Raw genomic sequence first — 43,907 nt, 5'->3', positions numbered from 1 at the left:
CATTACTATTTTAGGTGATAAGCATTTGAAACTTAATACAAATTCTGATACCTAACGGACCCAACGATTTAACTTCCGCTTTCGAGAATTATGTAAATGAGCCGTCCATATGACGGCTCATTGTATTTTAACTCCTACTGTATGGCTACTTCCCCCTGTACCTTGATAATGTGAAGAAAACACTTATCTGAAAGCTGCAATGTTGTAGAATCTAGAATCCGAATGCGCTTAAATGTCGTGGTATATTGATGGATTGTTTTGTTGTGTCGAATGAATTCTTTGAGTTAACAGACTCCTCCTTGTTTTTGTGTCATTTTCATTCGAAGTACTGGTAAAATAGCTGCTAATCCTAATACCGCCGCTATGCTAAATACGATCACGAGCGAAGTTGTCTCCTTCAATACCCCTCCTAGCGAAACACCGATTAACAGCGTGCTCATAAATAGCGGTAATACCGTTCCATTTACCCGGCCAATCATGTTTTCATCTACAAGTTGAATCATAAACGTTCCAATTACGATATTTACACAAGCTAAACAAATACCTGTTATAAAACGCATGCACACTGTAATCCAAAACGAAGTCGAAAACCCTTCTACAACAAATGAAACAGCTAAAATGATCATCCCAAAAACGAGTAAATGTTTCTGCTTTACTTTTTTAGAAACAACAGCTGCCACACCGCCCCCAATTAACATCCCAATGCCATCGGCTGCAGTTAAATATTGGACAGCTTCTTTCTCCATTCCTAATCGTTCCACAACGAGAAAGACTTCAAGCGGTTGTACTAAACCTGCCGCTAAGCCAATAATCGAAAAAGCTATAGCCAACATTCGCAGGGGATTCGAACGTAGCACATACAACCAACCTTCTTTTATATCATTCCATAATGAAGATTGCCGCGCCTCTACTTCTTTCATCCATCCTGGTAGAAATGAAAGACAAAGAGCTGATAAAACAAAAATAATGATTAAGCTGTAGAGTGATGCAAATAAACCGAGCTGTGTATACACGAATGTTCCTACAACTGGACCAAAGATAAGGAACAATGCTTGTAAACTTTGAGATATGGCAATAGCTGCACTCACATGTTCCTCTTCGACATGATGTTTAAACACGCGTGAAGTTGCTGGCTGTGAAAATTGGCTGACGACCGCTGACACAAATGTTGCAGCAAATAGCGCTTGCCAATACCCAATATTCAACAAGAAAACGATCATAACGATAGATAGTGCACTTAATATATCCCCTGTAATCATCGTGCGATTTGGATTCCACCGGTCAGCCAAGGCACCTCCAACAAACGAAAAGATAAATATAGGTGCGTATTCCATAACGGACAATATAGAAACAGCAACGGGATCATTATTTGTCTGTTCCATAACAAAAAACAAAAGCGCCATATTTCGGATCCAAATCGCAAATTGTTGTAAAATATCAGAAGCAATTACAAGTAGAAACACTCGATTTTTTAACAAAGCATTCATCGTATCTCCCCTTTTTTAAACCGACCGTTCAGTCTAATTTGTTTCAAGAGAAAAGCTGCTGATATTACGATCCAGCTGCCATTCCCTGTAATAAAACATCAATTGCCTTTTTATAAATCCGTGTCATTTCTTCTGCATTCATTTCATAATATAATGGTCCAAGCCCAGCTAACAGACCGTTCACAACGTACATAAGATCATTTACATCGTCTTGGCGAAATTCACCTGATGCCATCCCTTCTTCGACTAGCTTCTTAAAAATGCTATACGATTCACGAGTTAAGGCGATCATTTCATCCATTATATCTTTCCTTACAACTTGACTCGTTAGAAATTCTTCAATTGTACTAGAAATTGGATTTTGGACATCTTCGACATAATATTCAGCAAGGCCATATAACTTTTCTGTACTTGTCTGGTACTGCTTTTCTTTTTCTGCCCATTTTTCCAACCAATCGTACGTATGCTGCTTCACTACAAATAAAAACAATTCTTCTTTACTTTTAAAGTGATAGTAAATACTACCTTTACTTCGCTCAGTAATTTCACAAATGTCTTCCATAGATGTTGCTGCATACCCTGTTTTTGAAAATAATTGTTCTGCTTTATAAGCAATTTCTCTTTTAATTTCTTCAGCACTTTTTCTCATCATTGCACCTCATTAAACCGACCGTTCAGTCTAATTTTAACAAAAATTGCCTCTTTCTTACAAGAGGCAATTTCCTTATTTATGAAAATATCTTATCAATCCAATTATGAATCGCATACAGTTTTCCTATTTTTAACGCGATCTTAAATAGAACAACGCCACCCGCCACTACAGCAAATGCAATCATTTTCCCTTTGTTTTTTACTTTCGGCTTTTTTTCCATTCTCTATTCCCTCTTTATCTCTTTATTAAGGTTTCTTGTTAATCAAATGTTTATTTATACAAATCTATTTTGATTTTTCAACACATAAATCGCTGCTATGCAAAATCCAACATACCCGCTACTGGCCTGCTCCTTTTGTTTTAAACATCGCACGTGGCAGAAAAAGGCCCTGACCGCTTCTATGCATAGCCAGTTGCTCTCGCCCATCTAAAAAGAAAGGGCTTTTATGTCGGTTCTCTAATTTCTTACAGCGATTTACTCCCATTAATCAAACGTTTGTTTAATACATTTTCCAAGACTTTTCCCCAACTAATCAAACGTTTGTTTAAATTTCAAAGCAATAAAAAAATGCGCCTTTTCAGGCGCATTTCTATGTCAATCTCCACCGCCGCTGCCACCATCTCCGCCAAAAGAACTTCCGCAATCTCCCGAGCTGTCACTAGATCCTGCAAAAAATATTGGTGCACTATAGCTATCCGTTGAATCGGAATTGTATCGGCTTCGTCCCCTTTTTCTCCCACTTGATCCATTTACTTTTACAATAATTGCAACTAGTAAAGCAAAAAATATAACGCCTACTACCATTTCCATGTCCATTCTAAAATCCCCCTTTCACTCTTCAACTAGAGTGTGATTTATATTTTTCAGGGAAAACAATCACAACTAAATATTTCGCCAAAACTCCCTCCATATCCTCTAATAAAATTACATTTTTACCTATATTAGGATGAATTTCAAACTAATAGTACAGATAGCAATTGTTAGCTCTTATTTACTTTGAAATTATATAAATTCTCTTATAGAAATTTTTGAAATATCTTATCGCGGTATAAACCAAATGAAGCTGTTTCTTTTCATTTGCGTCTTTCGAGCAGTTGCTGAAAACGAAGTGATTTCGCTGTTAATTCTTCTTGTAATTGTTTTCTCTCTGCCTCATCATGACAACACGCCAGTAAATCTTCAATTTTTAACATCTCTTTTTGCAGATGCATTTCTTCAGGAATCATACCAGCATTTTTCAAAATTTTATAACTCATACGAAGTTCTTCTGGAATCATCGATAAATCTTCTAACTGAAGATGTTTCCCTTTTCCTGGCAAATCTTCAAATTCACCATCTTTCATCGCTTGCCGAATACGTTCCTCAGCAAGAATCGAAAAGATCTCCATAACTCCACCACCACCTCTATTCTATAGTTTATTCCATTAACAGGAAAAAATCTCCTCACTATTAAGCGCGTTTACACCAATCTTGTACCGTCCAAATTTGCGTCACCCATTCTTCATAAAAATCTGGTTCATGAGAAACGAGCAAAATCGTGCCTTCATATTCCATAAGAGCTTGCTTAAGCGCTTCTTTTGCCCGAACATCTAAATGATTTGTCGGTTCATCTAAAACAAGTACATTACTTTCTGTTAACATTAATTCACATAAACGTACTTTCGTTTGTTCCCCGCCGCTTAAAGAGCAAAGCGGCTGCAAAATATGCTCTTCTGTTAAACCACACCTTGCTAATGATTGCCGAATTTGTTTTTGCGTCATATCCGGCCGAAGTGACCATACTTCCTCAAGCGGTGTTTGCTCAGTGGCGAATTCTTCTTGCGCAAAATAAGCCGGGTTTACTCGCTCTCCTATTTGCACCGTGCCGCTTAAAGGCTGCAAATACCCAAGCAATGTTTTTAACATTGTTGTTTTCCCGATCCCGTTATAACCGACGATCGCAATTTTTTCACCGCGCTTTATTTGTAAATCAATTGGGCTGAATAAAGGCTCTTTATAACCAATCTGCATATTTTTCGTCTCTAAAATTCGGCTAACAGAATCAAAATGCACCTGAAACATAAAACGCGGTTGCAGCGCAGAAGTTGGCTTTCCGATTTGGTTGATTTTTGCTAACACTTTTTCACGACTTTTTGCTTGTTTCGCTTTACGAACTTTATTCTTTTGAATAAAATTCTTTAGTCTTTCCATTTCTCTTTGCTGCCTATCATACGCTACTTGTAATTGCTGTTTATTTTGCTCATAGTTTGTTAGGAATGTTTGATAATTACCGATATAGCGTTTCATCCCTCTATATTCTAAATGATAAATAACATTCGTAATTTCATTTAAAAACCTTTCATCATGCGAAACGACAATATAAGCATGTTCGTAATTTCTCAAATACCCCATAAGCCATTCAATATGAACGTTATCAAGGTAGTTTGTTGGTTCATCAAGTAACAAAACATGCGGCTCTTCTAATAATAATTTTCCTAACAACAGTTTTGTTCGTTGACCGCCGCTTAGTTGTTCCACATCACGATCCATCCCAAGTTCTAAAATTCCTAATCCTGCAGCGACCATTTCGATTTTTTCCTCAATATGATAAAAGTCAGAATGCTCTAGTGCACTTTGCAGCTCTCCGTATTGCACTAGCAATTGTTCAAGATTATCACCTGCTGCCATTTTCTCCGCTATTTGTAGCATCTTATTCTCGGTATCGTACAAGCTGGCAAAGGCGCTTTGTAAATACTTCATAATCGTTGTGCCGGCCTGCAAATCGATATGTTGCTGCAAAAAACCAATCTTCATATGAGGAAACCACTCAATCGTCCCCTCATCAGGAAGTAACTCTCCCGCTAATATACGCAGTAACGTCGATTTCCCTGCTCCGTTACTCCCTACAAGACCAACATGCTCACCTCGAAGTAATCGAAAATCAATATTTTGAAAGATTATTTTATCCCCATACATATGGGTAAGATTTTCAACTGATAACATACTCATTTTACTCTCTCCTTTTCGCTTTACATCTAAAGCCAAACGAGAGAACAGTACAAAAAAAACAATATTCAATTTACTAAACGTAAAAATGGATAAGGCAAACACACCTTATCCATTACAAATTATTATCGTAAAAAAGGAATAAGGTTCTTTATCTACTGTCTTTCGGTTGGCTTTTACTCAAAAATTGGGCAGACTACTCCCTTATCAAGCCAAAACCATTTGAAGAACAGTTGATAAAGTCATCTTATCCTTTCACCTCTTTATAAATTATTATTTGTATATAGAATAAACAAAAATTATACATTTATTCTATCATATGCTAAATTCTACAAATTTGTTAAAATTCCTGCTTATAAGTAATTTATACCATCATTTATTTTTATAAAATCCATCCATTAGTTGGAGCACACTTTTAAATTCCTGTAAACCTTGTCCTAGTGTAAGAGAACTATATTCTTCTTTTAAACCATAAGCACAAATTGTATCTCCTTCTATCCAAGCATCGTATTTTTCATTCAAGAAATGTTGGTCTAGAGCATCCCATTCTTCTTCTTCAATGCCATATATGTAATAATCTACTTCGAACTCTCCGTCTTCTCTTACAACAAACACAATATTCGTCTTTGGACCCCAACGTTCCTTAGAGGAAAACTTAATTCCAACTTTCTTTTCTCCCCATCCCTCATAAATTTTATGTGTAACTTTTTCATGTCCTAATTCTTGCATAATTGCTTGTATTTCTTTAGATATGTAATTTAAATATTGTGATCTCATTTTTATAATCTCATTGATTTGCGCATAATTATTTTGTATAAAGCTCAACATTTTTTGATCCATGGTTTCTTCTCCTATTAAAGCTTTAATATTCACTACATACTCCCTTAAAAAGACCACCCACTTTGTTGTTCCGCATTTCAATAAATATTTACCTAATCCTTTTTCAATTTCATTAATAAAATGAACATATGAAAGACTCATCCAATTATCATGATTAATCATCTTTTTTTCTAAAGAGAGAAGTATAAAATAACAAGATTTGTTTTGGTATGTATTATTAATAAACTCTATATATTCATCTAGTGGATTTAAAACTTGATGATAAATTTTATTTTCGATTACAATTACCCAGTCCTCTCCTTCAATTAAAATATCTATTCTATTTCCTTCATCTGTTACTACTTCTCTTTCTATTGATAAAAAGCTCAATACATCTATATTAATGCTTAAACACTTCGCTAAACTTTGCAAAAACAGTGTTTGAAATCCATGTTCTTCTCTCGGATGCATAAAAAAAGCCATAATATCGCTAATAGGATTTTCATAATGACCCCTCGCACCAATTGAAAAGAAGTTTTTTTCTTTTGGCGACTGTTTATATTCCAAACTTTCTTTTATTGTTTTTGCATACTGAATTTCATAATCAACCTTTTGCATAACACTTTCCCTTCATACTTTTATAATAAAAAACCCCTTAACAGTAATTGTATCAAAAACCGTTAAGGAGCAATGTCTTATTTCCTCATATAAGGAGCTAATATTTTCAATATCTCTGTTTTATCTTCTTTTAACTCTTCTGACGTTAACATGTCCATTGTTCTAGGGCGCGACAAGTTCACTTTCACTTCGCCAACAATTGTTGATGGCTGCTGTGACATAATGAAAACACGATCTGATAACAAAATCGCTTCGTCTAAGTCATGCGTAACCATAATAATTGTTTGTTTCCCTTTTTGCCATGATTCTAGTAACCAGCTATGCACTTCCATTTTTGTAAATGCATCTAATTTTCCAAAGGGTTCATCAAGCAGCATAATCGGTTTATCACATAAATACGTCCGTAAAAAGCTAACACGCTGCCGCATTCCCCCTGATAACGCATCTGGGTAATGATCTGCATATTCATCAAGTCCAAATTGCCTTAGCGCTTCCATACCAACTTCTAATCGTTTTCTTTTCGATTGCCCTTCAATTTCTAAAGGCAATACAATATTATGAAGAGCAGAACGCCATGGAAGCAGGAGATCTTGCTGCGGCATATAGCTAACAATATCACGTTTCATAACGGATTGGTCTTCGTAAAGTACATCTCCATCATTTGCTTGTTCAATTCCAGCGATAATGTTTAATAACGTACTTTTTCCGCACCCACTTGGTCCAACAAACGAAACAAATTCACCTTCTTGAACCGAGACATTCATATGCTCTAGCACTGTTTTCCCATCAAATGTTTTCGTAACGTCTTTTACTTGTAGTCCGTTCATTTTTCGCTCGGAAGGAATTCGTTCGTAAAGGCCGCTTTCACATCAATTTTCTTTTTAATGACTTTATTGTCATATAAGAAATTCATATAATTCGTCCATACTTCTTCCTTCTGTACTCCCCACGCCTTCGCATCATCTTGGTATTTCGTACTTAACCATTTTTGGCTTTCTTGTACTAACTCTTTATTAATGTCTGGTACATTTTTAATTAAAATATCCGCTGATGCTTGCGGCTCCTTAATCGCAAAGTTATAGCCATCCGTTGTTGCTTTCATAAACTTCTTCACAAAGTCTTTATCTTGTTTTGCGTGTTTTTCACTAGTAATAATAACAGGACTATAATAATCTAATGCTGGATCTAAATCTTTTAGCATAATCGTGTTTAGCTCAATGCCTTTTCTTTTTGCTTCAATACCATCCCAGCCATAATAGATCCACTCAAAATCAGCGTCACGGCCAATAGATTTAAAGAAATCTGTTTGTCCAAGTACAACCTTTTGCACTTTATTATAGTCTGCTTGATGTTTATCCATAATTGTTTTTAAAGTAGCTTCTTCAGCTGGTGCTCCCCAACCGCCATATCGTTTTCCTTCAAATGCTTTTGGAGATGTGATGTTATCCTTTTTTAAAGATGCAAATGCAGATGTATTATGTTGAATAACAGCACCAATTGATACAACAGGAATATCTTCCACCCTTGCTGTTGTTACGTTCTCTTGATAACTTACACCAAAATCAGCTTTTCCCGATGCAACCATTTGTTCAGCAGAAGTGTTTTCACCTGGCTGAATAATTTCTACATCTAAGCCTTGTTTTTTATAGTAGTCTTTCGTCTTTGCTACATATAAACCAGTATGGTTTGTATTCGGAAACCAATCTAATACTACTTTTACTTTCTGCTCTTTACTCTCTTCTGTTTTCCCTGCTGAGCAGCCTGCAAATGTAAATAATAAAGAAGCTGCTAATAACGCTTTTAACCCTTTTTTCATTTCTCTCCATCCTTTCTGTAAACCCATGGTGCTGTTAGTCTTGCCATAAATTCAACAATAAAATACAAGAGTAGCGTCACACAGGCAATAACAGCAGCGATTCCAAACACCCGAGCTGTTAAAAAAGATTTCGTCGCTCTTGTCAGCATAACCCCTAAACCTTCACTTGCCCCAAGCCATTCTCCAATAATGGCCCCCATTACGCTATATGTAACGGCAATTTTTAATCCTGAAAAAAAGTATGGCAGTACTGCTGGAAACTTCACTTTTTGATAGACTTGCCACTTGCTTGCTCGCATTGTTTGCAGCAACTTTAACATCGCTTTGTCTACCGTTTGAAAACCTTCTAAAATACTAAGTGTAATCGGAAAGAAGCATACGAGAATCACAACCATTACTTTTGGCAGCATCCCGTAGCCAAACCAAATAATAAATAACGGTGCGAGTACAACAATCGGAATGGTTTGCGAAATCACTAATAATGGATTTATTAACACACGGAATAATGGAATTACATCCATAATTATTGCAATGCTCGTTCCGAGTATAATCGCAAAAAATAATCCTATGAAAACTTCTTGTAAAGTCTGCACTGTATTAGGAAGTAATAAATCTTTCATTTCAATAAGTTCATGTACAATTGCAGAAGGCTTCGGCAAAATCCACGGTTCAATATGGAATATTGAAACAGCTCCTTCCCATATTGCGATGAGAAGGAAAAGCCAAATTGTCGTAATCGCTATGTTAGATCTCTTCTGTTTTTTCATGATCTTCACGATACTTCCACACTTTTTCATCAATCGTTACGCCTGTGCTTGGACGATAGTGAATTTTAATAGAAGTAATAACTTCTTCTGCCCCATCATCTATGCAAGCTTGCTGCGCACGCTTAATAATGTCCAAAAGTTCATCTAACTCTCCTTCCATTGTCGTCTCCATCGCGCCAACTTCATAGCGCACACCTGATTGCTGAACAACCTCAATTGCTTTATCTACAACCGCATAAACATCTTTATGCTTTGCTTGTGGTACAACTGAAAATGAAACTGTAACTTGCTGTGACATACTAAATTCCTCCTTGAATTTCATATAAAAAGAAAAGGCTTTCCTGCAGCGAAGCAGGAAAGCCTTATATACAAGTTATCATAGAATAACAGTCGCTACGATTCTTGATACAACTCCCTACGCTGGCATTATCCAGATCAGGTTAAGGGTCGATGTATTGTTACATCCTCTCAGCCACATAGGCTCCCCTGTTTCAATTCGTTTTCATTGTAGCACGGATTATTTTTATGAACAAACAAATTTATTTTTTTCCTGTAAATACTATTTCTAGGTACTCTTCAGACGGGGTTGATGTAGGGAGTTAGAGTTTGAGGGATATATGATGTTAATATCCCTTAACTTTGTATGAAGTGACATACATTCAATTATTACGTCTCGGCTGAGCTTCTAATCATGATAATTGTAGCGGGTCTGGCTGTGATAAAGGTTGATTATTTCACAAAAAATAATTCTCTATCAAAGATAATTGAGATGTGTTCTTTTTTAATAGGGTTAGGGGTACACCCCATCGCTATCAAGCTAAGAAATACATTCTTCACAAAAACGAAAAAGTAGGGGGTTATTATTTAGCAATTTTTTAGATTATTTCTTTGAACATAAAGAATGATAATAGCTATTGTATATACTGCTGATAAAACTAAGACAGAAAAAATATTCGCTTCAACTGAACTAGCTAAAGTGATAGACGCTAAAATATTAAATAGTGCATGAGTAGCTATCAATAAGTAAATATTTCTCGTCAAATAATAAATCGTTGAAAAAACAATTCCTAATAACAAAGCATTAGTAATTTGAAGTACAACTAAAATGGTTGTTGCTTCTGGATTGATTGCAATTGCACTGTGTAAAATTCCAAAAATAATAGATGAGAAAATAATATAAACCATTGGATTTCTTGTTTTTAACTTATCAAAATAGATTGCACGAAATAGCGTTTCTTCGGTATAACCAACCAATACCATTTGAACAATTAGTAACATAATGGTTGGAACTGGAATCGAAAAATTAATTTCTAGAATTAGTGGTTGTACTAAAACAATAACGCCCATAATTAAACAAATTCGATAATCAACTTTCTTAATTGCGAAACCAAATTTTTCTAATGATGGATCACTCTTTTTCATGTATATGGTAAAGATGCTTCCCATAAGCAAGAATGCCATAATTTGATAAAGAATCATTCCATCTTCACTTGCATTTGTCATAACACCAATTGCCGAAAAAAGTGAGACGACAATTGTTAAAGACACACTGTACAATACTAATTCTATATAGAATGTTTTTTTCATTTAAACTTCCTCCAAATTCAATTTTCTATAATTTATCATGGAATTAATAATTGTTTTTTGCTAAAATTCCTGTATACAGGAATTGAGGGTTATAGAATGTACGGACATACAATGAAACAAATCAGAAAAATGAAAAAATTTACACAAAAAGAAATCTATACAGGTGTCGTGTCAAAATCATTTTACAGTGACTTTGAAGCGGGTAAATACTCCGTGAGTATTGAAAAATTTGAAGGCTTATTACAAAACCTAAATATTTCATTTGATGAGTTTATGTATTTTTACCATCAAAACGATTTATCTGATAGTCGAAAATTAGACGCAAAAATCGATGAATTATACAAAAAAGGAAAATTTGACGAGTTATTTGCTATTTATGAAAGACATTTTTCTAATCATGTAAAGGAAATTCGATATTTGGCTGCAAAAGCATATTTACTCGTATTAATCACCCATAATAATTTCCATAAACTTTCAAGAGACCCATTTATTGAGATTTTAGCGGATTTAGAAAATGCAAAGATGTGGACTTTAAATGAAATAAAATTAGCTAAGCTAGTTCTTTTGTCTATACCTGAAAAAGAATTAGATAGGTCAAATAAACTATTTACAAGAATAAAGCAAGAACTAACTAAATATGAAATATTTGACAACAAAGTATATTTCGAAGAGTTAGCGGATCTCTTTTTTAATCGAATACAAAGTTTATTGATACTGAACGATGTAAAAAGTTCAAAAGAAGTACTCAATGAGTATTCACTGGCAATTCAAGGCTCAGATAATATGACACTGTGCATCCAGTTACAATTTATTAGTATTTTGGTTGGGTTGTATTATGATTATCCAACCTATGAAACAAAAGTAAAAAAGTTCTTCACACAAATGAATAAAATTCCAGTCTCAGAGTGTCATTTCTATAGAGTTATTTTTGATATCCATAACGAGAAAGCGAAGAATTACTTTTTGCGTTACTTTAAATAAAAATGTAAGTTATTAGATTAGTTAACTGCTAATCCACATATTGAACAAATGAGTAGCAAATTTAAAATAAACAAGTTCTTTAGAAAGTATGTAAAAATCAGTTCTGGTGCAAAGATAAAATAAAAGAGAATATAGCACAGATTTTTTCATATACGACACAGAATACAAATTCCCTTTTAAAAATAAAAACCTGTCAAAAACGACAGGTTTTTATTTTTAATCACCACTTGCAATTTATCAAAATCACGCCGCTATCCCATTTGTTGCTGATAGCGGCATTCTTACTCTTATTATTTTTTCTATTAATATCTTTACACAAAAAAAAGGACCAATGTTATAAAAACATTGGCCTAAACCAACCCTATCAGTCCGGTAACTGGCTAGCATAGTCTTATTTGACCTTAGCTCCTATAGCTTTGCGACCTTGCGTTTCCACAAGTTTGCCTTTCTCGAGAACGAGTTGAACGATATGGGAGTTTTATGAGAATTAAATAATTCTCTGTCCACAGATTACAACATCTAAATCAATTTGTCCACTTATTTGTACATATAAATATAAAATTTCAAAATAACCCTCTTCCTCTTGTAACATAATGTTAACAAAAAGAGTAAGTCACATTTTTAATGTGTTATATATGGTAACTTACAAACAATTCAAGGTTCTATTCAAGATCTCGTAACGAGTGCACCGTGGTTATTTGCAATTGCACTATTCGTACTATCAATCTTGTTATATAGCCAAGCCGCAACGGTACGTGCGTTAGTACCACTTGGATTAACACTTGGCATTTCACCGGCACTATTAATCGCGATGTTCCCAGCTGTAAACGGATATTTCTTTATTCCAAACTATGGAACCATTGTTACGGCAATTAACTTTGACCGTACGGGTACAACGCGTATCGGTAAAAATTATAGTTTTATGATTCCGGGTCTTGTTGCAACAATTACATCAATTGGAATTGGAATGCTTCTCGTTTCACTGATGTTTTAATTAAGACAGAGCTAGCCTTTACAAGGGCTAGCTCTTTTTAATCAAACGTTTGTTTAAATATTTATTCAATAATTTCAATACTATATCCTTTCTTCCGCATTCCCGTTAGCACTTGCTCAATATGCTCATTATCTTTCGTCTCAAGAGAAAGATGAAGCTGTGCATAACCTGGGAATACTTTCGATCCAATTCTCTCTAAATGAATGTGAAGAACATTTGCTTCTAAATCGGTGATAATTTGTAATACTTGCTGCAATTGTCCTGGCTTATCTTTAATCATAGTTGAAATATGGACAAATCGTCCTGCTTCCACCATCCCGTGTTCAATAATACGAGAAATAAAATTAACATCAACATTACCGCCACTTATTACAGAGACAATCTTTTTCCCTTGCTCAGGCACTTTTCCATATAACAGCGCTGCTAATGAAGTAGCACCCGATCCTTCTACAAGTAATTTATTACGTTCTAATAACATAAGCATTGTCCGCGCAATCTCCATTTCATCCACACAGAAAATATCATCTACATAACGCTGCACAAGCTGAAAAGTGAGATCACCTGGTCTTTTCACCGCAATTCCATCGGCCATTGTAGGCGTTGATTGTACCGTCACCCTTTGTTTTTCCTGTAAAGATTGTTTCATACTCGGACACGCTAGCGCCTGAACACCATATATTTTCACTGATGGCTTTTGTTCTTTAATCGCCATCGCAACGCCTGCAATTAAGCCACCGCCTCCAATCGGACAAATGACCGCGTCAACATCATCAAGCTGCTGCAAAATTTCTAATCCAACTGTTCCTTGTCCAGCAATCACATGCTCATCATCAAATGGATGGACAAATGTCGCTCCAGTTCGTTCTTTTAAATCAAGCGCATACGCTAACGCTTCATCAAACACATTTCCTTGCAATTCGATATTCGCTCCGTAACGCTTTGTTGCAAGCACCTTACTAAGCGGCGCTCCTTTTGGCATAACAATGGTACATGGAATCCCGAGCATATTACTAGAATAAGCAACACCTTGCGCATGATTACCAGCCGATGCTGCCACAACTCCTTTTTGCAATTCTTCTTTACTAAGTGAAGTCATTCTATTATAAGAACCACGCACTTTAAAAGAACCCGTCTTTTGCAAATTCTCAAGCTTTAAATAGATTTCATTATGAGCTAGCTCACTAAATGTACTCGAATAATCTAACGGCGTCGTATGGACAATCCCTTTCATTTTTTCATGAGCGGCTATAATCGTTTGTAACGTAATCATGTTGTCGCCTCCGAAACAGTATATTCATACACTTTAGTTTCAAACGATACAATTTGTTTTATACAAAAAAAGAACGATTTCTGCATATGAGAAATCGGTCTTTTCATCTATCAACTCATTATTTTTTTACTAACTCCGCTAATTTTTTCGTACTCTCATAAGGAGAATCCGCTAAACTAATCGCTGAAATAACAGAAACACCATCTGCCCCTGCTTCCACGACAGAAGCAGCATTGTGGGCGGTAATTCCACCAATACCGACAATCGGAATTTCAATACCATTTTCACGAAAAACACGTAATCCTGCCGTTCCTTGTACCGCTTTTGCATCTTTTTTCGTGCTTGTTTGAAAAATCGGTCCTACTCCTAAATAATCCGCACCATTTTCAATCGCAAAACGAGCTTCTTCTATTGTATGAGCAGATACACCAATGATTTTATCCCCCATTTTCCCGCGTACGATCTGAATGTTTTCATCATCTTGCCCAACATGAACACCGTCAGCATCTAACGCTAGTGCGAATTCCACATCATCATTTACGATAAATGGAACATTGTATTCTTTGCATAAAGATTGCAGCTGTTTTGCGAATGCATAGCGGTTTTCTCCTGTTAACGCTCCGTCACCTTTTTCACGATACTGAAAAAGTGTAACTCCGCCATCAAGTGCTTCTTTCATAACTTGTAATGGGTCTTTACAGCAATTGTTGCTGCCCATAATAAAATATACTTGTAGTAATTCAGACATGTGTTGCTTATCGATGCGTGCCATTTCTCTCATCCTTTCTTAACAAACTTCCTCGACATTTCCATATCGTTCAACGTCTTCTGCCGTGATGTTTGCTAATTGATTCAGAAATTCAACTTGGAAACTTCCCGGCCCTTGTTCGGCCGTTTTACTTGCCGCAATTTCTGCTGCTACACCGTAAAATGTTACCGCCGCAACAGCTGCTTTTACATAATCGTTTTCGGCTGCTGTAAACGCTCCGATAACAGATGTTAATAAACAACCCGTTCCTGTTACTTTCGTTAAAATCGGATGGCCATTGCGAAGAATGAACGTTCTTTCGCCGTCTGTTACCACATCTTCTTTTCCTGTAATAACAATAACAGTATTGAGCTGATAAGCTGCATATTTTGCAACTGACGCAACATCACCATTTCCTTCCCCTGCATCAACACCTTTAATTTCCCATTTCTCATCAATCACATTAGCAATTTCTGCGACATTACCACGAATGACTGCCAACTTTATTTCATTTGGAATATACCTTGCTACTTCTGTTCGATACGAAGTTGCCCCAGCACCGACAGGATCAAATATAATAGGTACATTGTGCGTATTTGCCGACTTTCCAGCAATAAGCATCGCCTCTACTTCTTCTTGGCGAAGTGTCCCCATATTTAACACGAGCGCTCCCGCAATACTTGCCATTTCTGCTACTTCTTCTTTTGCATATGCCATCACAGGCGATGCACCCAATGCTAGTAATCCATTGGCAGTAAAATTTGTCACCACTACATTTGTAATATTATGAACGAGCGGATTTCTTTCACGTACTGTTTCAATTACTTGTGCAATATCTTTCATTTTCATATGTATCTCTCCTTTTTTTATTATGGGAGATATAGCAAAAAAGACACTTTTGCGCATGCAAAGTGTCTTCAAAATGTGCTTTTACACTCTCCCTACGCTGGCATTACCCAACAGGTTCAAATGGTCAACGACGGATTAGCCGTACTCTCAGTTTGCATCCACAAACTCCCATGTGTTTTCTTATTCATTTACTTCAGAGTCTACTCTGATTCTATGGAAATAACAAGTTGAAAAAAGATATAAAAACCTCTTTTTTCGGTGGGAGAGAGTAACCGGCCATGTATAGAAGCGGTCAGGGCCTTTTTCTGCCACGGGCAACGTTTAAAACAAAAGGAGGAAGCGAGTGCTGGGTATATTTTATTTTCTTTGCCGAAATTTACATGAAGAAAAAACATAAAAAACACCTTTCTTTTTTGGTGGACGTGAGCAACTGGCCACGCATAGGAGCGGTCAGAACCTTTTCCTGCCACGGACAAGCAAACTAGTTCAAAATGTAACGCTTATATTTCATAACAACGGATTCGAATCTTCGGAATAACTGAATCCAAAAGGGATGTATGCTATAGTTAACTTACGGAAATTGAAAGGATGTTTGAAATATGGCAAAAAGTGTTGTAATTGCTGAGAAACCTTCTGTTGCACGTGATATTGCACGTGTATTGAAGTGTGATAAAAAAGGAAATGGTTATCTTGAAGGCAGTAAATATATTGTTACGTGGGCTTTAGGGCATCTCGTTACATTAGCAGACCCAGAAAGTTATGATGTGAAGTATAAAACGTGGAATTTAGAAGATCTTCCAATGCTACCGGAACGCTTAAAATTAACCGTGATTAAGCAAACTGGCAAACAATTTAATGCTGTGAAAAATCAGCTAACTCGAAATGATGTAAATGAAATTATCGTAGCTACAGACGCAGGACGCGAAGGAGAATTGGTAGCTCGTTGGATTATTGATAAAGTGAGAATTAATAAACCTATTAAACGTCTATGGATTTCATCTGTTACCGATAAAGCGATCAAAGATGGCTTTGCCAACTTGAAGCCGGGTAAAGCATACGACAATTTATACGCTTCAGCTGTTGCCCGTTCAGAAGCGGACTGGTATATCGGTCTTAACGCAACACGCGCATTAACTACAAGATTCAATGCACAATTAAACTGCGGTCGTGTCCAAACGCCTACTGTCGCGATCATTGCAGGACGTGAAGATGAAATTAAAAACTTCAAAACACAAACATACTACGGTATCGAAGTGCAAACAACAGATAGATTAAAACTAACTTGGCAAGATGCGAAAGGTAATAGCCGCAGCTTTGATAAAGAAAAAATTGATGCGATTGTGAAAAAACTAGGAAACCAAAATGCTACTGTAGTGGAAATTGAGAAAAAACCTAAGAAGTCGTTTGCTCCTGGTCTTTATGACTTAACAGAACTACAACGTGATGCAAATAAAATCTTTGGTTATTCTGCAAAAGAAACGTTAAATATTATGCAAAAGCTGTATGAACAGCACAAAGTATTAACATATCCGCGTACAGATTCGCGTTATATCTCATCCGACATCGTTGGGACACTTCCAGAACGTCTGAAAGCTTGCGGAGTTGGTGAGTATCGTTCTTTAGCTAATAAAGTCTTAACAAAACCAATTAAAGCTTCCAAATCTTTTGTTGATGATAGTAAAGTAAGTGATCACCATGCCATCATTCCAACAGAAAGCTATGTGAACTTCTCAGCATTCACAGATAAAGAGCGCAAAATTTACGATTTAGTTGTTAAACGTTTCTTAGCAGTTTTATTCCCAGCTTTCGAGTACGAACAACTAACGTTACGCGCTAAAATCAGTGATGAAAACTTCGTCGCACGCGGGAAAACAATTGTGAATTCTGGCTGGAAAGAAGTATATGAAAATCGCTTTGAAGATGACGATGCAGTAGATGACTTAAAAGAACAGCTTTTACCTCGCATCGAAAAAGGCGATACATTAAATGTAAAACTAATTGCAGGGACGTCTGGGCAAACAAAGCCACCTGCACGCTTTAATGAAGCGACATTACTTTCAGCAATGGAAAACCCAACAAAGTATATGGGCACACAAAATAAACAGCTTGCAGACACATTAAAATCAACAGGTGGACTAGGTACAGTTGCGACACGCGCTGATATTATTGATAAATTGTTCAATTCATTCCTAATTGAAAAACGCGGCAAAGACATTCACATTACATCAAAAGGCCGTCAGTTGCTTGATTTAGTACCAGAAGAGTTAAAGTCCCCTACCCTAACCGCTGAGTGGGAGCAAAAACTTGAAGCAATTGCGAATGGCAAGTTGAAAAAAGAAGTATTCATTTCCGAAATGAAAAACTACACAAAAGAAATTGTTTCTGAAATTAAATCAAGCGATAAAAAATATAAGCACGACAACATTTCCACAAAAACTTGCCCAGACTGCGGCAAACCAATGCTAGAAGTAAACGGTAAAAAAGGAAAAATGCTTGTCTGCCAAGATCGTGAATGCGGTCATCGTAAAAATGTATCCCGCACGACAAACGCACGCTGCCCGCAATGTAAGAAAAAACTAGAACTTCGCGGTGAAGGAGAAGGCCAAATCTTCGCATGTAAATGTGGCTACCGTGAGAAACTTTCTTCATTCCAAGAACGCCGTAAGAAAGAATCAGGTAACAAAGCAGATAAACGTGCCGTTCAAAAATACATGAAACAACAACAGCAGCAGGAAGAACCTCTAAATAATGCGTTCGCGGAAGCATTAAAAGGGTTGAAGTTTGATTAAAGGAGTTGGCTTGCCAACTCCTTTTTTTCATGCCCACCATATATCGACCGCTCTTTGTAATATATCGGCGATTTTTACAATATATCGACCGATTTTTACAATATATCGGCGCTTCGACACAATATAAAGACACTTCGACGATGTTCGACACACTTAACGCTCTCTACAAACAAAAAAGTTCCTACCAATCGGCAGGAACCTTTTATTATTAATGAATCAACTTACTTTCTTTTGCGTTTTCTACAAACTTTTCACTCGACTTATTAATTGGCTTTTTCAAGGCCAGAGCAATAACGAGCATTACAACTACCCATATACATAATACGAGAAGGTCTTTCCATACAATACCCCAAAGCATACCACCAACTGTCTCACGAATAAGACGAATTGCATACGTGAATGGCAAGAATGGGTAAATTGCTTGGAAGAATTTTGGCGTCATTTGAATTGGGAATGTTCCACCTGAACCAGCAACTTGTAATACAAGTAACACGATTGCCATGGATTTACCGATGTTTCCAAATACAGAAACAAGTGAGTATACAATACAAACGAATACTCCAGCAATAAACATGCTAAATAGAACAAACCAGAATTTATCAACTACATAGGTGCCCAATAAGAATATATCTCCCACTGCTACGATAAATGCCTGAGCAAGACCGATCGTTAAGAATGTTAAGAAACGGCCGAAGTAAATTTGATAACTTTTATACTCCGCATCTTCCTCATGTACTTCTACTGTTAATAACGACACCATGAGCAATGCTCCTACCCATAATGCTAACACTGTGTAGAACGGTGACATCGCTGAACCGTAGTTTGGAATTGGATATAATTTATTCTCTTTTAAGTTTACTGGATTTGCGAAATAATCACTTTGCTTTTCAACATCATGTTTTAGCAAACGAATGATGTCTTTTAAATCTTCTTGTGATTCAAATTCGCGAATTTTATTAGCAATTTCTTTAATTTTCTTCTCAGCTTCAGGAAGTTCTGCTTTTACTTTAGCTACGTCCTCTTTGCCAAGGGCTAATCCTTTTGATGCATCTTCTAGCAGTTTCTTCACATCAGGTAGACTTTGATTCGCTGTATTTAAAACATCCGCTGCATTTTTGTTCATTCTTTTCGTTTTCGCAATTGCATCGTTAAAACTTGGGACAATTTCAGAGTCATAGCGTGCTAAAATATTACCTAATGTGTTGGATGCATCTTTAGCAGCTGCATTTATACCATCTATATCATCTTTTGATGGTATCTTCCCGCTATTAATGACATCAAGCGCCTTATTTATTTTATTAATTATCTTTTGCATTTTTCCTTTTGCATCATTTAACTGTGCTACAGTCTCAGGAATATTTGTTGTTTTTCCTGCATCACCAGCAAGCTTATCTGCGCTATTTAATACAGGAATAATTCCATCTATTATATTAATTCCTTTTTGAAGCTGAGATTGAACGTCGTATAATCCTTGTTTTGCCGGTTCTAGATTTACATTACCACCTATACCATTATCAACTTTATTTATTAAATCATTTGTACCATTAATAAAATTATTTGAGCCTTTTTCAACATCTTTTGCTAAACTATCGATTTGATTTAATAAACCTTCAATAGCCGACTTATTCTTATTCAAATCGTTTGTTGCTTCTATTGCCAATTTTGCATTTTTGTTGATTTCATTAAGCTTTTTATTAAGAACCTCTATTTCACTTACAAGAGTATCTTTTTCAGATATGTTAGAATCTTGAACAAGTTTCTTGAGTAAATTAGTATCTTCAATTCCCATTGCAGACTTTTGCTCAATGTATTCAACAAGTGGTTTGAATTTTTCAGCTTTTGCATCAGCTGTATTTAAATACTCTTTCGCCTTATCTGTATAACCAGAAATCTTTTGCGAAGCGTCTTTTACTCCATTTGCTGTACTTTGCAAGGATTTTATCTGCCCTTTAATCATTTCCTTATCTACATTTTTCAATGGATCTTTTATAAAATCCGTAATCTGCGCCGCATCATCGGCAGCCTTTTTCGCATACGTTAAATCTCTCTTAATCGCCGCTGGTGCCTCATCCAACGCTTGATCATTTGCTGCAAAGAACGAATCTAAATCCTTCGACATCTGCTGACCATCCTGAATAATACTTTCAACCTTTGGCAATGTATCTTGCGCTGTCGTTACAAGACCTTGTGCTTTATCAGCATCTGTTAATGCTGTATCCACCACTTTATTGATTTCTGGAATTTGCGCTTCTAGTTTGAAAACGAGATCCTTTATCTTTTCAATACTTGGTAAGTTTGTTTCTAAGTCAATTCCAAGCTCATTAAAGATTTGAAAAATCTCACCATTTGCCGTTTTGACAAAGTTTTTGCCTATTTCTTCAACAATACCAGATGCACCTTTTGAAGTAATTTTTGGTGCAATGGCATTTACTTTTTCATTTACATAGTATTGAATTTCTGGCTTTTGCGGATTCTCATCCAATACCGTTGCAATTTTTTCTGAGAAGTCTTTTGGAATGGTAATACTTGCATAATAATCACCATGCTTCACACCATGTATGGCTTCCTTCTCATCAACAAATTTCCAACCGAGGTTCTTATCCTTTTTTAAGGAATCGACAACTTCTTTCCCTATATTAATGTCTTTCCCTCGTAAATTTGCACCTTTGTCTTCATTAGTTATTGCAATGGGAACATCTTTCGTACTCCCATAAGGGTCCCACGAGGCTTTAATATTAAACCACGCATAGAGCGATGGTAAAATCGTAAGCCCTATGATGATCACAATTGCAGCCCAGTGCCTTGCTACATTCCTTATGTCTGTCGTATATATACGCCATATTTGTTTCATATTATTAATCACCTAATCATATGTTTTTTCTTTCTGCAAAATTCATACATACATTTCGCCATTATAACATTGTTCTTAGAAAAATTTAACTGAAATGATGCATATGTAGTTCATCACCAAAAGACAGGAATGATATATAGATGTACACTCCACTCCGAGTGGACGCTTTCCGCGGGAGTCGCCCCTCACAGTGAAGTGTATGAAAAATGATTCATTTTCAAAAAATCAATCCTATGTTACTGTGATGAACCGTATATCTTCCTAAAAAACTGTACACATCATTATATGATAACTTTAATAAAATATACAAACAAAATGACCGTTTTGGTTTTACGTTCAATATTAAAGATTACATATCAAATGTAATAAAAAAGACAACCATTCCGTATTTTTGCACGGTGGTTGCCTTTTTATTACATGTTAATTTGAACCTCAACACCAAAATGATCCGATATTACTTCACGGTTTATCCCATTAAAAATGACTTTGGAAGAAGTAACTTGTACAGGTTGATTGCTTAAAATAAGATCAATACGTAAATTCTGCTTATTCTCATCCCATCCAGCAATCTTTCCTTGTACCGTTGTTCCTTCGTCTTTTCGTTCTGCTAATTGATATGTGTCATATAAACCTTTTTGCATGAGATAGTCATAGCCTTCATTTTGCAAACGTGCATTGTTATTGAAGTCGCCCATTAAGAACGCCAATTCGTTATTCTCCGCGCGGTGCAATAAACAATCTACTTGGTTCTGAAATGGTTCTTCTTCATCGTTCCACCAGCCGAGGTGACAAGAATAAAATGTCACCGGCTGATTGTAATAAGAAACCGTTACGCCTACAATTTTTCGTGTTTTCCAATACGTTGTGTCTGTACTATCTGATATGAAAAATGAGTCGCTCTTTTTAATAGAATGCTTTGTTAAAATGGCTAAACCTTCTTCATACACATCGTATCCGATATGAGCAAAGTCCCATACAACGTCATATTTTACCGCGCCAAGCTTCTCCAACTCCGCTTGTAATAAACGGACAAAATTATCTTCTTTTATGTTCCCGGATACATTTTGAGCCGCAATTGACTGACTTACCTCTTGCAGTGCGATGACATCATAGTCATTTTCCTGAATCGTTTTTGCTAAATAATGAATCTTTGCAAGCTGCTCATCTTCTTGCCACGAATGACAGTTTAGTGTTAATACTTTCATTTGTTATATCCCTAAAATATCTTGAATATCTGATTTCAATACGTCTGCTTTTGGACCATATACAGCTTGTACACCTTTATCTTTTACAATTAATCCAAGTGCTCCGTTCTTCTTCCATTCTGCTTCTTTTGCAACAATATCTAAGTCTTTTACTGTCACACGTAAACGTGTCATACAAGCATCTACATCGGCAATGTTGTCTTTCCCGCCTAACAATGCGATAACCGCTGTTGCTAATGAACCTACTTTTACACTTGCTGCTGCTTCTTCAGCACCATCTTCATTCTCAATGTAGTTACCAGCACGTCCTGGTGTTGGTAAATTGAACTTTTTAATTAAGAAGTTGAAGATTGTAAAGTTTAATCCAAAGAAGATCGCTGATACAACAAAGAAGTTAATAAGGTCTCTTGTTAATCCAGCCTTTACGATCATTGGTGTACGAGTTAATAACTCAATAAAACCAAATGCATGGATGCGTAAATGAATAACATCTGCTAATGCGAACGCGACACCAGTAATAATCGCATACACAACATATAGTACTGGAGCGACAAACATAAACATAAATTCAATCGGTTCTGTAACCCCAGTTAAAAATACTGCTAATGCTGCTGAGAAGAACATTGGTTTATACTTATGACGCTTTTCTACATCTACGTTGCGGTACATCGCAAATGCGATACCAATTAATGATGCAGTTGAACCGATAACTTGTCCTACTTTGAAACGTGCAGGAACAACGCTATTTAATAAGTCATGATATGCATTCATATCACCTTTAGTAATTAAGTTATTTAAATCTGTAATCCATGCAAGCCATAATGGATCTTGTCCCGCTACAACTTGTCCTGCCTTGGCACCTGTTAAGATTGTGTACGATCCGCCAAGCGCTGTATAGTTCATTGGAATCGTTAACATATGGTGCAATCCAAATGGTAATAATAAACGTTCTAATGTTCCGTATACAAATGGTGCAACAATTGGTGCGCTATCCTTTGAAGCTGCAATCCAGCGTCCAAATTCGTTTAATCCACTTTGAATGAACGGCCATACGAATGATAGAATAATAGCAGTGATTGTAGAACCAACGATTACTACAAATGGTACGAAACGTTTTCCGTTAAAGAAAGCTAATGCTTGCGGTAATTTATCATAGTTATAATATTTATTGTATAGCGTAGCTCCTAAGAAACCTGAAATAATCCCTACGAAAACTCCCATGTTAAGTGCTGGTGCACCAAGAACAGAAGTAAAATAATCTTTTACAAGTAAGTCTCCCGCTAATAAGGAAGAGACTTTCGCTTTTGAATCCGCTAACATTACAGCGTTTACACCAAAAATTGCTCCTGTAATTCGGTTTGTTAATATAAATGCTAGCAATGCCGCAAACGCACCGCCTGCACGGTCCTTTGCCCAAGATCCCCCAATTGCTACAGCGAATAAAATATGTAAGTTTACAATAATTGCCCAACCGATATCTTCCATAACTCTAGCAATCGTTTGTACTGCAGTTACATCACCAGCAGACATACCGATTAATTTACCGATGGAAATCATTAAACCAGCAGCCGGCATAACCGCAACTACTACTAGTAAAGCTTTTCCGAACTTTTGCCAAAAATCAAAAGATGCAAGCTTCTTCATTTTTTGTTCCTCCTTTTTCTAACTTAGTCCCTCATGTATAAATAATAATTGCTTCTCCCCTTACGAAAACGTTTTTTTACGCAATCGTTTTCATAAATCTATTTTAATAAAAGCGTTTTCATATTGCAATAATAATTTTATAAAAAATGCTAATTTTCATATAAAAAAAGATGCTATATCAGCATCTTTCCCTATTATTTAACACGATAAATCCTTGTTTCAAATGGTTGTAAAGTAATTGTTGTCGCTGCATTATGAGCTTCTACTTCGTAGTTATTTAAAAGCAAACGGTTGCATTCTAACTCGAATGAAGTCTCTTCATATACCGCTTCACTCTTCGATATATTGCTAATTACAACAACTTTTTCATCACGTAACGTACGTGTATATGCATAAATTTGTGGATGATCTTCTAAAAGTAAATCGTACGTTCCATACGTAAACACTTCATGTTCTTTTTTCAGTGCAACCATCTTTTTATAGAAATTCAAAATAGAATTTGCGTCTGTTTGCTGCACGTCTACATTAATTTCTTTATAATTTGGATTCATTCCAAACCAAGGCGTACCTGTTGTAAAACCAGCATTTTCTTCGCTATTCCACTGCATTGGTGTACGTGAGTTGTCGCGGCAAGATGCCCAAATAATCTCCATAATGTCTTGATGAGGTACTCCCTCTTCAATCTTTTGACGATATAAGTTCTTAATCGCCACATCATCATAATCTTCAATACGCGGGAACTGAACGTTCGTCATCCCGATTTCTTGACCTTGATAAATGAACGGTGTGCCCTGCATAAAGAAATACATTGCCCCTAAAGCTGTTGCACTTTCGCGCCAATATTGTTTATCATCGCCCCAAGTAGAGACAATTCGCGGTTTGTCATGATTTTCAATATACAGCGCATTCCAACCTTTATTCTCCAAACCTTTTTGCCACTTCGTTAACACTTTTTTAAGCCCTACAACATCAAGTTCTTTTTTCTTTTCTGCATCCCATAAGCTTAAATGCTCAAATTGGAATACCATATTGAACTTCCCTTGCTCTTCTCCAACCCAAAGCTCAGCATCTTCAATTTTCACACCATTCGCTTCGCCGACAGTCATAATATCGTATTTAGCAAACGTGTTTGCTTTTAACTCTTCTAAAAGCGGCTGAATGCCATTCACATTCATATGTTTATCAAAAGAAGGCACATACTTTAAGCCTTTCGGATTCGGCATATCCTTGAATCCATCTTCCTTCTTAATGTGACTAATCGCATCAACACGGAAGCCGTCAATTCCTTTATCAAGCCACCAATTCACTGTGTCATATAAAACTTGGCGCACTTCTTCGTTTTCCCAGTTTAAATCTGGTTGCTTACGTGAGAACAGATGCAAGTAATATTGGCCTGTTGCCTCATCATACTCCCAAGCAGATCCGTTAAAAATACTTTCCCAGTTATTCGGTTCTTTTCCATCTTTTCCATCGCGCCAAATGTACCAATCACGCTTTGGATTATCCTTAGAAGAACGCGATTCAATAAACCATGGATGCTCATCACTTGAATGATTAATAACAAGATCAATAATCAGCTTCATATCACGCTTATGCACTTCTGCTAATAATTCATCAAAATCTGCCATCGTACCAAATTCGTCCATAATATCTTGATAATCACTAATATCATAGCCGTTATCATCGTTTGGCGATTTATACATTGGACAAATCCAAATTACGTCAATGCCCAGATCTTTTAAATAGTCTAACTTTGAGATCATTCCTTGCAAATCTCCGATACCATCACCATTTGAATCCATAAAACTGCGCGGATAAATTTGATAAGCTACAGCTTCTTTCCACCACGTTTTGTTCATAACTCCTTCTCTCCTTTTTGCACAAGTTTATGCAAACGTTTTCGTAACACTATCATAACAAAATATAAAGAGTTTGTAACGATAAATTTTACATTATTACTAAATGTATATATGTATGATTAGTCTGAAACAAAGTGAAACTTTTATCCCGCTATTTGCCATCCACTATAAAATCCTTATATTTAATAACAAAGAAGTCCTTTATACACATATATAAATACAAATTGAAAAACCCCCTCTTTTAGGGGGGAGAGAGCGTCTGGCCGCGCGTAGGAGCGTTCAGGGCCTTTTCCTGCCACATGCCAGGTTTGAAATAAATGAATCAGGCAAGCCGCGGACATGTTGTATTCTGCATAGTAGCGATTTGTGTGTTAAAAAATCAAAGTGGTTTTATATATAAATAAGATTAATAATTAATTTTGTTAATCTTATTTCACATTTCTTTACGATTCATTATTTTTCACATCGAACTTTGTTCAAAATAAGCTGGATCATGTATTGTAATTTTTTTATCTAAAATTGTGACGATGCAATCACTTTTTAGTTGCTTTAATACCCCGCTAACCGTCTCACGAGATGTCCCGGATATTTTAGAAATTTCAATTGTTGTGAGAGGACATGAAATTAATATTTCTTTTCCTGCCTCTTCTCCTAAATCGTTCATCAAGTAACCTAATGTTTGTATGACGCGATCTTGGGCATTTGGAATGGTAATGTTTTGGACGCGTTTTTCATTTATTTTCAATATAGAAGACAGCTCCTGAACAATATACATAAGCTGCTTTTGGTTTGACTTCACCATATCCTCAAAAATAGAAGTGGGAATATAGTACACATCGACGTCCGTCATTGCGATAGCCGTATAATTATATGACGCATCTGTAAACATACCGCAATAAGGAAAAATAGAAAAACGCTTTATGTAATCTTCATATAACAAATTGCCGCTTTGATTCACTCGCTCTAATTTCACAAATCCATCTAGCATAAAGTAAATTCTTTCTCTTGAATCACCTTCTAAAAATAAAAATTGGCCCTTTTTATAGGTTCGCCAATAAACAAACTGTGCTAGACTTTCCAATTTCTTATTTGATAGATTAGCAAATAGTTTAAATTGCTTTAAGTCTTCCACTATATTTCTTCTTTGCATGAAATGTCCTCTCTCTTTCTATAAAGTGAAACTTCGATCAGCTTAAGATTCTTCATCCTCCGCCTATTTTTTTCGCTTCTCTTTGAATCTTGAGGTGAGGCTTCCCACAAATAGCGGGAATCATGTAACATAAAGAAAGCGCCTTCAAAAATTATCTTATCATAATAAAACGTTAAATTTTTCCTTTTTCATGAATACTTTATGAACTTACTTTTACAAAAAAAGAATGAAGTCTGTCACTTCATTCTTTTTCTATAAATTCATTTTAAATTTCCGATATACAAATTTCTTCTTTGTACGGCCAGATCCTCTCGTCCCCTCCTCTAAAAAGAAAGGAGGTTTTATGTCATGTTTTCAACTTATATAATCTGACTACTATTTATAGGGCTTACTTGGAAATAATAGTACCTGCATTTTCTTCTAACGCTTCATATACCTTTTCCAATGAAGTAATAATCGTTTTTCGTTTTGAATCTGTATTCACAAAATTAATGGCAGCTTGAATCTTCGGAAGCATACTGCCAGGTGCAAATTGATTTTCTTGTATATATTGCTCTAGTTCAGCAACTGTAACATTCTCTAGTTTCTTCTGATCTGGTGTATTGAAGTTTACATACACATAATCAACTGCAGTTAAAATAACGAGAATATCAGCATCTACTAATTCAGCTAATTTTTGAGCAGCAAAATCTTTATCGATAACAGCCTCTGTTCCTATTAATCCATCTTCCGAATCAATAACTGGGATACCCCCGCCTCCAACAGCAATGACAATATCACCGTCCTCCACTAATGCATTAATCACTTTATGTTCGTGAATGCTTACCGGTTTTGGTGATGGCACAACACGTCGCCAGCCTCGTCCTGCATCTTCTTTAAATGCAGCTTTTGTTGTCTCCATTAACTTCCGTGCTTCTTCTTCTGTATAAAAGGGACCGATTGGTTTTGTTGGATTTTCGAACGCCGCGTCCTTTTCATCTACCTCAACCCGGGTGATCACTGTTACTACATCTTTTTCGATACCCCGCTTTTTCAAAGCCTTTTCAATTGCATTTTCCATCCAATACCCGATCATTCCTTGGGTCATTGCACCACAAGTATCTAGTGGCATGGCAGGTGTTTTTTCAGTTTCTGCTGCTTTTTGCTGCAATAAAATGTTCCCTACTTGCGGACCATTTCCATGTGCAATGACAATATCTACATCATTTTCTATAATCGCAACGAGTTGTTCTGCCGTTCTTTCTAGCGCTTCCTGTTGCGCCTTTGCAGTAGCATCTCCAGATTGTATTGCATTTCCTCCTAGTGCAACAACGATTTTTTTTCTTGTCATCTTGTAACCCTCCATTTCCTTTTCACAAAAGTTTTTAAAGAGTAATACTACCTGTAGCCAATTGATAAATTGCAATCAGTGCTAAAGCTACAATGACTATTGAGGATATAAGCTCAACACGAGTAAAGATTTGTTTTGAGTTTGTTTGCTTTTGAACTTTGTAAAAGATATAGATTCCTGGTGCATATAGTGTCATAGTCAGCAATAAATAATTTAAACCGGCTGCATAAATTAACCAAACCCCATACATACTCGCCACTAAACCAATGACAATATTTTTTGTACGATCTTTCTCTTGAGACTGCAAACTATACTTAAATTGATAGAAAGCTGAAAAAGCATAAGGAATTAAAATTGCCGAAGAAGCGAGCGAAAATGCAAAATGATAAGCTTGATCTGAAACAACAAATGTTAACAAGAAAATTTGAATCAGACCATTTGTTAACCATAATGAATTAACAGGAGCTTTATTTTTATTTTCCTTCGCAAACCATTTTGGAAATACGCCGTCTTTCGCAGCCAAGTAAGGAATTTCAGATGCTAGTAACGTCCACCCTAACCAAGCACCTAATACAGAAATAATTAAACCTAAATTAATAAAGATAGCTCCCCATTTTCCGACAACGCTTTCAAATAAATATGCCATTGCTGGGCTTTTCAAATTTGCAACATCAGCCTGCTTCATAATTCCTAATGATAATAGTGTTAAAAGAATGTAAATAATGAGAGTTCCTATTAATCCAATAACAGTTGCTTTCCCAACATCACTTCGACTTTTTGCACGACTTGATAAGACGACAGCTCCTTCTACCCCAATAAATACCCAAAGTGTTACAAGCATTGTACTTTTAACTTGGCTTCCTACATCCGCCCAAGAAAAAGTAGCACCTTGTCCCCAAAATCCATCTAAGAAAATATCAATATGAAAAGCGAATATCCCTACAACGATAAATACAAAGACAGGTACTAACTTTGCAATTGTTGTTACTAAATTCACAAGTGCCGCTGATTGCACACCGCGTAAAATCAACATATGAACACACCATAGCAATACACTTGCTCCAATAATTGATGCTACATTTTGTCCACCTTCAAAAGCTGGAATGAAATAACCTATTGACGCAAATAACAACGTACCGTAAGCTACATTTCCGAGCCACGCGGATAACCAATATCCCCAAGCACTATTAAACCCCATAAAATTACCAAATCCGGCTTTTGCATAACTAAAAATTCCACCATCTAAATCCGGTCTTTTCACTGTTAAGTTTTGAAACGACAACCCAAGTGACACCATTCCGATACCTGTTATAATCCAACCAATAATAATTGCCCCTGCACCTGCACCCTTTGCCATATCACTTGCTAAGTTAAATGCTCCGCCACCGATCATGGAGCCTACAACAAGCGCGGTCAAAGTAAACAGTCCTAATTTTTTTTCATCCCCCATTACACTCACCTCTCTTTTGTCAGATAGGAATAAAGTGAAACTTTTATCAATAGAGGGATAAAGAAGGAGGAATCTCCCCCTTCTTTATTCCATATTTCCTAAAGTAGCTGCCATAACCGATTTAATTGTATGCATTCTATTTTCCGCTTGATCAAATACTTTTGAATGCTTACTGCGGAATACTTCGTCACTTACCTCCATTTCTTTTATGCCATATTTTTCATATATTTCCTCTCCGTACAATGTTTCTACATCATGAAATGCAGGTAAACAATGTAAGAAAATCATATTTTCATTTCCAGTCTTTTTAATCATTTCCATGTTCACTTGATATGGAGTAAGAAGTTCAATACGTTCAGCAAATTTATCTTCTTCGCCCATAGATACCCATACATCTGTATAAATAACATCGGCACCGGCAACAGCTTCTTCTACATTGCTCGTTACCATTACCCGGTCACTATATTTTTTAGCAGTATCAATGATTTCTTGTGCTGGGAATAATGATTCTGGGGTACAAATGCGTACTTCCATTCCTACCATTGAACCACCAACTAATAAACTATTCGCCACATTGTTACGTCCATCTCCAACATAGACGAGCTTAACATCCTTTAATTTTCCGAGATGCTCTTTTATTGTTAACAAATCTGCAAGTGTTTGTGTTGGATGCCACATGTCTGTTAAGCCGTTCCATACTGGTACACCTGAATTATTTGCTAGAGATTCTACTGTTGCATGTGAAAATCCGCGGAATTCAATACCATCAAACATACGTCCTAACACTTTTGCTGTATCTTCAACCGATTCTTTCTTTCCTAGCTGAATATCATTTTTACCTAAGTATTCAGGACTTGCCCCTAAATCTGTACATGCTACCGTAAATGCACAACGTGTACGAGTTGAAGTTTTTTCAAATAATAGGGCAACGTTTTTACCTTCTAAATAATGATGCGGGATACCATTTTTCTTTTTCTCTTTTAGCTCTGCCGCTAAATCAATAAGGTATAATAATTCTTCCTCTGTAAAATCTTTTTCAGCAAGAAAACTTCTTCCTTTTAAGTTTGGTTTTGTCATCATCATCATTCGTCCCTACTTTCTCTTGTATTTAAATTAAATATCTTTTCGAACAATCGGCATACTCATACAACGTGGACCCCCACGACCGCGAGACAATTCCGAACTTAATACTTCCACAACCTCTATACCATGCTCTCGTAATAAAGCATTGGATACATAGTTGCGATCATATGTAACGACTACACCCGGTGCAATTGCTAATGTATTGGATCCATCGTTCCATTGTTCACGAGCAGAAGCAATCGCATCTCCTCCTCCGCAAGGAATAAGAACTAATTCACTCAAACCTAACACTTCTTTTAAAGCCTCAGTTAAAGATGTACGGTGCGTAATTTTGAGAACTTCTTCACTCTCTCCTTTTTCTAAAATGTAAATATTCATATTACCTTTTGGATCTTGAATAGCTGGATGAATTGTAAATTTATCATAATCAACCATTGTAAATACTGTATCTAAATGCATAAACGCACGACATTTTGGAATCTCTATTGCTAGTACTTTCTTAATTTTATTTTGACGACTAAATAAATTTTTTGCTAAGCGTTCAATTGCTTTAGCTGATGATCTAGCTGATACGCCAATCGCAATTGTTTCCTCATTTAAAATCAGCTCATCGCCGCCTTCAATTGGAAAATCATAATCACGATCTAACCAAACTGGTACATTGTGACTCGCAAAGCGTGGATGATGTTTAATGATATATTCCATAAACAATGATTCACGTCTCCGTGCTGGTTCTCTCATTTTGTTAATTGTTAAACCGCCACCTATACTAGCCGCTGGATCACGTGTAAAATATAAATTTGGCATTGGATCTAAATAAAATGGATAATGGTCTTCCATTAATTCATACAGGTGGGTTTTTTTACTAGCTTCAATTTCGTTTTTACGTACGCCACCCATAATTTTCTGAATCATTTCTTCATTTGAGAAGGAAAGTAAATATTCTTTTAAAGTGCGATATGCACCATTTACGTCAGCCTGTCCTTCTTTTAAAATACGATCAACAAATTCTTCACGAAGTTTTTTATCAACTAACGCCTCAGCTGCTAGTGTTTCTAAATAAAGAACTTCAACACCCCGATTGCGTAATGTTTGCGCAAAATAATCATGTTCTTTTTGAATAATTGGTAAATATGGAATATCGTCAAATAATAATTGCTGCAAATAATCTGGCGTTAAGTTTTCCACTTCTTTACCTGGACGTTTTAATAAAACCGTTTGTAATTCCCCAATTTCTGAAGTAACATGGATCGGATGTTTCATTTGTTGTTCCTCCTTTTAAATTTGTTTGATGTCTACAAGTACATAATAAACAGAATGCACATACCGCTTTGTGAAAACGCTAACAATACTAAGTGGAATATTTCACAAATTATTTTTTAAAACATATATGTAATCGTATTTTTATAAGATATTTCATCTCATAATTAACTAACAAGGTAAAATATAACGTATATTGGCTGTATAATAGCCTCTATTTTTGATTAAAAATTTTTTCTCGTACTCGCAAAAATAAAGACATTCCTTCTAATGGATAGTTAACTTTTATGTATCAATTCATTTTTCGACATCTAAGCCGCTACTTGCTTTCTCCTTTTGTTTAAACTTCGCATGTGGCAATAAAAGGAACTGACCGCTCCTATGCATGGCCAGATGCTCTCGCCCACCTAAAAAAAGGACTTTTTAATTTATATAAATGAAAAAAGACCGTTCTAACATTCATTAGAAACAGCCTTCTCATTTATGTATTCATTTTAATTTGTCCACATATAAATTGCTGCTATGTAGAAAAAAAGATCCTGTACTCATTTTCTCCCATTGTTTTCACTTCGTATATAGCAGAAAAAGGAACTGACCGCTTCTATGCATGGCCAGATACTCTCGTCCATCTATATAAATCCATTTTATTTTTTCGACATGTAAATCGTTGCTATGTAGCAATACAACATGATTTGCACTTGCTCCCTCCTTTTGTTTTAAACCTCGCATGCGGCAGGAAAAGGCACTGACCGCTTCTATGCATGGCCAGATGCTCTCATCCATCTATATAATCCATTTTATTTTTTCGACATGTAAATCGTTGCTATGTAGCAATACAACATGATTTGCACTTGCTCCCTCCTTTTGTTTTAAACCTCGCATGTGGCAGGAAAAGGCACTGACCGCTTCTATGCATGGCCAGATGCTCTCATCCTCCTCTAAAAGAAAGGGGTTTTTATGTCGTTTTTTTAATTCGTATTTACATAATCAAATTCAATCTACCTTTTAAAATCTCCCTATCTACTTTTGATGGAGAAATGATAAGACACGTATCATTCCCACATATACATCCTATTTTTTCTTTCCAATCTAAAGAATCTAATAAAGCACCAATAACATGGGCATTCCCAGGCAAAGTTTTAATAATCGTCAGTTGTTCTACATAATCGATTTGTATAACAACTTCTCTTATTTTCTTCTTTAGCTGTATATCCGCTCGCTGGTTCTCTTCTGTGAAAACCTTATATATTACGGGTCCTTTTGAAGAAGCTCCCTTTACTAAATTTAATTCATGAATATCTCGAGAAATCGTTGCTTGTGTAACAGATACATTGCGTTCCTCTAACAACTCTACCAATTTTTCTTGTGTCTCTATTTCGTTCTCTCTCACCAATTGTTTAATTAGTTGTTGTCTTTTCTCTTTTTTCATGAAAGACACTCCCTCTAATATTATAGCTTTATTATATCTTGCTATAATTTCCATCTGAAAGAGATAAAGAGAAATGTTACGGAAACGTTCATATTTTTATTTTTTCTATATAATATATCAAATGAAAAAGGAAGAACGATCATCGTTCTTCCCTACACCATAAACTGTGCAATTGTCCTTTTTAATTCTACTGCCCGCTTCTCTAAATCTTTCGATAACTGATCAATGAATATCATATTTTCAGATTGCTTCATCGTTACACGAACAACTTCTTGTGCCCCTGCCGAGGTTTCTTCAGCAATTGCTGCCACTTCCTTCGTTTGTACACCCGTTTCATGGATATAATTCATCTGTTCTTTCATATAACCGCTAATTTTTTGAATCGCATCTGCTACTTCCATAATACTCGCTGTCATGTCTTTCAAAGTGAACTCCGTTGCTTCTCCTCGTTTCGCTTCTTCCCTTGCTGTTTTCACTTGATCTGTCATTTGCATAGAAACACGGTTCACTTCGTTTTGCATATCGTGCAACAATTTTGAAATATTTTGTGCTGAATTTGCGCTTTCATCTGCCAATTTACGTACCTCTTCAGCAACAATTGCAAACCCTCTCCCATGCTCCCCAGCACGAGCTGCCTCAATCGATGCATTTAGTGCTAATAAATTTGTCTGACTAGCAATCTCACTCACTAACGAGACGATATGCCCTACTTGTTTTGTATGTTCTTCTAACTTTTGTACACTTTTCATCGATTGTTCATTTTCTTTCGCAAGCATTTGAATTCCTTCAATAAGCGATACAAAAACACGTGTACTTTGCCCGAGCGCCTGCACCATTTGTGAAGATAATTCATCAGATTGCTTCGCTTTTTCTTCTACTTCACTTGCAATCGAAATTGTCGCATCGACTGTAGAAACAATTGTTTGAATAGAAACAGCTGATTGCTCTGCTCCTACAGAAATTTCAGTAAGCGTTTCCGATACACCTTGTGCTTGTTTCGTCGCCTCTCCCGTTTGCTCACGAATTTGCTGCACTTGGTGGTTTGTATATGTAAATGTCGTATCAATGTTTTTCACCATTGTCCGCAAATTTCCAAGCATTGCATTAAAAGCAACGCTTAAAGAACGGATTTCATCATCCGCTTTTGGAAGCGAAACATCTTCACGAATATCCCCATTCGCCGCTTTATGAGCCGCTTCCTCAAGCTTTCGAAGCGGCTTAATAAGAAAATCCGCTGCAAAATACGCCAAAACCCCTGACCAAATAACCCCTAATATCATCACAACAATATTGTATATAGTTTGATTTACATATTCATGAACATAATCATGTACAACATAAATAAAAACTACACTTGTTGAATACGTAATAAGTGCTAATACCGTTATAAACAACATTAGCTGTATACGTAGCCCAAAAGAAAAAGGCCTTTTTTCTGTTTCCATCCCAAGCTCCCCCATCTAAATGATATAAATACACTCTATATATTGTTATCCCTATTTTCATTATAAATAGATATAATGATTTTTAAAATAAATAATTCAACTTATAAGATCTTCCTTTACATGACAATATGTGTAAAGGATACAAAAAAGCGAAGAATAATAAACATTCTTCGCCTTTCCGTAATGAAATCTTAGGGTATTTTGTTATATATGAGATCCACAATATGGAATCATTTTACTCTTATATTATAGCCATATAAACTATTGTTATTTTATGTAATATTACATATCCATAATTTGAACTTTTAAGATATATAAATCAATTTTAATTTTTCGACATATAAGTTGCTGTTATGCGGACTGCAACACCACCTGTACTCGCTTTTTCCCTTTGTTTTAAAACATCGCATGTAGCAGGAAGAGGCCCTGACCGCTTCTATGCACGGCCAGATGCTCTCGCCCTCCCCTAAAAAGACAGAGGTTTTTATGTCGATTTTTTAATTTGGATATATATAAGATAACAATTTTTCCTGTTTTCTATTAACATACGACCTATAACTCCTTTAAATTTTTAATAAAAATAAAGGAATTAGACAATTTATGACTAATTAACAAAAATAAGTTATTTTTATACATCTACATTTCTTTGGAGGGGGATGCATGATACAAGTTCAAAATCTTACAAAATCATTTGGCTCTTTAAACGTGTTAAAAAGCGTCAATTTACACGTACAAGAAAAAGAAGTTGTTGTCTTAATCGGTGCAAGCGGTTCTGGAAAAAGTACATTACTGCGTTGTTTAAACTTCCTGGAAGTGTATGATAATGGAGAAATTTCGATACAGGGAGAACAAATTCATCCGAAACAGACAAACTTAAACAAAGTCCGCGAAAATGTCGGCATGGTTTTTCAACATTTCAATTTATTTCCTCATATGACCTCACTAGAAAACATCATAGAAGCTCCTATTCACGTCAAAAAGTTAGATAAAACAAACGCAACAAACATTGCCTACGAATTACTAGAAAAAGTTGGATTGCAAGATAAAGCGAACGTAACACCCGATCTTTTATCAGGTGGTCAAAAGCAGCGAATTGCTATTGCAAGAGCACTCGCAATGAATCCAAAAATTATGTTATTTGACGAACCTACCTCAGCCCTCGATCCTGAACTCGTCGGAGAAGTACTACAAGTTATGAAAGATCTCGCAAAAGAAGGGATGACGATGATTATCGTCACACATGAAATGGGATTTGCCCGCGATGTAGCCGACCGCATTATTTTTATGGATGACGGACAAATCGTAGAGGATGCGCCCCCAGAACAATTTTTCACTGCTCCGTCAAACCCGCGCGCGAAGCAATTTTTAAGAAATATTTTATAACAATTGGAGGTGCTTTTATGAAACGAAAAATGTTTAAAGCGATTGCAGCGATTACATTATGTGCTTCTTTAGTATTAGGTGCCTGTAGTAAAGAAAGCAGTACTTCATCAACCGATGGAAAGAAAGAATTTCGCTACGCAATGAGCGGTTTATATAAACCGTTTAACTATAAAGAAAATAGCAAGCTTGTCGGCTTTGATGTCGAAATTGGTGAAGCCCTTGCTAAGAAAATGAATATGAAGGCCGTTCCTGTTACAAATCCTTGGGAAACATTAATCCAAGGCCTGCAAGCAAAAAAATATGATGTGATTTTAGGAAGTATGGCCATCACAGAAGATCGTCTAAAAGCAGTTAACTTCACAAACCCGTATTATCGTTCCGGCGCCCAAATTTTCGTGTCAAAAACGAATAAATCCATCTCTTCCGCTGAAGATTTAAAAGGAAAAAAAGTAGGTGTTGTGAAAGCAAGTACATTTAAAACACTTATTGCCAAACAAACAGACCAAATTACCGAATACGATAGTGATATTACCGCTCTTATGGACTTAGAACCTGGAAGAATTGATGCTGTTGTCACAGACCAAATGGTAGGCCTGCGCATGATGAAAGAAGGAAAAGCAAATATAAAAGATGCTGGGAAACCACTGTCTCTTGATGAAATGGCCATCGCTGTTCGCAAAGACGACAAAGAATTGCTGCAAAAATTAAATAAAGCACTAGATGAAATCATTCAAGATGGCACCTATGAAAAAATCAGTAAAAAGTGGTTTGGTCGTAACATTCTAGGTGAAAAAGAAAAATAGATTTTTTACAAATAGCGCCCCACATCTTTCAGTGGGGCATGGTTACCATAGTAAAATAAACCGATATAGAGGTGATAACTATGATTGATATTTTCATGTCTACATATCCAGCGTTCCTAAAGGCAATTGTCATTACATTACAGTTAACAATAACATCCTTATTACTTGGATCCTTAATTGGATTACTGTTTGCTTTTTTTCGTATTTCCAATAGCAAGCTTTTAAATGGGATTGCCCATGTATACATTGCGATTATTCGCGGGATACCGCTAGTTGTACAAATTATGATCCTCTATTTTGGAATTACATCTATTATTGTCTTATCCCCGTTTTGGGCAGGTGCAATTGCTCTCGCTATTCATAACGGTGCTTATATTACAGAAATTTTTAGGGGCTCTATTCAATCCGTGGACCGCGGCCAACTTGAGGCAGCTCGCTCTTTAGGAATGACATACCCTTTAGCAATGCGGCGTATTATTTTGCCTCAAGCGTTTCGTTTGTCTATTCCGCCGCTTGGCAATCAGTTCATTATCGGCCTTAAAGACTCTTCTCTCGTTGCCTATGTAGGAATGTCAGAGTTGTGGGGCACTGGGCTTTCTGAAGCTGCCGCAAACTTTCAGCAGCTCGAAACATACATGATTGTCAGTGTCTATTACCTTGCGCTTGTCCTTCTATTTACGTACTTTGTACATCTTCTTGAAAAAAGACTGGCACGCAAAAATACAAATTATCCACAATCAACAAAACAAACAGAAATCCCTATGTAAAAAGCACGAACTCTTTACGAGCTCGTGCTTTTATTATTAAATATGAAAGTTATATATATCGTTGCTATGCAGAACAAAACGTACCCTTCACTCTTTGTTTTTAAGGCAGAAAAAAGCCCTGACCGCTTCTACACACGGCCAGGTGCTCTCGCCCTCCTAAAAAAAGAGGCTTTCATATCATTTTTTCATCTTATGTTTTAGCCGTTCTTCGCAGCTTTTGAGTCTTCTATATTTTCCTGACGATATTCAATATTCGCAGGATCTAACCCATTCCCTAAAGAGCCGTATAAATGTGATTTATGTGGATCAACTAACTCACTACCTTGATAATACACACGCGGTGTATTCCAAAGAGCGGCTAACGCTTTCTCCATCGGCATTTCATGATAGCGCTCTGGCCACATTTCTTTAATTTTCTCTTTTACTAACGGATAGTACTTCGAGCTCATACCCGGGAACAAGTGATGTTCTGTATGATATGAGAAGTTAAAATGTAATACGTCTACCCAGCGCGGCACTGTTACCGATAAACAGTTTGCAAGCGGATCGTTTACAGGAACGATTGGATTCAAACGATGGTTTGTTGCAATATACCCCATTACAATGAAATTCGCAATTAACAATGGAATGACATAAGCAAAAAACCATTTTGCAGGACCCATAATAAACAATAAACTAATCCATACTGTCCACGGCAAAAGAAGCTGGAACCACACAGATTTTTGATTCTGTGGTTTAAATTCCTTAATAAAAAGGAAAAACATACGAGACGAATGCAATGTAAATTGAAGTGTTAACGACAAAAAGCTAAAGAAAGAGCGAACATGTAACGGAAGGCGATATACCCAGCGTAAAAATTTGCTTTTCTTAAACTTATCCATCGTTGGCCACGCATCCGGATCATTCTCCTCATGTTGTGTGTGCACATGGTGCGTTAAATTATGCCACTTTCTCCACAATTTCGGTCCAGTTGATAATGGCATAAACGCAATTGCTCCAAGAAAATCTCTTAACCAAGCTTTTCTTACTACTGTACCATGTAAAATTTCATGTCCAAGAAATCCCATAGATGCAAAACACAATCCTAAAACGGTTGCAATTCCAAGGTTGGCCCACACATTCAAATTGAATAAGCCAATTGCCAAAAAACCTGCTATCGTAATTAATAAGTAGGCTAGTCCGCCAAACAAACGAGCTGGGACTGGTTTAAATGCCTTTTTTGGCAAATGTGGTGATACACGTGCTGCATACCAGCCAAACGTATGAAGATCCTTCATTACTTGTGCCCCTTTCTCATGCCGCGCTTACGCACTTTGCATCGATTATCGCTTCCAGATTGATAATAACTAGTATTATAAATTTTCTTTCTCACAGAAAATTATGCTCACTCACTCTTACAATTATTATTCATTGAAAAACATTTCTCTTTTTACCCTTTATCAACCTTTCCACAAGATGAATCATATCAGTACGCTTTCTGTATTGTCAATAACTTTTATGACCTAGTAATAAAAGTTGGTTATACTTTTATAATTACTTTCTATGTTACTAAAGAAAAAACGTTTATTTACCAACATTTATACTTCCTATTATCTTTTCATCGGCCCTTCGCTAATTACTTCATTTCACGGTAAATACTATACTTATCTTATTTATTCTACGTTCTACCCATTCACTTAAAATACAAAACTGTATATAAAACTCCCTCTAAAAAAATTATTTAAAAATAATTTATAGAAACTCAATTTAAATACATGAAATCCCTCTGATTGGAAAAAATAACTAATAAGAATTTATTAGAATAAGAGGTGCATTCACTTGGAACACAATCAGCTCCCAAAATTTCCAGAACCGTATTGGCGTGATTCTATTCAATTGCCTACCTTCCCAAAGTTAACAGAGAACATAAGAACGGAAGTGGCCATTGTTGGAGCGGGTATCACTGGCATCACAACAGCCTACTTACTCGCTAAAGAAGGAGTCAAAGTTGCTTTAATTGATGCAGGAAATATTTTAAATGGAACAACTGGACATACAACCGCAAAGATTACAACACAGCATGATCTTATTTACAATGAGCTCATCAATCACTTTGGGGAAGAAAAAGCGAAATTATATTACGAAGCAAACAATGAAGCACTGCAATTTATAAAAGATACCGTACAAGAGCACAATATTCAGTGTGATTTCACAGAAGAAGATGCTTACCTGTATACAAATGAAATCGACAATCTACACAAGTTAACAGAAGAATTAGAAGCATACAAACAGCTAGATATCCCTGGTGAATATGTAGAAAGTATCCCACTTCCTATTCCCGTAAAGGCTGCACTTGTTATAAGAAATCAAGCGCAATTCCATCCGCTTCGCTACCTAGCAGCACTTGTCGAACAATTTATTAAAGCTGGCGGCGTTCTATATGAAAATACAACTGCCATTGATGTAGAAAAAGGATTTTATCAACAAGTAATCACAAAAGATGGGCATCGAATCGCTTGCGGTCACGTTATTTCTTGTTCACATTTTCCTTTTTATGATGCAAATAGCTTCTTCTTCGCAAGAATGTATGCGGAACGCTCTTATGTCCTTGGCGTGAAAACAAAGCAAGAGTATCCAGGAGGAATGTATATAAGCGTCGATAATCCAAAACGATCTCTCCGCTATACGACAATGGATGGCGAAAAACTCGTGTTAATTGGCGGTGAAAGTCATAAAACGGGACAAGGCATTAACATGATGAACCATTACGAAGCACTGCAAACATTCGGCGAAGAAACCTTTGGCATAGAAGAAATCCCATACAGATGGGCAACACAAGACTTAATTACACTCGATAAAATTCCTTATGTCGGGCACATTAATGAAAATAATCCTAACATTTTTGTCGCAACAGGTTACCGCAAATGGGGCATGACAAATGGAACTGCAGCAGCTTTATTGCTAAAAGCATCCATTATGAAAATCGATAGCCCCTATAAAGAACTCTATGCACCGTCACGATTCCATACGAATCCAGATTTAAAAACGTTTGTTACACAAAACCTCGATGTAGCAAAACATTTAATTGAAGGAAAACTGGAGTTTGCTCTTCGGAAACCAGAAAATCTTGAAAACGGAGAAGGTGCTGTTGTAAATGTAAACGGGAAACGTGCCGGTGCCTATAAAGACGAGAATGGGAAACTTCACATTGTCGATACGACTTGTACACATCTAGGTTGCGAAGTGGAGTGGAATAGCGGCGAATGTACATGGGATTGTCCTTGTCACGGTTCACGTTTTTCAATTGAAGGGGAGGTAATCGAAGGGCCGGCGGATGAAGCGTTAAAAAGAATTGAAGATATGTGATGCTGTAAACTTATCCTTGTATATATAGAAGTTAGAAAAGACATAAAAAACCTCTTTCTTTTTTGAGGAGGACGAGAGCATCTGGCCGTGCCATAGTAACGGTCAGGACCTTTTCCTGCCACATGCGAGGTTTTAAAGCATGCCAGTAGCGGTCATGGTGTATTTGCATAGCCGCCAATTAGATAACGATAAAGAAATTTATATAATTATATATAAAATTTCCTCTCTCATATAAGAAAGAGCACTACCGTGATTAGTGCTCTTTCCAATTTTGATGTAACATATCTTGAAACAGTACATTTAACTTTTCAATATCTATAACCGGTTTCTTTTCTAAACTCTTCACGTACTCTTCATAATAGGTAATCTGTTCTTCTAAAAATTCATTCAGTAACATAATTCTTGGTCCGCTATCCAGCTCTATACCCGCTTTTTTCTTCTCAAGCAGTTCCTCGATTTCTTGTAAAAGTGCCGCATCCAGTTCTAGTCCATTCACTAATTTTTCAAACTCAACAGGTGGCAATATTCCTTTCTCTTCTAACCATTTGCACGCCAGTATCGGACGTAATACATAAAAGTATTTCTTCAACTTCACTTCTTCACCTTGCAAAAATGCGCGATAGTTTTTAGATGCCATATGTAAATAATGATATACCGTTGCTTTCGGATCAAACTGACTACTCATCTCCTGCAAACGCTCAGAAAGGTCTGATGCCTTAGCGTATACAATCGGTGAACTGATCCATTCTAACAAAGCCGGATTTGATTTCGAAAATAGCTGCAGTGCTTTGCGGAGTTCCCAACCACTTATATCAAGAGCATCATTAATTGGATACTCAATAACATCGCGTTTTTGCTCAATTGATAAATACCATTCCAATCGATGTACGTATACAAAACGTACATCATAGTCGCTATCTTTTGATGGAAATCCCCAGGCACGACTCCCTGATTCAACTGCAAACAAGATTTTCACATCATTCTCTTTCTCAATTCTTTCTAATTCTAGTTGAATTTTTTCTCTCATATGTATCACTCTCATTTTCTGATCATTTCCCCGGAAATTCGACAAATATAATAAGATTCCTTCTTTTTATTTGAATACGTATACAACCCCATTAAATCGGCAACTTTAGAAGAAAGTATGATTTTCTTTCAGGTAGGTGCATAGGAATGGATTTACACACAGGTAAATTTTTTTGGACGACAACTCTCCCTAGTCCACCCACGTATCCTTCTTTACAAGAGGATATAACATGTGATGTGTTAATTATAGGTGCAGGAAGTTCTGGAGCACAATTTTCACATTTCTTAAGTGAAACAGATTTACGTGTCGTTGTTGTTGATAAAAGAAAAGTTGGACATGGTAGCAATTTGCCGAACACGGGACTCATTCAATATTTAGGTGAAAAAATGTTTTTTGAGCTTGTAAATACGTTTGAAGAAGAACATGCAGTTCGTCATTTTAAATTATGCGAACAAGCCATTTGCGACATTGAAGCTGCTTCTCAAAATTTACCCATTTCATCTGATTTTATTCGCCGTGATAGCTTGTACTATGCCAGCTGTGAAAGTGATATTGAGAAACTAGAAAAAGAACTGTATTACTTACAAAAGCATGGTTTCAAAGCTGTTTGGCTAACAGAAAAACAGCTTGGTCAAAAATATCCCTTTCAAAAACGGGCCGCTCTTTATACATACAACGATGGTGAAATAAACCCATATAAATTTACACACGGCCTAATCAAACAAGCGTCAGACAAAGGAGTTCAAATATACGAAGATACTGAAATAACAGGGCAGAAATTAGAAAAAGATACAGTCACTTTTTTTACAAAAAACGGTCATGCTATTACTGCAAAAAAAGTAATCATTGCTGCTGGCTATGAAGGATTAGAGTTCAAAAAGGACAAAAATGCAATACTAAGCAGTTCTTATGCAATTGTCACAACCCCTGTATCTGATTTTTCTTCCTGGTACAAACGGACACTTATCTGGGAAACGGCTCGTCCATATAGTTATATACGAACCACTGCTGACAACCGCGTTATTATCGGCGGGCTTGATGAAGATACAGATATCGCCGAAGAACGTGATGCGAAGCTAATCCATAAACGAGATACACTATTAAAAGAATTTCAAAAGTTGTTTCCCAATATCGATGTAAAACCTGAATTTTATTTCGGTGCCTTTTATGGCGGCACACATGATGGGCTACCGATGATTGGTATATATGAGAAAATGCCTAACTGCTATTTTATCTATCCTTATGGGGATAATGGCTTAGTATACAGCATGGTGTTCGCGAGAATTATTCGTGATGTTTTCATAAATGGATCAAGTTCAGATCTTGATTTATACAGACAAACACGTCCGTTTTTAAAAAGAATCTGACTCAAAAAAGATATAGATGTCTTTTGAATCAACTCCTTCTTATATATCGGCGACTTTTCAAATATATCGATGATGTATAAAAGTATGTGTAAGCATTTTTCTGGACAAAAAAAATAAGACAAAGTACTCTCAGGTTTGTCCAGAAC

The 43,907-nt window shown here is 36.3% G+C and carries 35 protein-coding genes, 2 pseudogenes and 3 riboswitches; of the genes and pseudogenes, 8 read left to right on the top strand and 29 right to left on the bottom strand.

The features are described from left to right. Positions 1 to 284 precede the first annotated feature (284 nt). The 12 genes from Q9306_RS19805 to Q9306_RS19750 all read right to left on the bottom strand — a co-directional run bounded on the left by Q9306_RS19805 (position 285) and on the right by Q9306_RS19750 (position 10,732). Positions 285 to 1,487 carry an MFS transporter gene (locus Q9306_RS19805; RefSeq protein ID WP_371932409.1) on the bottom strand — a complete coding sequence of 401 codons (1,203 nt, stop codon included), beginning with the start codon at positions 1,485 to 1,487 and terminating at the stop codon, positions 285 to 287. Positions 1,488 to 1,551: 64 nt separating this feature from the next. Beyond that, positions 1,552 to 2,136 (bottom strand): TetR/AcrR family transcriptional regulator, encoded by a 585-nt coding sequence (locus tag Q9306_RS19800; RefSeq protein ID WP_306201591.1) that lies wholly within the window; start codon positions 2,134 to 2,136, stop codon positions 1,552 to 1,554. Positions 2,137 to 2,215: 79 nt separating this feature from the next. Beyond that, positions 2,216 to 2,359, bottom strand: coding sequence for a histidine kinase (locus Q9306_RS19795; protein WP_306201589.1), 144 nt, complete (start codon positions 2,357 to 2,359; stop codon positions 2,216 to 2,218). Between the two features lie 375 nt (positions 2,360 to 2,734). Beyond that, a complete protein-coding gene (locus tag Q9306_RS19790) occupies positions 2,735 to 2,956 on the bottom strand; it encodes a hypothetical protein (RefSeq protein ID WP_306201587.1) in 222 nt (73 codons plus the stop codon). Between the two features lie 257 nt (positions 2,957 to 3,213). Beyond that, a complete protein-coding gene (locus Q9306_RS19785; protein ID WP_306201585.1) occupies positions 3,214 to 3,528 on the bottom strand; it encodes a DnaJ family domain-containing protein in 315 nt (104 codons plus the stop codon). A 61-nt stretch (positions 3,529 to 3,589) separates the two neighbouring features. Continuing rightward, entirely contained in the window at positions 3,590 to 5,128 is a 1,539-nt protein-coding gene (locus Q9306_RS19780) for an ABC-F family ATP-binding cassette domain-containing protein (protein ID WP_306201583.1), read from the bottom strand. A gap of 369 nt (positions 5,129 to 5,497) precedes the next feature. Further along, entirely contained in the window at positions 5,498 to 6,562 is a 1,065-nt protein-coding gene (locus tag Q9306_RS19775) for a PD-(D/E)XK nuclease family protein (RefSeq protein WP_306201581.1), read from the bottom strand. Between the two features lie 77 nt (positions 6,563 to 6,639). Beyond that, complete coding sequence (locus Q9306_RS19770) at positions 6,640 to 7,389, bottom strand: ABC transporter ATP-binding protein (protein WP_306201579.1); 750 nt, start codon at positions 7,387 to 7,389, stop codon at positions 6,640 to 6,642. Next, complete coding sequence (locus Q9306_RS19765; protein WP_306201577.1) at positions 7,386 to 8,378, bottom strand: ABC transporter substrate-binding protein; 993 nt, start codon at positions 8,376 to 8,378, stop codon at positions 7,386 to 7,388. Before Q9306_RS19765 ends, Q9306_RS19770 begins: the two co-directional genes overlap by 4 nt. Beyond that, positions 8,375 to 9,145, bottom strand: a complete 771-nt coding sequence (locus tag Q9306_RS19760) for an ABC transporter permease (RefSeq protein ID WP_306201593.1) — start codon at positions 9,143 to 9,145, stop codon at positions 8,375 to 8,377. The genes Q9306_RS19765 and Q9306_RS19760 overlap by 4 nt, the downstream gene beginning before the upstream one ends. Further along, on the bottom strand, positions 9,123 to 9,443 hold the full coding sequence (locus tag Q9306_RS19755) for an MTH1187 family thiamine-binding protein (protein ID WP_020062770.1): 321 nt from the start codon (positions 9,441 to 9,443) through the stop codon (positions 9,123 to 9,125). The genes Q9306_RS19760 and Q9306_RS19755 overlap by 23 nt, the downstream gene beginning before the upstream one ends. A gap of 97 nt (positions 9,444 to 9,540) precedes the next feature. Beyond that, a riboswitch (TPP riboswitch) is annotated at positions 9,541 to 9,643 on the bottom strand. A 366-nt stretch (positions 9,644 to 10,009) separates the two neighbouring features. After that, on the bottom strand, positions 10,010 to 10,732 hold the full coding sequence (locus Q9306_RS19750; protein WP_306201573.1) for a CPBP family intramembrane glutamic endopeptidase: 723 nt from the start codon (positions 10,730 to 10,732) through the stop codon (positions 10,010 to 10,012). A gap of 96 nt (positions 10,733 to 10,828) precedes the next feature. On the opposite strand from Q9306_RS19750, the gene Q9306_RS19745 reads away from it, so the two are divergent. After that, positions 10,829 to 11,713: a helix-turn-helix domain-containing protein gene (locus Q9306_RS19745; protein WP_306201571.1), complete on the top strand. Its 885-nt coding sequence runs from the start codon at positions 10,829 to 10,831 to the stop codon at positions 11,711 to 11,713. A gap of 368 nt (positions 11,714 to 12,081) precedes the next feature. Beyond that, a riboswitch (cyclic di-GMP riboswitch) is annotated at positions 12,082 to 12,168 on the bottom strand. 182 nt (positions 12,169 to 12,350) lie between these two features. Further along, positions 12,351 to 12,707, top strand: a pseudogene (locus Q9306_RS19740) (anaerobic C4-dicarboxylate transporter family protein); the annotation flags it as partial. 61 nt (positions 12,708 to 12,768) lie between these two features. Here the strand turns inward: Q9306_RS19740 and ilvA are convergent. The 3 genes from ilvA to thiM all read right to left on the bottom strand — a co-directional run bounded on the left by ilvA (position 12,769) and on the right by thiM (position 15,574). Then, complete coding sequence (ilvA, locus tag Q9306_RS19735) at positions 12,769 to 13,977, bottom strand: threonine ammonia-lyase (protein WP_306201569.1); 1,209 nt, start codon at positions 13,975 to 13,977, stop codon at positions 12,769 to 12,771. A 118-nt stretch (positions 13,978 to 14,095) separates the two neighbouring features. Continuing rightward, positions 14,096 to 14,749 (bottom strand): thiamine phosphate synthase, encoded by a 654-nt coding sequence (thiE, locus tag Q9306_RS19730; protein WP_306201567.1) that lies wholly within the window; start codon positions 14,747 to 14,749, stop codon positions 14,096 to 14,098. Between the two features lie 15 nt (positions 14,750 to 14,764). Further along, on the bottom strand, positions 14,765 to 15,574 hold the full coding sequence (gene thiM, locus Q9306_RS19725; RefSeq protein WP_306201565.1) for a hydroxyethylthiazole kinase: 810 nt from the start codon (positions 15,572 to 15,574) through the stop codon (positions 14,765 to 14,767). A 72-nt stretch (positions 15,575 to 15,646) separates the two neighbouring features. Beyond that, a riboswitch (TPP riboswitch) is annotated at positions 15,647 to 15,756 on the bottom strand. 417 nt (positions 15,757 to 16,173) lie between these two features. Here thiM and Q9306_RS19720 point away from each other — a divergent pair. Next, entirely contained in the window at positions 16,174 to 18,363 is a 2,190-nt protein-coding gene (locus Q9306_RS19720) for a DNA topoisomerase III (protein ID WP_306201563.1), read from the top strand. 208 nt (positions 18,364 to 18,571) lie between these two features. Here the strand turns inward: Q9306_RS19720 and Q9306_RS19715 are convergent, their stop codons facing one another. From Q9306_RS19715 to Q9306_RS24700, 12 genes and pseudogenes are all read right to left on the bottom strand, one after another. After that, positions 18,572 to 21,214, bottom strand: coding sequence for a YhgE/Pip domain-containing protein (locus Q9306_RS19715; protein ID WP_306201561.1), 2,643 nt, complete (start codon positions 21,212 to 21,214; stop codon positions 18,572 to 18,574). 413 nt (positions 21,215 to 21,627) lie between these two features. After that, positions 21,628 to 22,419, bottom strand: coding sequence for an endonuclease/exonuclease/phosphatase family protein (locus Q9306_RS19710; RefSeq protein ID WP_306201559.1), 792 nt, complete (start codon positions 22,417 to 22,419; stop codon positions 21,628 to 21,630). 3 nt (positions 22,420 to 22,422) lie between these two features. After that, entirely contained in the window at positions 22,423 to 24,063 is a 1,641-nt protein-coding gene (locus Q9306_RS19705) for a PTS transporter subunit IIBC (protein WP_306201556.1), read from the bottom strand. A gap of 194 nt (positions 24,064 to 24,257) precedes the next feature. After that, entirely contained in the window at positions 24,258 to 25,922 is a 1,665-nt protein-coding gene (locus tag Q9306_RS19700) for a glycoside hydrolase family 13 protein (protein ID WP_306201554.1), read from the bottom strand. A 460-nt stretch (positions 25,923 to 26,382) separates the two neighbouring features. Then, positions 26,383 to 27,072, bottom strand: coding sequence for a Crp/Fnr family transcriptional regulator (locus Q9306_RS19695; RefSeq protein ID WP_306201552.1), 690 nt, complete (start codon positions 27,070 to 27,072; stop codon positions 26,383 to 26,385). Positions 27,073 to 27,460: 388 nt separating this feature from the next. Then, positions 27,461 to 28,402: a carbamate kinase gene (arcC, locus tag Q9306_RS19690; protein ID WP_306201550.1), complete on the bottom strand. Its 942-nt coding sequence runs from the start codon at positions 28,400 to 28,402 to the stop codon at positions 27,461 to 27,463. 34 nt (positions 28,403 to 28,436) lie between these two features. Further along, positions 28,437 to 29,852: an arginine-ornithine antiporter gene (gene arcD / locus Q9306_RS19685; protein WP_306201548.1), complete on the bottom strand. Its 1,416-nt coding sequence runs from the start codon at positions 29,850 to 29,852 to the stop codon at positions 28,437 to 28,439. 84 nt (positions 29,853 to 29,936) lie between these two features. Beyond that, positions 29,937 to 30,935, bottom strand: coding sequence for an ornithine carbamoyltransferase (argF, locus tag Q9306_RS19680; protein WP_306201546.1), 999 nt, complete (start codon positions 30,933 to 30,935; stop codon positions 29,937 to 29,939). 30 nt (positions 30,936 to 30,965) lie between these two features. Then, positions 30,966 to 32,198 (bottom strand): arginine deiminase, encoded by a 1,233-nt coding sequence (gene arcA, locus Q9306_RS19675; RefSeq protein ID WP_306201543.1) that lies wholly within the window; start codon positions 32,196 to 32,198, stop codon positions 30,966 to 30,968. Between the two features lie 976 nt (positions 32,199 to 33,174). Continuing rightward, complete coding sequence (argR, locus tag Q9306_RS19670; RefSeq protein ID WP_306201541.1) at positions 33,175 to 33,624, bottom strand: arginine repressor; 450 nt, start codon at positions 33,622 to 33,624, stop codon at positions 33,175 to 33,177. A 152-nt stretch (positions 33,625 to 33,776) separates the two neighbouring features. Continuing rightward, entirely contained in the window at positions 33,777 to 34,703 is a 927-nt protein-coding gene (locus Q9306_RS19665) for a methyl-accepting chemotaxis protein (RefSeq protein ID WP_371932410.1), read from the bottom strand. A gap of 15 nt (positions 34,704 to 34,718) precedes the next feature. Beyond that, positions 34,719 to 34,904: pseudogene (locus Q9306_RS24700) on the bottom strand (HAMP domain-containing protein); the annotation flags it as partial. Positions 34,905 to 35,729: 825 nt separating this feature from the next. Here Q9306_RS24700 and Q9306_RS19660 point away from each other — a divergent pair. The 3 genes from Q9306_RS19660 to Q9306_RS19650 all read left to right on the top strand — a co-directional run bounded on the left by Q9306_RS19660 (position 35,730) and on the right by Q9306_RS19650 (position 38,022). Further along, positions 35,730 to 36,452, top strand: coding sequence for an amino acid ABC transporter ATP-binding protein (locus tag Q9306_RS19660; protein ID WP_306201537.1), 723 nt, complete (start codon positions 35,730 to 35,732; stop codon positions 36,450 to 36,452). Between the two features lie 17 nt (positions 36,453 to 36,469). Continuing rightward, on the top strand, positions 36,470 to 37,255 hold the full coding sequence (locus Q9306_RS19655; RefSeq protein WP_306201535.1) for an ABC transporter substrate-binding protein: 786 nt from the start codon (positions 36,470 to 36,472) through the stop codon (positions 37,253 to 37,255). Between the two features lie 80 nt (positions 37,256 to 37,335). After that, positions 37,336 to 38,022 (top strand): amino acid ABC transporter permease, encoded by a 687-nt coding sequence (locus Q9306_RS19650; RefSeq protein WP_306201533.1) that lies wholly within the window; start codon positions 37,336 to 37,338, stop codon positions 38,020 to 38,022. A gap of 197 nt (positions 38,023 to 38,219) precedes the next feature. On the opposite strand, the gene desB is transcribed toward Q9306_RS19650, so the two are convergent. Then, entirely contained in the window at positions 38,220 to 39,299 is a 1,080-nt protein-coding gene (gene desB, locus Q9306_RS19645; protein ID WP_306201531.1) for a Delta(10) desaturase DesB, read from the bottom strand. Between the two features lie 541 nt (positions 39,300 to 39,840). On the opposite strand from desB, the gene Q9306_RS19640 reads away from it, so the two are divergent. Continuing rightward, positions 39,841 to 41,367 carry an FAD-dependent oxidoreductase gene (locus tag Q9306_RS19640; protein ID WP_306201529.1) on the top strand — a complete coding sequence of 509 codons (1,527 nt, stop codon included), beginning with the start codon at positions 39,841 to 39,843 and terminating at the stop codon, positions 41,365 to 41,367. Between the two features lie 253 nt (positions 41,368 to 41,620). On the opposite strand, the gene Q9306_RS19635 is transcribed toward Q9306_RS19640, so the two are convergent. Then, entirely contained in the window at positions 41,621 to 42,394 is a 774-nt protein-coding gene (locus tag Q9306_RS19635; protein ID WP_306201527.1) for a nucleotidyltransferase domain-containing protein, read from the bottom strand. A gap of 146 nt (positions 42,395 to 42,540) precedes the next feature. Between Q9306_RS19635 and Q9306_RS19630 the strand changes: the two genes are divergently transcribed. After that, positions 42,541 to 43,761, top strand: a complete 1,221-nt coding sequence (locus tag Q9306_RS19630) for an NAD(P)/FAD-dependent oxidoreductase (RefSeq protein WP_306201524.1) — start codon at positions 42,541 to 42,543, stop codon at positions 43,759 to 43,761. Positions 43,762 to 43,907: the final 146 nt, after the last annotated feature.

The organism is Bacillus multifaciens, from assembly GCF_030756675.1.
GTDB lineage: Bacteria > Bacillota > Bacilli > Bacillales > Bacillaceae_G > Bacillus_A > Bacillus_A multifaciens.
The sequence above is the reverse complement of the archived record's forward strand: the minus strand, read 5'-3'. Positions and strand labels throughout refer to the sequence as shown.

Excerpts from the sequence above, each read along its gene's own strand:
- Q9306_RS19805 (WP_371932409.1), bottom strand. The coding sequence starts at position 1,487 with ATGAATGCTTTGTTAAAAAATCGAGTGTTTCTACTTGTAATTGCTTCT.
- Q9306_RS19800 (WP_306201591.1), bottom strand. The coding sequence starts at position 2,136 with ATGAGAAAAAGTGCTGAAGAAATTAAAAGAGAAATTGCTTATAAAGCA.
- Q9306_RS19795 (WP_306201589.1), bottom strand. The coding sequence starts at position 2,359 with ATGGAAAAAAAGCCGAAAGTAAAAAACAAAGGGAAAATGATTGCATTT.
- Q9306_RS19790 (WP_306201587.1), bottom strand. The coding sequence starts at position 2,956 with ATGGACATGGAAATGGTAGTAGGCGTTATATTTTTTGCTTTACTAGTT.
- Q9306_RS19785 (WP_306201585.1), bottom strand. The coding sequence starts at position 3,528 with ATGGAGATCTTTTCGATTCTTGCTGAGGAACGTATTCGGCAAGCGATG.
- Q9306_RS19780 (WP_306201583.1), bottom strand. The coding sequence starts at position 5,128 with ATGAGTATGTTATCAGTTGAAAATCTTACCCATATGTATGGGGATAAA.
- Q9306_RS19775 (WP_306201581.1), bottom strand. The coding sequence starts at position 6,562 with ATGCAAAAGGTTGATTATGAAATTCAGTATGCAAAAACAATAAAAGAA.
- Q9306_RS19770 (WP_306201579.1), bottom strand. The coding sequence starts at position 7,389 with ATGAACGGACTACAAGTAAAAGACGTTACGAAAACATTTGATGGGAAA.
- Q9306_RS19765 (WP_306201577.1), bottom strand. The coding sequence starts at position 8,378 with ATGAAAAAAGGGTTAAAAGCGTTATTAGCAGCTTCTTTATTATTTACA.
- Q9306_RS19760 (WP_306201593.1), bottom strand. The coding sequence starts at position 9,145 with ATGAAAAAACAGAAGAGATCTAACATAGCGATTACGACAATTTGGCTT.
- Q9306_RS19755 (WP_020062770.1), bottom strand. The coding sequence starts at position 9,443 with ATGTCACAGCAAGTTACAGTTTCATTTTCAGTTGTACCACAAGCAAAG.
- Q9306_RS19750 (WP_306201573.1), bottom strand. The coding sequence starts at position 10,732 with ATGAAAAAAACATTCTATATAGAATTAGTATTGTACAGTGTGTCTTTA.
- Q9306_RS19745 (WP_306201571.1), top strand. The coding sequence starts at position 10,829 with ATGTACGGACATACAATGAAACAAATCAGAAAAATGAAAAAATTTACA.
- ilvA (WP_306201569.1), bottom strand. The coding sequence starts at position 13,977 with ATGATTACGTTACAAACGATTATAGCCGCTCATGAAAAAATGAAAGGG.
- thiE (WP_306201567.1), bottom strand. The coding sequence starts at position 14,749 with ATGGCACGCATCGATAAGCAACACATGTCTGAATTACTACAAGTATAT.
- thiM (WP_306201565.1), bottom strand. The coding sequence starts at position 15,574 with ATGAAAATGAAAGATATTGCACAAGTAATTGAAACAGTACGTGAAAGA.
- Q9306_RS19720 (WP_306201563.1), top strand. The coding sequence starts at position 16,174 with ATGGCAAAAAGTGTTGTAATTGCTGAGAAACCTTCTGTTGCACGTGAT.
- Q9306_RS19715 (WP_306201561.1), bottom strand. The coding sequence starts at position 21,214 with ATGAAACAAATATGGCGTATATATACGACAGACATAAGGAATGTAGCA.
- Q9306_RS19710 (WP_306201559.1), bottom strand. The coding sequence starts at position 22,419 with ATGAAAGTATTAACACTAAACTGTCATTCGTGGCAAGAAGATGAGCAG.
- Q9306_RS19705 (WP_306201556.1), bottom strand. The coding sequence starts at position 24,063 with ATGAAGAAGCTTGCATCTTTTGATTTTTGGCAAAAGTTCGGAAAAGCT.
- Q9306_RS19700 (WP_306201554.1), bottom strand. The coding sequence starts at position 25,922 with ATGAACAAAACGTGGTGGAAAGAAGCTGTAGCTTATCAAATTTATCCG.
- Q9306_RS19695 (WP_306201552.1), bottom strand. The coding sequence starts at position 27,072 with ATGCAAAGAAGAAATATAGTGGAAGACTTAAAGCAATTTAAACTATTT.
- arcC (WP_306201550.1), bottom strand. The coding sequence starts at position 28,402 with ATGACAAGAAAAAAAATCGTTGTTGCACTAGGAGGAAATGCAATACAA.
- arcD (WP_306201548.1), bottom strand. The coding sequence starts at position 29,852 with ATGGGGGATGAAAAAAAATTAGGACTGTTTACTTTGACCGCGCTTGTT.
- argF (WP_306201546.1), bottom strand. The coding sequence starts at position 30,935 with ATGATGATGACAAAACCAAACTTAAAAGGAAGAAGTTTTCTTGCTGAA.
- arcA (WP_306201543.1), bottom strand. The coding sequence starts at position 32,198 with ATGAAACATCCGATCCATGTTACTTCAGAAATTGGGGAATTACAAACG.
- argR (WP_306201541.1), bottom strand. The coding sequence starts at position 33,624 with ATGAAAAAAGAGAAAAGACAACAACTAATTAAACAATTGGTGAGAGAG.
- Q9306_RS19665 (WP_371932410.1), bottom strand. The coding sequence starts at position 34,703 with ATGGTGAAAAACATTGATACGACATTTACATATACAAACCACCAAGTG.
- Q9306_RS19660 (WP_306201537.1), top strand. The coding sequence starts at position 35,730 with ATGATACAAGTTCAAAATCTTACAAAATCATTTGGCTCTTTAAACGTG.
- Q9306_RS19655 (WP_306201535.1), top strand. The coding sequence starts at position 36,470 with ATGAAACGAAAAATGTTTAAAGCGATTGCAGCGATTACATTATGTGCT.
- Q9306_RS19650 (WP_306201533.1), top strand. The coding sequence starts at position 37,336 with ATGATTGATATTTTCATGTCTACATATCCAGCGTTCCTAAAGGCAATT.
- desB (WP_306201531.1), bottom strand. The coding sequence starts at position 39,299 with ATGAAGGATCTTCATACGTTTGGCTGGTATGCAGCACGTGTATCACCA.
- Q9306_RS19635 (WP_306201527.1), bottom strand. The coding sequence starts at position 42,394 with ATGAGAGAAAAAATTCAACTAGAATTAGAAAGAATTGAGAAAGAGAAT.
- Q9306_RS19630 (WP_306201524.1), top strand. The coding sequence starts at position 42,541 with ATGGATTTACACACAGGTAAATTTTTTTGGACGACAACTCTCCCTAGT.